Annotated in this window: 38 protein-coding genes; 21 read left to right on the top strand and 17 right to left on the bottom strand. The window is 47.0% G+C overall.

Annotated elements, in window-relative coordinates:
- Positions 1-7,578, bottom strand: a 7,578-nt coding sequence (locus SFV55_RS04730; protein ID WP_320028316.1) for an SdiA-regulated domain-containing protein, incomplete at its 3' end; no start/stop codon positions are given.
- 168 nt (positions 7,579-7,746) lie between these two features.
- Positions 7,747-8,799, bottom strand: coding sequence for an endonuclease/exonuclease/phosphatase family protein (locus SFV55_RS04735; protein WP_320028317.1), 1,053 nt, complete (start codon positions 8,797-8,799; stop codon positions 7,747-7,749).
- Between the two features lie 169 nt (positions 8,800-8,968).
- Between SFV55_RS04735 and SFV55_RS04740 the strand changes: the two genes are divergently transcribed.
- Both SFV55_RS04740 and SFV55_RS04745 read left to right on the top strand, forming a co-directional pair.
- On the top strand, positions 8,969-11,788 hold the full coding sequence (locus SFV55_RS04740; RefSeq protein ID WP_320028318.1) for a TonB-dependent receptor plug domain-containing protein: 2,820 nt from the start codon (positions 8,969-8,971) through the stop codon (positions 11,786-11,788).
- Between the two features lie 33 nt (positions 11,789-11,821).
- Positions 11,822-13,735 carry a DUF5689 domain-containing protein gene (locus tag SFV55_RS04745; protein WP_320028319.1) on the top strand — a complete coding sequence of 638 codons (1,914 nt, stop codon included), beginning with the start codon at positions 11,822-11,824 and terminating at the stop codon, positions 13,733-13,735.
- Positions 13,736-13,787: 52 nt separating this feature from the next.
- Here SFV55_RS04745 and SFV55_RS04750 read toward each other — a convergent pair whose 3' ends face one another.
- Positions 13,788-14,459 (bottom strand): hypothetical protein, encoded by a 672-nt coding sequence (locus tag SFV55_RS04750; protein ID WP_320028320.1) that lies wholly within the window; start codon positions 14,457-14,459, stop codon positions 13,788-13,790.
- A 191-nt stretch (positions 14,460-14,650) separates the two neighbouring features.
- Positions 14,651-16,192, bottom strand: a complete 1,542-nt coding sequence (locus SFV55_RS04755; RefSeq protein WP_320028321.1) for an acyl-CoA carboxylase subunit beta — start codon at positions 16,190-16,192, stop codon at positions 14,651-14,653.
- A 375-nt stretch (positions 16,193-16,567) separates the two neighbouring features.
- Between SFV55_RS04755 and SFV55_RS04760 the strand changes: the two genes are divergently transcribed.
- From SFV55_RS04760 to SFV55_RS04815, 12 genes are all read left to right on the top strand, one after another.
- Positions 16,568-17,776, top strand: a complete 1,209-nt coding sequence (locus SFV55_RS04760; RefSeq protein WP_320028322.1) for a pyridoxal phosphate-dependent aminotransferase — start codon at positions 16,568-16,570, stop codon at positions 17,774-17,776.
- Between the two features lie 142 nt (positions 17,777-17,918).
- The gene (locus tag SFV55_RS04765) at positions 17,919-18,488 is read left to right on the top strand and encodes a DUF3575 domain-containing protein (RefSeq protein ID WP_320028323.1); all 570 of its coding nucleotides are present in this window, start codon (positions 17,919-17,921) and stop codon (positions 18,486-18,488) included.
- 222 nt (positions 18,489-18,710) lie between these two features.
- Entirely contained in the window at positions 18,711-20,282 is a 1,572-nt protein-coding gene (locus SFV55_RS04770) for a S10 family serine carboxypeptidase-like protein (RefSeq protein WP_320028324.1), read from the top strand.
- A 66-nt stretch (positions 20,283-20,348) separates the two neighbouring features.
- Entirely contained in the window at positions 20,349-21,185 is an 837-nt protein-coding gene (locus tag SFV55_RS04775; protein WP_320028325.1) for a LytTR family DNA-binding domain-containing protein, read from the top strand.
- Between the two features lie 121 nt (positions 21,186-21,306).
- Positions 21,307-22,101: a hypothetical protein gene (locus tag SFV55_RS04780; RefSeq protein ID WP_320028326.1), complete on the top strand. Its 795-nt coding sequence runs from the start codon at positions 21,307-21,309 to the stop codon at positions 22,099-22,101.
- 34 nt (positions 22,102-22,135) lie between these two features.
- A complete protein-coding gene (locus SFV55_RS04785; RefSeq protein ID WP_320028327.1) occupies positions 22,136-23,167 on the top strand; it encodes a S41 family peptidase in 1,032 nt (343 codons plus the stop codon).
- A 264-nt stretch (positions 23,168-23,431) separates the two neighbouring features.
- Entirely contained in the window at positions 23,432-24,208 is a 777-nt protein-coding gene (locus tag SFV55_RS04790; protein ID WP_320028328.1) for an MbnP family protein, read from the top strand.
- Positions 24,209-24,419: 211 nt separating this feature from the next.
- Positions 24,420-25,439, top strand: a complete 1,020-nt coding sequence (locus SFV55_RS04795) for a cytochrome-c peroxidase (RefSeq protein WP_320028329.1) — start codon at positions 24,420-24,422, stop codon at positions 25,437-25,439.
- A gap of 67 nt (positions 25,440-25,506) precedes the next feature.
- The gene (locus SFV55_RS04800; protein ID WP_320028330.1) at positions 25,507-26,589 is read left to right on the top strand and encodes a cytochrome-c peroxidase; all 1,083 of its coding nucleotides are present in this window, start codon (positions 25,507-25,509) and stop codon (positions 26,587-26,589) included.
- An 889-nt stretch (positions 26,590-27,478) separates the two neighbouring features.
- Complete coding sequence (locus tag SFV55_RS04805; RefSeq protein ID WP_320028331.1) at positions 27,479-33,925, top strand: SdrD B-like domain-containing protein; 6,447 nt, start codon at positions 27,479-27,481, stop codon at positions 33,923-33,925.
- Positions 33,926-34,086: 161 nt separating this feature from the next.
- On the top strand, positions 34,087-35,124 hold the full coding sequence (locus SFV55_RS04810; protein ID WP_320028332.1) for a histidine kinase: 1,038 nt from the start codon (positions 34,087-34,089) through the stop codon (positions 35,122-35,124).
- Positions 35,121-35,825 carry a LytTR family DNA-binding domain-containing protein gene (locus SFV55_RS04815; RefSeq protein ID WP_320028333.1) on the top strand — a complete coding sequence of 235 codons (705 nt, stop codon included), beginning with the start codon at positions 35,121-35,123 and terminating at the stop codon, positions 35,823-35,825. The genes SFV55_RS04810 and SFV55_RS04815 overlap by 4 nt, the downstream gene beginning before the upstream one ends.
- Before the next feature lie 18 nt (positions 35,826-35,843).
- On the opposite strand, the gene ung is transcribed toward SFV55_RS04815, so the two are convergent.
- Positions 35,844-36,515, bottom strand: a complete 672-nt coding sequence (gene ung / locus SFV55_RS04820) for a uracil-DNA glycosylase (RefSeq protein ID WP_413776690.1) — start codon at positions 36,513-36,515, stop codon at positions 35,844-35,846.
- Positions 36,516-36,760: 245 nt separating this feature from the next.
- Between ung and SFV55_RS04825 the strand changes: the two genes are divergently transcribed.
- The 4 genes from SFV55_RS04825 (at position 36,761) to SFV55_RS04840 (ending at position 41,573) form a co-directional block, all read left to right on the top strand.
- Entirely contained in the window at positions 36,761-38,083 is a 1,323-nt protein-coding gene (locus SFV55_RS04825) for a pitrilysin family protein (RefSeq protein ID WP_320028335.1), read from the top strand.
- Positions 38,084-38,111: 28 nt separating this feature from the next.
- Positions 38,112-40,184 carry a pitrilysin family protein gene (locus SFV55_RS04830; protein WP_320028336.1) on the top strand — a complete coding sequence of 691 codons (2,073 nt, stop codon included), beginning with the start codon at positions 38,112-38,114 and terminating at the stop codon, positions 40,182-40,184.
- Between the two features lie 159 nt (positions 40,185-40,343).
- Entirely contained in the window at positions 40,344-40,841 is a 498-nt protein-coding gene (locus SFV55_RS04835) for an asparaginase domain-containing protein (RefSeq protein WP_320028337.1), read from the top strand.
- A gap of 69 nt (positions 40,842-40,910) precedes the next feature.
- Positions 40,911-41,573, top strand: coding sequence for a hypothetical protein (locus SFV55_RS04840; RefSeq protein WP_320028338.1), 663 nt, complete (start codon positions 40,911-40,913; stop codon positions 41,571-41,573).
- Here SFV55_RS04840 and murB read toward each other — a convergent pair.
- Genes murB through xseB form a run of 4 tightly spaced genes read right to left on the bottom strand, consistent with a single transcriptional unit; the run spans position 41,566 to position 43,899 of the window.
- The gene (murB, locus tag SFV55_RS04845) at positions 41,566-42,561 is read right to left on the bottom strand and encodes a UDP-N-acetylmuramate dehydrogenase (protein ID WP_320028339.1); all 996 of its coding nucleotides are present in this window, start codon (positions 42,559-42,561) and stop codon (positions 41,566-41,568) included. The two genes, SFV55_RS04840 and murB, sit on opposite strands and share 8 nt — an antisense overlap.
- On the bottom strand, positions 42,558-43,220 hold the full coding sequence (locus SFV55_RS04850) for a deoxynucleoside kinase (RefSeq protein WP_320028340.1): 663 nt from the start codon (positions 43,218-43,220) through the stop codon (positions 42,558-42,560). Before SFV55_RS04850 ends, murB begins: the two co-directional genes overlap by 4 nt.
- The gene (gene folK, locus SFV55_RS04855; RefSeq protein ID WP_320028341.1) at positions 43,217-43,711 is read right to left on the bottom strand and encodes a 2-amino-4-hydroxy-6-hydroxymethyldihydropteridine diphosphokinase; all 495 of its coding nucleotides are present in this window, start codon (positions 43,709-43,711) and stop codon (positions 43,217-43,219) included. Before folK ends, SFV55_RS04850 begins: the two co-directional genes overlap by 4 nt.
- Positions 43,711-43,899: an exodeoxyribonuclease VII small subunit gene (gene xseB, locus SFV55_RS04860; protein ID WP_320028342.1), complete on the bottom strand. Its 189-nt coding sequence runs from the start codon at positions 43,897-43,899 to the stop codon at positions 43,711-43,713. The genes folK and xseB overlap by 1 nt, the downstream gene beginning before the upstream one ends.
- A gap of 76 nt (positions 43,900-43,975) precedes the next feature.
- On the opposite strand from xseB, the gene SFV55_RS04865 reads away from it, so the two are divergent.
- A complete protein-coding gene (locus SFV55_RS04865) occupies positions 43,976-45,154 on the top strand; it encodes a hypothetical protein (RefSeq protein WP_320028343.1) in 1,179 nt (392 codons plus the stop codon).
- Between the two features lie 3 nt (positions 45,155-45,157).
- Here SFV55_RS04865 and xseA read toward each other — a convergent pair whose 3' ends face one another.
- Positions 45,158-46,387 carry an exodeoxyribonuclease VII large subunit gene (gene xseA, locus SFV55_RS04870; protein ID WP_320028344.1) on the bottom strand — a complete coding sequence of 410 codons (1,230 nt, stop codon included), beginning with the start codon at positions 46,385-46,387 and terminating at the stop codon, positions 45,158-45,160.
- A gap of 150 nt (positions 46,388-46,537) precedes the next feature.
- Positions 46,538-47,338 (bottom strand): DUF1080 domain-containing protein, encoded by an 801-nt coding sequence (locus SFV55_RS04875; RefSeq protein WP_320028345.1) that lies wholly within the window; start codon positions 47,336-47,338, stop codon positions 46,538-46,540.
- Between the two features lie 161 nt (positions 47,339-47,499).
- Here SFV55_RS04875 and dinB point away from each other — a divergent pair, with 161 nt between their 5' ends.
- Positions 47,500-48,570, top strand: a complete 1,071-nt coding sequence (gene dinB / locus SFV55_RS04880; RefSeq protein WP_320028346.1) for a DNA polymerase IV — start codon at positions 47,500-47,502, stop codon at positions 48,568-48,570.
- Between the two features lie 121 nt (positions 48,571-48,691).
- Here the strand turns inward: dinB and SFV55_RS04885 are convergent, their stop codons facing one another.
- The 3 genes from SFV55_RS04885 to SFV55_RS04895 form a co-directional block, all read right to left on the bottom strand.
- Positions 48,692-49,873 (bottom strand): glutathionylspermidine synthase family protein, encoded by a 1,182-nt coding sequence (locus tag SFV55_RS04885; RefSeq protein WP_320028347.1) that lies wholly within the window; start codon positions 49,871-49,873, stop codon positions 48,692-48,694.
- 11 nt (positions 49,874-49,884) lie between these two features.
- Positions 49,885-50,487 (bottom strand): hypothetical protein, encoded by a 603-nt coding sequence (locus SFV55_RS04890; protein ID WP_320028348.1) that lies wholly within the window; start codon positions 50,485-50,487, stop codon positions 49,885-49,887.
- 130 nt (positions 50,488-50,617) lie between these two features.
- Positions 50,618-51,535 (bottom strand): LysR family transcriptional regulator, encoded by a 918-nt coding sequence (locus tag SFV55_RS04895; RefSeq protein WP_320028349.1) that lies wholly within the window; start codon positions 51,533-51,535, stop codon positions 50,618-50,620.
- 92 nt (positions 51,536-51,627) lie between these two features.
- On the opposite strand from SFV55_RS04895, the gene SFV55_RS04900 reads away from it, so the two are divergent.
- Positions 51,628-53,061: an NADP-dependent isocitrate dehydrogenase gene (locus SFV55_RS04900; RefSeq protein WP_320028350.1), complete on the top strand. Its 1,434-nt coding sequence runs from the start codon at positions 51,628-51,630 to the stop codon at positions 53,059-53,061.
- Positions 53,062-53,186: 125 nt separating this feature from the next.
- Here SFV55_RS04900 and SFV55_RS04905 read toward each other — a convergent pair whose 3' ends face one another.
- Genes SFV55_RS04905 through SFV55_RS04915 form a run of 3 tightly spaced genes read right to left on the bottom strand, consistent with a single transcriptional unit; the run spans position 53,187 to position 55,490 of the window.
- Positions 53,187-53,861: a class I SAM-dependent methyltransferase gene (locus SFV55_RS04905; protein WP_320028351.1), complete on the bottom strand. Its 675-nt coding sequence runs from the start codon at positions 53,859-53,861 to the stop codon at positions 53,187-53,189.
- Positions 53,861-54,556: a DUF4386 domain-containing protein gene (locus SFV55_RS04910; RefSeq protein ID WP_320028352.1), complete on the bottom strand. Its 696-nt coding sequence runs from the start codon at positions 54,554-54,556 to the stop codon at positions 53,861-53,863. Before SFV55_RS04910 ends, SFV55_RS04905 begins: the two co-directional genes overlap by 1 nt.
- Positions 54,543-55,490, bottom strand: coding sequence for a hypothetical protein (locus SFV55_RS04915; RefSeq protein ID WP_320028353.1), 948 nt, complete (start codon positions 55,488-55,490; stop codon positions 54,543-54,545). The genes SFV55_RS04910 and SFV55_RS04915 overlap by 14 nt, the downstream gene beginning before the upstream one ends.
- Between the last annotated feature and the right edge of the window lie 240 nt (positions 55,491-55,730).

The raw sequence follows: 55,730 nt of genomic DNA on the forward strand, positions 1-55,730 counted from the left end.
TACCGCAATCCAAGCCATCTTACAGTTGTCCCATGATCCTTCGTCGATGTCTGCAGCGCTAACTTGGGCATATCCGTTGGTGTAACCATTGGCATTGCTCAAAGTGATGTGCAAGTCATCATCACACTTCATTACAGGGGCAATCTTGTCCTTCACTTCGAATACAAAGTAAGCGGTTGAAGCATTGTAGCAACCATCGAAAGCGTCAATCACCATCAGGTGTTTGCCCACTGGAAGGCCGATCATCATCCCGTTCATTACTGCATACTCCACTTTATCCCAGCAGATGTCGTCTTTTTGGAAGGACTGGTCTTCTGCCAATATACCATAAGGATGAACGCCATCTTCAGGGAAAGTACCTCCACAGAATGGATTGGCATCGCCTTCATACACCAGAATACCTTTTACATAACGGTCTTTGGTGTAAACACTTACGCTTACGTTACCCAAGGCACAGTTGTCTTTGATGTCAACACCAAAGGTTGACTTAATACCAGTAGCCGAAATGGGGAAAGCGGCTGTGCAATCCATTGGGCCTGTTGAGATATTAAAGGGCGCCTGAGGGGCATATTCCAGGGAAGGCGCAGAGAAGTCTCCAAATTTGATCAAAACGTGGAACGTATCCACAATCCGGCCTGCACACCAATCAAATACATACACCTCCCGATCAATCTTCACACCTTTGCCTCCACAAATTGGAAATTCGGTGTCCTTGAACGACACAGAGTAATTGCATTCTACTTCATCGAGGTAAAAACAGCGTGATAACCTGGGTGTAGTCTTGCGGTTGAAATAACTACACACCAAAGGCAGGTAATCTGATTTTTGGATGAGTTCTTTGTCTGGCACACAAGAGCCGTATTCCACCACCTGATCATATTTTCCACCATCACCATCGCCATTGAACGCGAAGTCCTCAATTGCTGGGCGAGCAAAGGGAATTTCCTGAACGGTATCCCTACTCATTCCCTTACAATCAGTAGCCACCCAGGTCCGGTAAATTCGGGCATAAATCCCGCCATTTTCCTTCATTTGCTCACAATTGTAGAACACAACGCGGTCGCTCCACTTTACAGTTGTGCGACAACCACAGTTGTAACAATTGTCTTTGAAATAGGTATAACCCAGGTTGTTGATGTTGTCTGCTACCAAACTTGGCGGCACCAGGTTACAAGCGCCAGTCCCGGCTACACCTTCGGCATTGTTGAAGGTTTGAGGGCTGCTATTGGATGGCCGTGGAGAGCTAGTTGCATCAACATTTCCTATAGTCAGACGGTTGTTCAACACAAAGTCCACATCGTAGCAATCCAAGGTGCCTTTGAACCAATCTGCACAAACAAAAATCGGCGCTGTTTTATCTTCCGCCGTCACTTTGCCCCAACAAATGACATTGCCAAAAGAGTCAAACAGACCGTAAGTCCATACGCCTGCACAGTCGATCAGGTTGCCATTGCTGGGGTCGTTGTCCATGACGCGCACAGTACCATTGGCACAGTTGCCGTCTGAAATGAGATCGGCGGTCAGTTCAAATTTACAGTTATCGTTGAGGCTGACAAAGAGGTCCTGGCAACCACACTGAGCAATTTGAAACTGTTGGCTTACGGTTTTAGCGCAGAAAATCTTTTTGGCAGGATCGTTTGCGGTGAACGTGAAGTTAAGGGTATGGGTGGATCCCGGAGCCAAACCGGCTGGATCGATGGTGATTTGGTGGGGTGGTGGTGGCATATTGAGGGTTATGGGAGTTGTACCCAGCACAAAAGTACCACTCCCAGATGCGCCATTCAACTCTTGCCCCGTTACTGTAAATGGTGCCGCATTGGGTACCACTAGTTTGGGAAGTCCCGCAAATTGGGGATCTGGATAATTGCAAAGGTTGCTAATGCTCAGGTCAGTACCTCTACCATTTGTAACGGTTAGGGAATAACCTACGCCATCTTTATGGTAGCCCTTGATGATGTAGAACCCTGAGCCCGCAGGGGTTTCCACCAATGGGGTGTTGTCCGGAATAAGCATGGTAGCCGCATCATCAGAGTACAAGTTGAGGTTACCTGACGGCTTAACTGTCCAGCTTTGACCAGTTGGGGCATTTACCGTAATGTTCTCGCTAAAAGTGCCGTCATTCGAGGTCGTTCCATTTTCAATGATGGCGGGAGCTTTGGCACAGGTGCAGGGGTCAGAGATTTCGTATTTGCAGTCGGCAAGGGTCACTGTCACTTTAGTTGGAAGGCTTTCACAACCCTGATCATTCAAACAGGTAACCCAAATATCCTTTGAAGTACCCACAGACGGGGCTGGGTCATAGCTGGAGCCTGTAGCAATTGGCTGGGAAAGGTTGTTTGTAGGGTCTACATCGTAGAAGTTGTATTGCGTATTTGGCCTTACTGTGCCAGAGAACACAACATTATCAATACGAAGGTTACCACCAGTGGCACCGCTATTGTAGCCGTAGATACGGATACAAACGGTTTCTGCTCCAATTACAGCTGTCTCCAAGGATTGAGAAAATGCCGCAAAAGACGTAGGAAGGTCACCTTCACTACCAATGGTGCTGAAACTACCTCCATTGAGCGATAAGGCCAGCATGTATTTCATTACTCCTGAACCTGAACGTTGGGCATCGAAGCGAAAACTGCTTAAATCAAGCACATATCCAGCGTTAGCAGCTATGCAAAACTCAAGATAGTCATTTGGATCCATGCTCGTGTTAGTCGTCCATTGATCCGTAGCAAAAGCGGATGTTTCGGTAGGAGCAGTACCACCAAAAATATTGCCGGTCTGATTAAGCCCAGGTCCGACTGCCATATCACTGACAGTAATATTGCCAGCCCCTGCTCCACCTGCAACACCAGCTCTTCTGGCAGAAGTATTTTCAAAGTCATAAGTCGCGGTGATTGCGCTTCCCGCTGTAAAAGGTGGCACAATCCGGGTACTTTCGCCCACACACGCACCAAAGTTTGGAATAGCAGGAGCATTCGGAAGGGGCGATACGGTTATTGTAGGGCTTCCAGTTTTAGAGCAAACTTCGGCACTAAGGCCATTGTCCATAACGGAAACAAGAGTATACGTTGTATTAACAGTGGGAGACACCGAAATAGGAGTACCATTACTATAGTTAGAGTTGGTAAGCAATAGTGTATTGAGGTCACCATCGTCGATACTGATGGTATAATTTCCAGAACCATTGCTTACTGTAATGGTCAAATTAGTGCTTTCTCCGACACAAATTTCACTATCGGTGGTGGCCAGTACGGCGTTGCAACAGATTTTAGTGGTTACTGTAGCAGTGTTGCCTTTCAAAGTAGTAGTACACCCGCTCAGTTCTACTTTTTCCAGGGTAAGGGTAACGTTTCCGTTAGCGGTGGAAGTCGTCACCGTTGCAACTCCTTGAGCATCCAGATCAACCGCAACCGATCCATTCCCCAATGTGTAGGTGACTTTTCCGTTGGCTGGTCCGGTGATATTGAATACTGCGTCGGCACCTTCACAAACCGGTTCATTGCTAGCCGCTACTACACTGGCAGTTGGGCATATTACGGTGTAGGTCTTTTCAGCTAAGGTAGGTTGGTTATTGCCAGTGAAACATGTTGTAGTTACTGGTGATATACGAGGGCGAATGCGGAGGGTAGTGTTGCAGTCACCAGCTAAAACAGTATACTCTGCACAAGCAGGCGAAAAAGTATAGGGAATCGTATTTGCCCCTTGATTGCTAAAGCCCAGGGAATTTGGGGTGTTGCCTGGGGCAGCATTGACCTGCCAAGTGCCGGTAACGTCGGTGGATCGTTCGATTGACTGCTCGTCTGTAGTGGAAACTGCACCGACTGAAGTGAAATTACTAGCTTCGGAAACAATTGAGGAGGCAATCGTTGAAGCTGATGGCAAAGCAGGGCAACCTGAACCAGCAACGATCAGCGCAGCGTTAGAAATCGCAGTAGCTCCACCAGGTGAATTAGGAGCAGAAGGGCTTCCCCAAATCACCCCATTCACAAATGTATTACTTGCATTGAATAGCGCCAAATATTCGCCGCCGTTGGTTAAACTTCCCAACCCAGAAACAGCACCTAAGGACAAATCTCTAGCCGCGCTCCAGGAGTTATCCGCAGCATTTCCACCAACTACATAAAAACCGTCAGCCGGTATCACGGTATTATTGGGAATTTGAACGACAAAATCACCGTCAGTGAAATAAAAACAGCTGATGTCTGTCCCTGGAGTGCCCGCTATTTCCCAGCCTTCTCCATTCGTTGTGCCGGTTTCGGTGGTCGCGTTGAACAAAATTTCATTGATCACTGGACTTCCGCTAGGTAGGGTTACTGTATTTTTGGTAACGGTTTGAGTAGCCAAAACGGCCGAATTGGCTTCATCGTATACATCACCGTTGTTGTTCGCGTCCAATACCCATTCGATCACTGAACCATTGGGCAAGTTGCTCGATGCATTGGCATCAACACTGAAACTCAGTTTGGTACCTACACATACGTCACCATTTGGCGTGGTACAATTGGCATCATCAGCAAAAACTGGACTTGGCGTGGGTGCTTGTATTGTCACCATGGCCGTACCACTCCCCGTACCCGGGCAAGATACCGGCGCTGCCGAAGTTACACTACTAATGGTATACGTTCCAGCACCCAGGCTAACATCAGTGCTACCATCTCCTTCGATGGTCACCATGGTATTGTCTGAAAGTACAACGATGGCTTTGGGCGTCCCAGTGATGGTTACTGTAGCCGTAGTGGCAGGTGAACATACACTGCCGCCGCCACTGATGGTTGCGGTAGGCGCAGCGCACTCGATACTTCCTGGCGAGCCAATCAGCGTAACAGTTCCATCTACCACATCATATGCTCCATTAGCACCTTCTTCGCTCAAAGTCGAAACCGCAGGGTCGCATGCTGTATTATCAAAAGTAGCAAAAGGTGAAGCCGAAGGAGATGCCCCAAAAGTCACTCCTATAATCAAGTTGCCACTGGCGTCAAAGAGATTCACCGCATCACCGCCGGCGCCTAGTCCCGGACCTCCATAGTTACCGATAAGCACTCCAGAGGGAAGTGTGCCGCCAAACCAAACATTGATGAAGGCCGTTATTTTGGTTGCATCTCCATCAACGAAGATAACGGACTGGCCTGCTGCAATGCTAGTCACACCACTGAGTGCACTTGCATTAGCAAAGCTACCCGAATCGTCGTCTATTTTCCAGCCAGTGATGTCTACAGCGGCAGCGCTTGTGTTGGTCACCTCAAACCAATCGGCCAAAACGCCAGGGCTATTGCCACTAGACCATGGGGCGACCTCTGTGATGCACAAAGGAGAGGGGTTATCAAAAACATCACTGATTGTTAAAGTAAAGGCTCTACTGGCATCGGGAGAAACACCTACACTGGCATCATCCACATTGATGGTGACACTGTAGCTAGGCTTGGTTTCAAAATCAAGCACTGTTCCCGCTTTGAGGAACAACTCATTGCCAACTATTTCAAAAGCAGCAGCATCGGCGCCCGTTAGGCTGAGCACATTGGTGCCCAAAGCGTCATCACTTACAATGATGTTGCCAACTTTGACTCGGGATGCGGTACTGGTGTTTTCAGGCAAACTGGCGGGGGGATTAGCAACGCTGACTTCAACTGGAGCAGCGTTTGAATAAACATAAGTAGCAGGTGCATAAACCCACAACTGTGGATGATTGCCATCACCCCCACCTTGCTCGTTCACGATGTAAAGTAAGCCAGCATTGTCCATAGCCACACCTTCGTGCCCTTGTTCAGCTACGTTGAGTGGATTCCCTGGATCCGTAGTGATCGACAAGAAGTTGGCAATGCTACCCGTACGATCAATATTGATGACCTTGCCATCTTCTTGGCTCAACACCAACAGGTTGTCGTCGGTAAGCGGAGTCGGCAGATTGGAAAGCGCGTATACATCGCCAATATCAGTAAGGCCTGCCAGGGCTGGATCAAATAAATTAGTCGAGTTTACGGTACTTGGCGAACCATTGGTAGCGGTACCTGCGCCAAAGTCAATCCCCGTCTGGAAGATGCCCTGAGGGGTTATTTCTTTTACCAAAATATATCCACCTGTTTGTGGATCGTAGGAGATACCTTCTAAGCCAATATTGCCAATGGTTGTACCCAATTTTACGCTTTGCACGTTTGCTCTGGAAAGGGTGCCACCCGCCACATATGTGAAGAGGTTGGCTTGGCGTTCACGTTCTTCAACCAATACAAACTGACTGCCACTGAAGTGAGTCAGTCCTTCTGGATCGAGAAAATCACCTGTTGTAAGCGTCATGGTGCTGATCAACTGCCCATTTTTGCCGACTTCAACGATGGAAGTTCCTTCGTCGCCTAAAACATATAAGTTGCCATTAACTGGATTGTAAGTGACCGCAGATACTTCCAGCGCCAACTGGTTGCCCATTGGTGCAGTGGCACGTAAAGGCACTGGCAAGTTGTAGCGACCGATACGGACATAGGTAGAAAGATCAATGGTTGTACTTGGAGCGGAATCATTGTCTGTTATGGTAATGTCTTGGGTTGTAGTCGCACCAAGCGTAATGCCTGCTGAGGGGCTGCTGATGGTCAAGGTAGCGGTTTCCAGTCCTTCAACGTCAGTATCGTCTAGAATAGTGAAGGTTACTGAGCCCATAGTTTGACCACCCATAATGGTGATGGTTGCAATACTCAAATTATAATCTCCTGCTGTGATCCCAGTTCCAGTTACGGCAAGTGAAAGGGTCTGATCTCCAGTAACCGCTGCGGAAGCAGTAGCCTTGACGGTGATAACCGTTTGAGCGGCTTCTGTACCCGAGGAGAAATTTACTGAAAGGTTGACCCCAATGGAAAAGGTAATGCTTTTGAGAGGGGATTGATCATCTGTAAGGAATGGGGCATCAGGGGAAGTGGCATCAGCATCTTGATCTCCTGAAGCGTCCTGGGCAACCCAGTTGGACGGATTGTTGAATGCGGATAACGCAGTGCCTTTTGATGCGAACGAAGAACCTCCAGCAGTTGGATTGTATGCAGCAACATCGGCCCCACCTGTTCCAGGGAGCACCAATGCAGTAGAACCTGCAGTCAGGTCTGTGCCAGTAAGTAAGCCACTTGTGGTAGCACCAGAGAAACCACCATTGTTACTTGTAATTGCAGCTAGAAAAGAGGAAGGCGTTGTCGCATTGGTCCCAAGAAAAGCGAAAATTGACTCACCAGAGCCCGAAAATGATAGCGTTCCACCACTTAGGGTACCAATGTTAACTGCTCGTGATCCTGAATTAGAAGTATTAAGCAGTTCAACGACCGTACCTGGCGTTATATCACTTCCACCATTTGTCCAAGTGGTGCTGCCTTCTCCTGTATTAAAAGCCCCACCAGAGCCAATAGCTGAACCATTCCACTCATTGTCTTGGAAGTGGATCACCGTTCCAGCAGGAATTTTATTGAGCGCGATGAAGGCAAAGCCATCATTTCCATCAGCGTTATAGCCGACAAAGGCGATATCTCCAGCGCTCAATTGTGCGAACGAATGGGTACTGGCAAGGTGCAAAAGTAGAATTGCAGTGAACCAGAATTGTAAAATTCTTTTCATGCGAGATTGTGATTTGTCCAAGTTAGATATAAAAGGTCGTTGTTTTACAAAGGTAATACTGCCTTTCCGAAACCCGGGCAAATCACTAGTTGCTAATTTCTCAAAAAGCAAAAACTTAACATTGGAATCTACTACATACCTCCTTAGGGTATACCCATTTTTCCCCATTCAAATTTTCTTCACCAAATAAAAATACGTCGGAAAGTGATCACTATACCCCCCTTCAAACGAACTACCTACATAAGACCGAAACGGATAACCCTTGTACTGACCGGACTGCTGTCGCAGGTAATTGGGCCCATGTACATTGGCCTGAAAATACTGGTAGCCCCCCACTTCAGCTTGGATCCAGGCGGGAGACAGGATAATTTGATCAAACAAACTCCAGGCATCTCGGTAAGCCAAAGTGCCCAGACCTTTTTTGTAGAGATTGTAAAAAGGGTTAAAAGTATCCCCTTTGCGCACTTCCTCCTTGTCTTTTTTGCCCCGCAAAACCTCTCTTACACTGTTGTTTACGGGGTCATCATTGAGGTCACCCATGACGACAAATTTGGCGTTAGGATCTTGTTGGAGCAAGGAGTCGCAAGCCTTTTTGCACACCATCGCCGCGGCTACCCGCCAGGGTTCGGATACTTTTTCGCCCCCGCTGCGCGAAGGCCAGTGGTTGACCATTACGTGAATGGGCTCGCCATCAAACACTCCACTTACCAGCAGCACGTCGCGGGTAAAGTTGCGCTCGTCACCTTGATAGATCAATACGGGCAAGCTTTTGCTCGCAGTCACCTTAAAATATTTGGGGTTGTACAAAAGTCCAACATCAATGCCCCGCTCATCCGGCGAGTCGTAATGCACAATTTGGTAATTGCGGGCTACAATGGCGGGTTCATTCACCAAGTCTTCCAGAACCAGGCGGTTTTCTACTTCTGCTACCCCCAGAATGGCTACCCCGTCGGGGGTTTTGTCAGTGCCTAACTCCGCAATCACCTTGGCCATATGGGCCTGTTTGTGGCGGTATTTGTCCTCCGTCCAAACGTAGGAACCCGTAGGCAAAAAGTCTTCGTCATTGATCGTTGTGTCATTGACCAAGTCAAAAAGATTCTCCAGGTTGTAAAAACCAATGGCGGCGATCTTGTAGCGATCCTGCCCATTGAGCGAAAAATGGTTGGTAAAAAATAAAATCAGCGGAAGAATAATAGCGCAGCAGCGATTTGCGTTTCTCATGCGTTTTACGTTTCGAATTCTTTTGCAAAGGAAATACAAGCTTTCATTATTGTTCGTCCATCCATGTAAATTTAACATTAACATACTGCTAAAGAATTATAAGCAGGTGGGTTATTGTTCAAATCGTATTTAATTTCAACCCGTTTTATTTGCCACTTAAAGATCAATTATGTTCATTAGAATCAAGAGCCTGTTGATTCAGCTCGGCCTGATTTTATTGCCATTGAGCCTCTTGGCGCAGGAGGTAGAAGTCAGGGGCCAGGTGCTGGATGCGGCTACCGGGCGAGGTATAGTCGGTGCCGAAATCCGCCTTCCGACTCAAACCTTTTTCAGCGATGCTGAAGGAAATGTTGAATTCAAAGCCAACATTGGCCAGTCTACTCAATTGGTGATTTCCATTTTTAAGTCCGGTTTTCAGGAGAAACAAGTAAGTGTAGAACCCCAGGGCCGCAATCGGGTCAACTTTGGAACTGTCAAATTGGAAAGCAAAGAAGGTACCGATGCCCTCTCTGCCGAAGAGTTTGTGCCGGTCGTCACCCTCAGCGAAAACGACCTGGACAGCGATGGCGACCAGAACGTATCCGGTTTGTTGACCGCTTCCAACGACGTATTTGTCAGTGCCGCCTCTTTTCAGTTCAGCTTCACCAACTTCCGCATGCGCGGGTACGATGGCCAGCACAACGAACTGTTTTTCAACGGCATTCCCATCAACGATGTGGAAACCGGTTTCCCGGGCTGGAACCTCTGGAGTGGCCTCAACGACGTGGTGCGCAGCCGTACTGCTTCCGTAGGTCTGGCCCCTAATGCCAATGGGTTTGGCGGCTTGGGTGGCATCACTGCCCTAGATGTGCGGGCTTCACACCACCGCCCCCAGTTGCGGGTTTCTTACGCGGCGTCCAACCGCGCTTACCGCAATCGGGTCATGGCTACCTATAGCACTGGTCTGACCGCTAGTGGCTGGGCTTTTACCGTATCAGCCTCCCGTCGTTGGGCGCAGGAAGGCTACATCGACGGTACTTTTTACGACGCCAATGCCTATTTTGTTGGGGTAGAAAAAAAATTGAACGACAATCACTTCCTAAGTTTTACCGCCCTAGGTTCACCCGTAAAAAGAGGCCGCAGCGCCCCTGCTACCCAGGAAATGTACGACCTGGCTGGCAGCAATTATTACAACTCCTTTTGGGGCTACCAGGAGGGGGAAAAGCGCAATGCCCGGGTCCAAAACACCCATCAACCACTGGCAGTCTTGCGCCATGACTGGCAAATCCAGGAAAAAACCCGCCTGACTACTGCCATCGGTTACCAAACCGGACGCAATGGTACCACGGCCCTGGACTGGTACGAAGCCCGTGACCCGCGTCCCAATTACTACCGCCGCTTGCCCAGCTACATCGAAAGTGATCAGGCCGTAGAAGTGGAAAAATTGCTGCGTGAAAACGAAGCCCTACGCCAAATTGACTGGGCTTACCTTTACAATACCAACCGGGGCAATACCTTGACGGTCAACAACGCCAACGGCATCCCAGGCAACTCCGTGACTGGCAAACGCTCCCAATACGTGGTTGAAGAGCGCCGCTTCGACCGCAGCCTCTTGTCTTTCAACTCCAATATTGAAAGTTCCATCAGCGAGTTACTCAAGGTTTCTGGCGGGGTCTGCTACCAACAACAAAGCAACCACAACTTCAAAACCATTAACGACCTGCTCGGTGGCGATTTTTACCTCGACATCGACAAGTTCGCTGAGTTCATTGATACCACGGGTGGAGGCTCTTTTATCCAAAATGACATCAATACCCCCAATCGCATCTTGAAAGAGGGCTACAAATTTGGTTGGGACTATACCAACGAACACCGCCGCTACAACTCCTGGGCGCAACTAGAGTTTTATTTGCCCAAATTTGATTTGTTTGTGAGTGGTTCGTTGGGCAATACCAGCTTCTGGCGCAAAGGCAATGTCACCAATGGAAAATTCCCTGAGAATTCCGGTGGTGAAGCACCGAAACAGAGCTTCCTGGAATACGCTGCCAAAGCTGGCCTGACCTTCAAAGCCGATGGCCGCAATTATTTCATGCTCAACGCTGCTTACATGGTGCAAGCCCCACAGGTGCGCAATGCGTATGTGTCACCACGGACGCGGGATCAGATTTTACCGGGTTTGAGTACCGAAAACATCACCAGTATTGAAGGAGGATATTTGTTGCGTTCGCCTTACCTCAAGGGGCGTTTGATCGGGTATTACACCCAAATCAAAAACCAGAACCGCATCAACAATTTCTACCTGGACAATGCCCTGATTGAAGACGACGGTACCGCTTCTGGTGGTTTTGTCAACTACACCATGTCGGGCATCAATACCCAGCATGCCGGGATCGAATTTGGTCTGGAATGGGCCTTCTCACCGGGTTGGAAAGCCAGCACCGCGCTGGCAGCGGGCCAATACATCTATACCTCCCGCCCCACCATTGAGGTATACCTGGACAACCTGGCCTCCAAACTCCGCGAAGACGTGGCCTACATCAAAAATTTCTTTGTGCCCAACATGCCTCAAACCGCAGGCACCATTGGCATCAGCTACAATTCGCCGAAGTTTTGGTTTGCCAACTTCAACTTCAACTACTTCGACGACATTTACCTGGATTTCAACCCCGATCGCCGCACGGTGAGTGCCGTTTCTTATGTGAACAATCCGGAATTTTCCAATCAGGTGGTGGAGCCTGGTTCACCGCTGTGGAAAACCATCATTGAACAGGAAAAAGCGCCTGCGGCCTATACCGTGGATTTTTTTGGTGGGAAATCCTGGAAGATACGCAACGTTTTCCTGTATTTGAATGTAGGGGTAAACAATATCCTGGACAAAAAGGACTTCATCACGGGTGGTTTTGAACAATACCGCTTCGATTATGAGACCAAAGATGTCAACCGTTTCCCCAGCAACTACTTCTACAGCTATGGCCGCAACTACTTTGTAAGTTTAGCTTTGCGCCTTTAATATTTACATCTCTCAACCTTTATATTTTTAAACATGAAAAAGTTTTCATTCCTGATAGCCCTGACTGCCCTACTGGCCATTGGTATGGTGAGTTGTGTGGATCAAATGTTTGACGAGCCACCGGTTACGGATCTTCCCCAGTTGACAGGCAATACCACCATCGATGTGCTCAAGAAGAAACACGTCATTGGGGCTACAGCTTCCAAAATCACGGAAGACCTGATCATCGAAGGCATCGTGGTAGCCGACGACCGCTCGGGCAATTTTTTTGAAAACATCGTCATCCAGGACGCCACCGGCGGGATCAGTGTACGGATGAACGCCAGTGGTCTATACAATACCTTCCCGATTGGCACCAAAGTGGCAGTGCGCTGCAAAAACCTCTACATTGGTGATTACAATGGCGTACATCAGCTGAATGGTAGCGTAACCGATGCCATCGAAGAATTGTTGATCCCTCAACACGTTTTTGCAACGGCTAAAGACCAACCTATTACGCCCACCGTGGCGACCATCAACAGCCTGACTTCAGCTCAGATCAACACTTTGGTTAAATTGGAAAATGTTGAGTTTGCCTCAGCAGACACCAACCAAACCTGGGCAGACGCGGTGAAGTTGTTGTCCGTCAACCGCAACCTCCAGGATTGCAACGGCGGCACCATCATTGTGCGCAGTAGCGGCTATGCCGATTTTGCCAAGGATAAAACCCCCAGCAAAAAGGGTTCCCTGACGGCCATCTACACTGTATTTGGCAGCACCAAACAATTGGTCATCCGCGACGCAAGTGATGCCGCCATGACCGGAGTACGCTGCGCAGGTGCCGGGACAGGTGGGGGCGGCCAATTGATGAGTGTGGCCGATTTGCGGGCCCTACACAAAGGCACAACCCTAAGTATTCCAGCGGATAAAAAAATCAAGGGTGTCGTCATCTCTGACCGTGCTGCTGGCAATACGGACCCACGCAACGCTGTGATCCAGGACGGAGTGGCAGGAGTAGTGGTACGCTTCAAGAGCAACCACGAACTGAACCTTGGTCAGGAGGTGGAAGTAACCGTTTCAGGCCAGGAGCTTTCTGAATTCAACGGTTTGCTGCAAGTAAACAACATAGACAACAACCTCGCCAAAATCAATGGTGCAGGCCAATTGCCAACCCCACGGGTAGCTAGCGCCGCTCAAATCGTGGCCAACCTGAATGCCTGGGAATCTACCTTGGTGAAAGTGGTGAAAGGTAGTTTCAGCGCCAGTGGCACCTACAGCGGTTCCAAAACTTTGACCGACTCTACAGGTCAGGTAGTGGTATTTACCCGCAGCCAGGCTACTTTTTCGGGTTCGGCATTACCAGTAGGCAAAAACCTGGATTTGGTGGGCATTGTTTCCCAATTCAATACTGCTCAAATTACGCCCCGCAACCTGAATGACATCGTGGTGACTGGCGGCGGTGGTGGCACTAGCACCAACAACCTGCTGGACGAAAGTTTCAGCAGCGGCACCGTCAATCAGGCGGTGAAAGTTACGGGCTGGGTGAACAAGTCGGTAACAGGTACCCGTACCTGGTTGACCAAATCTTTTTCGGGCAACTTCTTTGCAGAGGCAACCGCTTTCCAAAGTACCGATACCGAAAATGAAATGTGGTTGATTACGCCCGGCATCAAGGCCGAAGAGGCAAAAACCTTGACTTTTGAAAGTGCCCAGGCTTTTTACAAGCACGATGGTCTGACCGTTTACATTTCCAACGACTTCGATGGCACCAACATCGACAAGGCGACCTGGAAAAAACTGACCTTCAAAATGCCTAGTGCAGCCGATGCAAACTACGATTGGGTGCAATCGGGGAATATCGACGTGAGTGGGTACAGTGGGACAATTTACATTGGCTTCCAGCACAAGGGGGACAAGACGACGAATACCACGACGTTTAGATTGGATAATGTGAAGGTGGTGAAGTGAGTGAAAAGTGAAAAGTGAAAAGTTGACCAGCTTTTCACTTTTCACTTTTCACTTACTCTACCCGCTTCTTCTTCGCCTCAATCTCCTGGATTTTCATCTGCTGCCGTTCCATTTCCTGGCGGCGATTGTTCTGATTGGCGTTGTTGATTTCCAGTTCTTTTTTCGCTTGATTGATGCGTTGTTCAGCGTCGGCGATTTCTTTTTTCAGGCGTTCTTCTTCTTTGATCAATTTGTCGAATTCTTTTTTCTGGTCTTTGAACACCAATTCTTCGGCCTCCTGCTCCAGTTCGATTTTACGCACGCGGGTACGGCGGCCAAACTCGCTCAACCACTGCTCAAAGGCATCAATTTTATCAGGGTGTTGGCGACGGGCCAAAAATGCGCCTCCCAAATCAACCCAAACTATGATTTCCGTTTGTTTGTTGCGCTCGGTAAAAGTGGCGTAAATATCCATTAAGTTGGTGCTAATGGCGGGTATGGAAGCGTCGTCGGCAACTACCTCATTGGTTTTGCGGTCTTTTTTGGTTTTAGCCTTGGAATCCTTCAAATAATCGATCCACAAACGCTCTGTTTCTTTGGCGTCCAAATCACTGACGTTCATGGCAAAACCAGGTTTGGAGCCCTGGCTCATGGTGCGTTCGTTTTCCTGAATGTTTTGGGCAAACAAGGTGGTCATGGGAAGTAAAAACAACAGCCAGATGCTGAAGTTAGATAACTTTTTCATAAGCTCTTTTTTAATTTAGACTTTAGAAATTGGGCATGGTCACTTACCCAATTGTTTTGTTGTGGGGCAAAAATAGGGAAATTAGAGATGAAAGATGAAAGATCAGAGATGAAAGATGCTGCCGCAGAGACTCAGACAAGGTCATTATCAAAAACGCTGCGGTAGCATCTTTCATCTCTTATCTTTCATCTCTATAAAGGAATGTTTCCATGTTTTTTCTTCGGCAAATGCGCCACCTTGTTTTCGATCGAAGCAAATGCCTTGATGAGTTTGCGGCGGGTCAGGCAGGGATCGATAACTTCGTCGATATAGCCGCGGGCTGCGGCCTGATATGGATGCGCAAAAGCCTCCTGGTATTCTTTTTCTTTTTGAAGGAGCATGGCCTCTGGGTCCTCCGCTTCCATGATTTCTTTGCGGAAGATGATTTCCGAGGCGCCTTTCGCTCCCATCACGGCAATTTCTGCTCCGGGCCAGGCGTAATTCAAATCAGCACCGATGTGTTTTGAGTTCATCACATCGTAAGCCCCGCCATAGGCTTTGCGTGTGATGACCGTAATCCGTGGCACGGTGGCCTCGCTGAATGCGTAGAGCAACTTGGCTCCATTGACTATGATCCCGTTCCACTCCTGGTCGGTTCCCGGCAAAAAGCCAGGTACGTCAACCAACACCAACAAGGGAATATTAAAGCTATCGCAAAAACGGACAAAACGTCCACCTTTGCGGGAGCTGTTCACATCCAATACCCCGGCCAGGCTAATCGGTTGATTGGCAATGATCCCGATGCTTCGCCCGGCCAAACGGGCAAAACCTACCACGATGTTTTCAGCAAAGGACTCCTGCACTTCCATAAATGAAGCCTCATCCACAATGCCATTGATGACATCGCGCATGTCGTAGGGTTGATTGGGGTTGTCGGGTACGATGTTGCGCAATTCTTCCCTCCATTCTTCACCCAATTCATAAGCCTTTAGCCCTGGTTTTTCTTCACAGTTTTGGGGCATGTAGCTGACCAGTTGGCGGATTTTTTGCAAACAATCAATGTCGTTCGCAGCAGTGAGATGGGTCACGCCAGATTTGCTAGAGTGGGCACTAGCCCCCCCAAGGTCTTCCGAACTTACGTCCTCGTTGGTGACCGTTTTTACTACGTTTGGCCCTGTTACAAACATGTAGGAGGTATCCTGCACCATAATGATAAAGTCGGTCATGGCAGGTGAATACACTGCGCCCCCAGCACACGGCCCCATGATGGCAGAAATTTGTGGCACTACCCCTGATGCCATTACATTCCGGTAAAAAATATCGGCGTAGCCCCCTAAAGAAGCCACCCCTTCCTGAATCCTGGCCCCACCAGAGTCGTTCAAACCAATCACCGGGGCGCCATTGCGCATGGCCAGATCCATAATTTTACAAATCTTCTCGGCATGTGCTTCTGAAAGAGAGCCTCCGAAGACGGTAAAATCCTGTGAAAAAACATACACCAAACGCCCATCAATGGTACCGTATCCCGTAATGACCCCATCGCCCAGGAAGTGTTGGGTTTCCATGCCAAAATCCCGACAACGGTGCTGGACCAGCATCCCCACCTCTTCAAACGAACCCGGATCAAGTAAAAAATGGACGCGTTCACGTGCGGTCAGTTTTCCTTTTTTATGTTGAGCATCAATCCGTTGCTGCCCACCGCCGAGCCGGGCCTCAGCGATTTTTTGTTCGAGTGTCAAAAGCTTGTCTTTCATTGGAACGATTTCTTCGAGGGGGAAAGATAGCAACTTTTTAGTGGCGAAAAAGGAAGCAATGGTCATTATTCGGGGCTGACATTTGTTGATTTTGCTCAATTCAGAGTCTCCATAGTAGTGGGCAAAAATAAATGTTCATTTTTCTTGAGCTAGATGATTAGATAAGCCACTTAAAATGAACCGTTTTATTATCTAATCCTCTAGCAAAATGAACACTTATTTTTTTATCGCCCTATAGCCAAATTTCTTTGGTTCTTTGCGACTTTGCACGTACTTTTGCTGTCGATTGTCCTGATCGCATTTTTGCCTAAGGTCATTTTTTGCCTAACCATTTACTGACAGCCTTAGGTTTTAATCATTAAAAAAACTCAAAACATGTCTGTTGCGACTACCTCTCGTCTGTCTCAGCGCGTACTGCAGATGGCAGAATCCGAGACGCTTAAAATGGCGGCAATGGCTCGGGAACTCAAAGCCCAGGGCCACAATGTGATCAACCTGAGTTTGGGGGAGCCGGATTTTGATACCCCCAGCCACATCAAGGAAGCAGCTAAAAAAGCGCTGGATGATGGCATTACCAAATACACGCCAGTAGCAGGGTTACAGGAGCTGCGGGAAGCCATCAAGGTGAAATTCAAACGCGACAACAACCTGGATTACAACCTCAACCAGATTGTGGTATCGAATGGTGCCAAACAATCTCTGGCCAATATTTTCCTTTCCATTCTGGATCCAGGTGATGAAGTGATCATCCTGGCTCCTTATTGGGTATCTTATTCGGCGATTGTAGAATTGGCCGAAGGCAAGTCGGTGATCCTCAAGTCGAGCTTTGAGCAAGATTACAAAGTACCCGCTTCCGAAATCGCCGCAGCCATCACCGAGCGCACCAAGGCCATTATCTTCTCCTCTCCATCCAACCCAACCGGGATGGTATACTCACACGAGGAATTGAAAGCCATTGCCGATGTGATCGCTCAACACGAAGACATCCTCATCGTTTCGGACGAGATTTACGAATTCATCAATTTTGGTGAAAAACACGTCAGTATTGGTGCTTTTGACAACGTAAAGAACCAAACAGTGACCGTCAATGGCTTTGCCAAAGGTTACGCCATGACAGGCTGGCGCCTGGGCTACATCGGTGCGCCCGCGTGGTTGGCCGACGCTTGTACCAAAATCCAGGGTCAGGTAACCTCCGGGGCCAACTCCTTTAGCCAAAAGGCAGCGGCCTATGCCCTGTTGGCGGATATGACACCGACCTATGAAATGCGGGAAGCATTCCTCAAACGCCGTGATCTGGTGATTGTTGGTTTGAGCAAAATCCCTGGGTTCAAGGTCAATCAGCCACAAGGAGCTTTTTACATCTTCCCCGACATCAGTGCTTACTTCGGCACCACTGATGGTGAAACAGCCATCAACGACGCCAACGACTTTTGTGACTACTTGATGATGAAGGCCCATGTTGCTACTGTTTCAGGCGTAGCATTTGGGGCCGACAACTGTTTCCGGATTTCTTATGCTGCTTCTGAGGCAGAGTTGAACGAAGCAATCAAACGCATCGCCGAAGCAGTTGGAAAATTGCGTTAAAAAGTTTTAAAATAAGTTAAAGTTCCTCTAAGAAGCTTGAATATAAAAGCAGATTAGAGGAACTTTACACCCGACATAAGAGTTATAACATTTATAATTCAAGCTCACAAAACACTTTTCTACACCTAATCAACTGTTAAACATGCAGAAGCAATTAATCCTTGCTGTAGTCATTTGTATGGCTGCAATCAGCTCTTCCTTTGCCCAAGTAGATGTAAAAGTTGGCCCACTGGGTCCATTGTTCGGAACACTGAATCTACGTAGCGAATTTGGCCTGGCCGACAATTTTGGGTTGGAAGCCATTGTAGGCGGGTCCTGGAACAAAATCAACTTTGATGAAGGTGATGACCTCAAAAACACCACCTTGCGTTTTGGTGTCAATGGTCGTTATTATTTCAATCCCAGCGAAATTGGCCTCAACAAGTTTTATACGGGCTTGTATACCCGCTATTCCTCCGGCAAAGCGCGCAGTACTGCCGAGGAGGCCGATGAGTACAACACCAATCGTTTTTCGGGAGGGTTCCTGGTAGGTTTTAAAACCTTCGCCCGCAACGAACGCCTCCACTTCGACTTCAACATTGGTTTTGGACGTGCTTTTGTGTACAACATCAAAGGTATTGGCAACGCAGAGCCCGTTAACCTGGATGATGTTCCCTTCTTGAATTGGGATATACCAACGACTTTGGTTATTGGGTATCGATTCGGGAAATAGTTTTGAGTAACGAATTTTTCGAATGATGAATGACGAATAATTGCCCGGAGTAGGGTGTTATTCGTCATTTGTCATTTATGGCATTCGCCATTCGTTTCATCTTTTCTGCCTTCCGTCTATTTCCTTCCTCCATCCTTCCGCGTTTTGTTTTTTTCCAATAATTTCAACGCAAGTGTAATACACGGGATTAGTATAAAACTTTCAACACCAACTCGATTTTCCATGAAAAAACAATGGCTCATTGTCGGCATAAGTATGCTGATGCTCCATTTGGTTAACGCCCAAAACAGACCAGGTAACAATCCAAACACCACTACTCCTCCCCTGCCGCCGCCAACAACCGGCGCAGCGCCGAAGGAGGACAAAATGACTTCCCCTACCCGCGTCCTCAACCCGGATCATTTTGTAGAAACCACCCGGGAAGTGACCATCAAAGGCCAGAGGGTGCCTTACCGGGCCCACGCGGGCACCATTCCAGTGTGGGATGAGGAAGGAAAAATTTTGGCAGGATTGTTTTACACCTATTACGAACGTACCGATGTCAAAGACCGCGCCAACCGCCCACTGGTGATTTCGTTCAACGGTGGCCCCGGCTCTGCTTCTGTATGGATGCACATTGCCTACACGGGGCCGCGCATCCTGCAAATCGACGATGAGGGTTATCCCACCATGCCCTACGGCATCAAGGACAACCCCTACTCCATCCTGGATGTGGCCGACATTGTGCACATTGATCCAGTGAATACGGGCTTTTCGCGCATTGTGGCCAAGGATGTGCCCCCGGCCAAGTTTTTTGGGGTAAACGCCGACATCAAGTACCTGGCGGAATGGCTCAACACCTTCGTCAGTCGTTACAACCGTTGGGCTTCGCCGAAGTACCTGATTGGCGAAAGTTACGGTACGACCCGGGTATCGGGCCTGGCACTGGAATTGCAAAACTCCCAATGGATGTACCTCAATGGGGTGATCCTGGTGTCGCCTACCGAACTGGGTATTCTGCGCGACGGTGCGGTTGATCAGGCGCTCCGTTTGCCCTTCTTTGCGGCTACCGCCTGGTACCACAAAGCCTTATCGGCTGATTTGCAGCAAAAAGACCTTACCGCCCTATTGCCTGAAGTTGAAGCCTTCACCATGAATGAGTTGCTGCCTGCTATTGCCCATGGGCACTCACTAGACGAGGCCCGGAAAAAAGCGGTGGTGGCCAAATTTGCCAAGTATTCCGGCCTTAAGGAAGATGTGATTCTCAAAGCCAATCTGGACATTACGGTGCAGTTCTTCTGGAAGGAACTCTTGCGCGACAAAGGTTATACTGTAGGCCGCCTGGATTCGCGGTACCTGGGAATCGATCGACAGGACATTGGGCTGGCACCCGATTACAGCGCGGAACTTACCTCCTGGCTGCATTCCTTCACGCCACCGATCAACATCTACCTGCGCGAAGAATTGAAGTACAAAACTGACCTGAAATACAACATGTTTGGCCCCGTCAACCCCTGGGACCGCAGCAACGACCGCACGGGTGAAAACCTGCGCCAGGCCATGGCCCAAAACCCTTACCTGCACTTGATGGTCCAATCGGGTTACTACGACGGCGCCTGCGACTACTTCAACGCCAAATACAACATGTGGCAAATGGACCCCAGCGGCAAACTGAAGGACCGCATGAGCTGGAAGGGTTACCGCAGCGGGCACATGATGTACCTGCGCAAGGAAGACCTGGAGACCAGCAATGAGGATATCCGGGAGTTCATCAAAAAGTCTTTGCCCAAGCCCGGGCAGCCAGCTAAGTATTGATGCCTGATTTGATTCAGGAGTTGATGTACATTTGTGCAGCAACTCCTGATTTAATATTAGTTTTCGATGCAAAAGATTACCTATCCCGACTTTTGGTTACGCCTCTTATTGATTCCTCTTTTTGGCATCATCTACCGCCATATGGGCGAGATGAACCCTTTGCTCAAACTTTTCCACGACCCCGCCTATTACATCGATTTACCGGTAGCTATTTTAACGCTGGCCGTTTTTTGGCAGCTCAATCGCGCATGGATTGTCTACCTCGACCGACATTATTCCTGGCTGAAACAACCCGGGCAACGAGCACTGATTCAGGCTGGAGCTGCTTTTTTAATCACCAGTCTTCCCGGCTTGCTCATTATTTTTGTGTACAATGAATATTTAATGAAATCTTTTCGGCCTGATTATGATGTTGGTTTTTTATTTGTTTTTGATCTGCCCGTTTTGCTGTTACTGACATCCATTCAACACTTGATTTATACCCTTTTATGGTTAGTCCATTATGTCCAAGTTCAGCCCACCCCGAACACGTCAACGCCTTTGCAAAACGTAGACATTTCACCTGCAAGAAAAACCCTGATGGTCAATCAATGCAAAAGCTGGGTACCCCTGAATGTGCAACAAGTGGCGTATATTTTTGTAAGTGGTGACAGTTGTTGGGTCAAAACGATCGAACAAAACACCTTTCGCATTGAAGGAAGCCTGGAACAATGGGCTACCGAGTTGCCCGTTACTGAATTCTTTCGCATCAATCGACAGTTTTTGGCCCATCGGCAAAGTATTCGGCGGGTACAACAAGAGGGGTCAGGGCGTTTGTTGCTGGACATTCATCCAGAATTTAGCGAGCAGGTCAGTGTAGCCCGGCGCAGGGTAGCCGAATTCAAAAATTGGCTGGAAAATTAAGCTACCGCTCAAGTAAAAAGTCTTTCCGTTCAGGTTTTGATTTCAACCGTTCAGCAAAAAGTGCCTGATTTTGCTGCCACTTCGTACTTTTTTTCGAAGTCTATATTGCAAAAAAGAAATCATGCGTACCTTTTTGCTCCTATTGTTGTGTCTGGTTTTGTGGAAACCCCTGCCAGCTCAATCTGAATTCAAAAACCAGGTTTCCTTGTACCTAGGGCTACAGCAACACCTGGTTGCCGACCGTCAAGCCAGTCCACTGCACTACCAGGGCATTCTGCCCGCTATTGGTCTGGATTTTTCCCACAAGCAGAAACGAGGATTGTTCCAAATCGAAGCTACTGTTGCCGGTGGCGCTTTCGATGCAAGTGCCTACTCAGGGCGTACCGTGGATTACGGTGAGGTGGAAGTCCACCTGGAGGGAAAAATCCTCAGAGGAGGAATTGCTTTTCGATATTTAAGAAGGGTACAAAAAAGTCATTCTTTGCGCACTTACCTCGGTCTGGGACTACAACAGCGCATTGATTACCCAGGGGCAGAGCCTTATGTAGGCCTGATCGCCTTAAGCAGCATTCCACTGGTGGCCAGAATAGAAAAAAATGGGCCGAGAAATCAGCTCCTCTACGCACAGTTGGGTTATGCATTGGGCGGAGTGTTCACCCGCTTACCCTGGTGGCACACCTCTATCGCTTTACCCGGAGAGTCCAGCCAATTCAATGCCTTTTACCGCAACAATACTCAATGGGTTTGGGGTACTCAATTGGCAGCATTGGACTTTAGGATGGGTTATCAACATCAATTGGGATTGCGGTGGCGCGTGGGGGCTCAATATGACATGAGTTTTCTGCAGCACTCAAAACCTCAGCAACTCCAAATCTTCAATCAACACCTGAAGCTCCAGTTTACCCGGCTTTTTTAATCACCCTATTCAACAATCGTTCAAGCAATTTTTCATGAAACAGTATTTTTTGCTCAGCTTTTTATTGGGAGCATTGTTTTTCCAGTCTTGCTCCTTTTTGGCCGAAGACCAGGCCAACGCCAATGCAATCGCCAACTTTGATGCCTTGTGGAAGGATTTTGACCAACACTATGGCACTTTTCAGGTCCGCAATTTGAATTGGGATTCCGTTTACCAGGTTTATCGCCCCAAACTCAGTACTGTCTCCGGTGATCCGGAATTGTACGCTGTTTTGTGCCAAATGCTCAATACCCTTGACGACAACCACGTAGTATTGGAACCTACGGATCATCGTTTTGCCCGACATACCTCCGAAGCTGACCCCATCCGCAGCCTTTCTCAAGATCAAATGAGCCTGGCAGTGATCAGAGATAAGTACCTCCTGGATTACACAGATGCAGCCCCGGAAATTAAATTTGGCCGCCTGCCCCATCAGCTTGGGTACCTGTACATTGATGGGTTTAACGCCAGTCTGGCGCATTATACGTTTGAGCTGGATCGAGCCTTGAAGGCTCTGGCCGATACGAAAGGGCTAGTATTGGATATCCGCAATCATTCGGGAGGATGGGACAACATCGGGCAATATGTAGCGGGGCGTTTTGCCCAAAAGCCCGCGTTGTACATGGTCGTAAAAAAGCGCAATGGCCCTCGGCATGACCAATTTACGGCACCGCAAGAATGGTGGGTGCAGCCTACTGGCAACTTCCAATACACGCAACCAATTGCTTTGCTGACTACAGATTTTACCTTTAGCGCTGCAGAAACCTTTACGATGGCGATGAAAAGGCTGCCGCAGGTGACGCAAATTGGCTTGCCCACCTCAGGCTCCTTTTCAGATCGCATCGTAAGGGAATTGCCCAATGGCTGGCGGTATTCCCTCAGCATTGGGGATTATCGGGATCATACCGGAAAAAACTGGGAGAGCAAGGGACTCCCACCAGATATCCATTTGCTGACGACCCGCAAAAAAGTTTTTGAAGAAAAAGTAGATGTAGTGCTGGAGAAGGCGATGGAGGTTTTGCAGTAACTACATCAACGATGTTGACTTGGGTGATGAGTAGATCGACCTGGGCTTGGAGCGGGGTAATGAAAATGAGAAAAATGAGGCGGCTGAAGGTTTTCATGGTGGGCAGGTTTTGAGTGTAAAATTATATCGGTACTTTTATTTTTGAGTAATTTCCTCACTCCCAACAAAAATCATTGTCCCTTCCCGACCAAATTCCCTATTTTATGGTTTAATACTTTGAGAAAACCTATTTTTGAACACATGTTTCAAAAAGCCATTAAAACCATGAATAAAATCAATCTATTGCTTTCGTTTTTGCTGGCTTTCAGCCTCTGGACTTGCGACAATGATGACGACAAAAACGATACAGGCGGGGAGTTGACCCTCAATTTTCGGGGTTTGTACGAGCAGGACAAGCTCAAAATGTTCAATGCCGATTATGCCTACGAAGACAACATGAAGTTGCGCCTGCAACTGTTCCAATTCTACATTTCGGATGTGGCCTTGTTAAAAACTGATGACCCTAAAGGCGATAGCCTCCAGCTCATCGACGTAGAGCTGGTGTCTTTCAAAAACATCCAATCCGACGATGCGGCGCAAAAAGGCATCAATTTTACCATCAAAAACATTCCTCCGGGTACCTACAAAGGCATCAAACTGGGTTTGGGCGTTTCTGCCGACCTGAATGCCGTTGGCCCGAGCAGCTATACCCCACCCCACCCGCTGGATGACAATTATTGGTCCTGGGCCAAGGGCTATGTGTTCACCAAAATTGAAGGCAATGCCGATTTGGACAACAGTGGGAAGTACGCCACCAAAATCACCTTCCACATCGGTGAGAATGAGTTTTTCCGCAAAAAGGTGTTTTTGAAAGACATTGTGATCAAGGACAAAAGCAGCAGCAATTTGGGCCTGGATGTTGACCTGCACCGGGTATTGGCTCAATCCAGCTCGAATTACCTGGATTTCCGCAAGGTCACGCAAGATCATACCGTGGATAAGACCATTGCCAAGTTTATTGCGGATAATTTGGGTGAGGCGTTGAAGGTGCATCAGGAGTAGGTTGAAAAGGATGGAGATGGTGAAGGTTTTAAGCCCCGCTAGGGGCGAAATATGGGTAGAAAACGATGGTTCTCGCGATATCCAAAGTCCCGTCAGGGATGTGATGTGGGTATTTCACCCCTCTAAATACCCACATCACGTCCCTACGGGACTCGGGAAAACTTCGGGATTATCGTTTTCTATCCATATTACGCCCCTAACGGGGCTCGCGTTGCTTGGCACAATCATCCTCTTCGCCTCATGCCACCCCCAATCCGACCTTCAGCAACTCCCCTATCAGCTTGAATACTTGGAAGCTGCACACCCGCTGAGTTTTTCACCCATGCGCATCCCCGCTGAAAATCCTTTGACCAAAGCCGGAGTCGCCCTGGGCCGCAAGTTGTTTTTCGACCCCATTTTATCCAAAGACAGTAGCATTGCTTGCAGTTCTTGTCACCAACCGGAACTGGCTTTTACCGATGGTAAAGCATTCAGCACAGGTGTTGAAGGGCGTATTGGCAGGCGCAGCGCCATGTCTTTACTCAATGTGGGCTTTTACGCCAAGGGGCTCTTCTGGGACGGGCGGGTAGCTACACTGGAGGAACAATCGTTACATCCGGTACGCGACACCCTGGAAATGCGCCATTCCTGGCCAGTGTTGTTGCAAAAGTTGCAAACTCATGCTGAATATCCAGGCTTGTTTAGGCGGGCATTTGGCATCAAAAACCGAAGGGAAATTGATAGCATATTGGTGGGTAAAGCTCTGGCCCAATACGAGCGCACCCTAATCAGTGCGAATACAAAATTTGACCGGGTAATGCGCGAAGAGATTCAGTTTACACCGCAGGAAAAACGGGGTTGGACCATTTTTTTCGATGCCTCTCCAGCCGTTCCCACTTCAGAGTGCAACCATTGCCACGTTGATCCTTTGTTCAGTACTTTAAACTTTGAAAACAATGGGCTGGTTGCAGCGTTATCTCTTGATGATTATCAGGACAAAGGGCGGGGTGCCGTCACAGGCAATCGCAACGACAATGGCCTGTTTCGGGTACCCACTTTGCGCAACCTGAAATACACCGCTCCCTACATGCACGATGGGCGTTTTAAAACCCTGGATGAGGTGCTGGATCATTACGCCAGTGGTGGGCATCCGGGACTCAATGTAAGTCCGAATGTGCGCAAGCTGAGGCTAAGTAAACAAGATCGGGCTGATCTTATTGCTTTTTTAAACACGTTGAATGATGAAAAGTAATTTGGGACATACCAATATATTATTAAGGGGTTGTTCAGGCAACTCTACGTGGTTAATCCTATGCCTATTGGCATTAGCACTCTGGTCCTGCAATCCTGACGAGAAAAAAGAAGAGCCCAAACCCGATACCGACCTCATTACGGGTACATATGCCCCGGAAAATTATGCCTTGAACATTCCAAAATGGATGCCACCCATTCCCCCAACGCCCAACAATCCCTTGACCAAGGCGGGTGTTGCATTGGGTCGTATGTTGTTCTACGATCCCATTTTATCTCGTGACAGTAGCCAATCCTGTGCTTCCTGCCATCAACAAGCCAAGGGCTTTACCGATGGCATGGCCACCAGTCCAGGCATCCGCGGCCAAAACGGGCCCCGCAGCGCTATGCCTCTTGTAAATCTGGCATACAACACCCGGGGCTTTTTCTGGGACGGCCGTTCGGTTGACCTCGAAGGCCAGGCCCTACTACCCATTGAAGACCACCTAGAGATGGACGACACCTGGGACAATGTGGAGCGCAAACTGCGTCGCCATAAAGATTACCCTGGCCAATTTAGGCAGGCTTTTGGCATCAGCCGTAAAACGGAACTGACGCGCGACCTCGTGGTGAAGGCCCTCAGCCAGTTTGAGCGGACCCTTATCAGCGCTTATTCGCGCTACGATCGATTGATTTGGGCCAAGGAAGATTTCCCTACCGATGAGGAGCAAAGAGGCCTGGAACTCTTTTTCATCGAATATGCCGGAGCTGTGGCTCACCCTGGGTGCTCTCATTGTCACTTCAATCCTCTCTTTACCGACAACAACTACCACAACAATGGCCTTGACAATGTGCCCAACCTGAGCGCATTTAAAGACCTGGGCCGAGGTAAAGTGACAGGAATACAAAGTGATAATGGCCGTTTCCGTACTCCCTCCTTGCGCAATGTGGCGCTTTCGGCACCCTACATGCACGATGGGCGTTTCAAAACCCTTGAAGAAGTGCTGGAAAATTACAGCAGGGGAGGCCATGGTGTAGCCAACGAGGATGCCAACATCACTGGTTTCCCCCTTTCTGAGCAGGATAAATCTGATTTGATTGCCTTTCTAAAAATGCTGACGGATACTTCTTTTGTGAACAATCCGGCTTTTTCGAACCCTTTTAAGCGGTAAAAAAGATTTTTTTTGATTTTTTTTCTCAGGAAAATGAATTCATTTTAGTCGATTTTTTTCACAAAAAAACTACAAATTGCCTATCATAAGGATTCTATTAACGGTTTTCAGATCTTATTTTTTTCACAATACGTAAATTTTGTCCTTGTACACCCCTATTCTTTGCCTCATATTTGTATTGTCAAACGAACGTAGCCGATGAATGAATCGGGTACAAATTTTGGATATGCATTATGGGATCTTTGTTTGCGAAAATAGTAAGTCAGGTTTAGGGATAAAGTCTGACTTACTATTGCAAACCTTTCCCCTCCAAACGCGAAGTGATCTTCACTCAAAATATACCCGCAAGGGAAAAAATTAGTTTTTAAAGTTCATGGGATTATATGCAGTAAGTCGCGCTCATTCAGCGCGACTTATTTTTTTTTAGGCCTGTTCCTAAAACCAATAGCAAAACTAAGCTGTTCTTTCAGTATTCAAACCCTAAGTTCAGGTCTTTTTACAATAACAAGCCTTAAGAATGTTTTAAGGTTTTGTAAAATAAAATTAAAAAATCTTGGTTATATAGGCTAGAATATTAAGCGCAAAGCTTAAATTCGCCTTTTTTAGAGAGGTATATTCATGGGATTATAATTTGTTAGTAGTTGGTCGTACTGCGAGTGAGTAGTGCGACTTTTTTTTGTCCTTAACATTAAAAAAAAAATGCATTATCTTTCACAAAGCTTTGTCCTTCTCAAAAAATAGTTGTTACTTTGCAATACATAAAGCCATAGTTACATTTTTCTTTTTCCCCATCTGTTAGTAATCCAACCCATTTTTCAGTCTTTTACATTGGCCTAGCTGTTTGAAACAGCTAAGGGTTTCATTTTTCATACAAACAAATTTTAATCCAATGTTCAAAAGACCAAGCGCTATTTTATCCCAAACGTATGGCGTGCCGATTAAACTACTCTTGTTAGGGCTTACCCTGCTGACCAGTAGTTGGAACACTGAGATACTGGCACAAATTTCTCTAAGCTTCGACATTACTCACCCAAGCTGTGCTGGATTAAATGTAGGAAGCAAAATAATATGTTCGCCGAGCGGCGGTACCGCTCCCTATACTTTCGCCTGGAGCACCGGAGCTAACACTGGGGAAGTCAACAACCTGGCAGCAGGGTCTTACACTGTAACTGTTACGGATGCAGCAAGCCGAACCGCTACAGGTACTGCTACGCTCACCGATCCACCCCGCATCAACGTGGCCTTTGAGTCACAAAGTTGCACTTCTCCGGCCACCATTAAAGCGACAGGGAGCGGCGGATTTCCACCTTATACTTATACCTGGGACGGAATGGTTCCTGGACAAACCTATACGGCAACCCAACCGGGCAAGTACTGTGTTACGGTAACGGATACCAAACTGTGTGGCAAAATTGCCTGTTTTACCGTGTCCATCAATCCGATGGTTCTGGATGTCAGATCTACAGCGATTACCTGTCCTGGGGTAAACAATGGCTCGGCCAATGTCACCGTAAGTGGAGGTACTGCGCCTTATGAATACAAATGGAGCAATGGAGCCACCACCTCAGCCATCAATAATCTGCAGCCCGGTGCTTATTCCGTTACAGTTATCGATGCTGGCGGCTGTTCGGGTACCGCAACAACCACAGTCGGCAATAAAAACCCAATTCAAATTGTGTTGGATCCAAGTAACCCGATTTGTTCGGGCGACCTAAATGGTTCCATCTCTGCAAGTGCAAGTGGTGGCAACGGAGGTTTCATCTACCGCTGGAGCACCGGAGCTACAACCAATACCATTGCAGGTTTGAGCGCAGGTGTCTACAGCATTACCGTTACCGATTCTCGAGGTTGCCCTGCTACGGCCATCGATACCCTGGTGCCTGGTTCCAATTTGACAGCAAAACCAATTGGCGTTCCTGTTTCTTGTCCAGGTAACATTGATGGTTTTGCTTTGGTTGAAGTCAGTGGGGGTGTATTGCCTTACGCCTTCAATTGGGCCAACGGCGGAACAAACAATACCATCAGCAAATTGGCACCTGGCACTTACAGGGTAACCGTAAGTGATGCCAAGGGGTGTACCAAGATTGTAGATGTAGAGGTAAAATCTCCACCACCGATTGAAATTACGCTAAGTTCGACCAACAACAATACTTGTGGAGCAACCAAAGGCACAGCTAAGGTAAAAGCCACTGGTGGGGTTGGACCATTCACTTATTTATGGAACAACGGAGCTACTACCGATTCGATTTCAAACCTGGCCAGTGGTACTTATCGGGTAACAGTGACCGATGCAAAAGGTTGCCAGAAATTTGGCGCCACCACGATTACCGAGCCCCCCAGCATGGAGTTGACGCTGGATGTAAAACAAATTGACTGTACGGGACAAAACAATGGCCGCATCAGCGCTCTGGTGAGTGGAGGCACCGCACCTTTTGTTTATGCTTGGAGCAATAAAAAAGCCACCCAAACTATTGACACCCTGGCACCTGGCACTTATGGGGTAATTGTGCGCGATGCAAAAGCCTGTGTAGTACAAGGCTCTGCTACCCTGCTTGATCCACCGGCCTTGATTGTGAATCTCAAGGTCACCGATTTCTTGTGTGGCAATAGCAACGCTGGTACCGGGCAAATCACGGTAAGTGGAGGAACAGCTCCTTATAAATACCGTTGGAGCAATGGGGCAACTACCTCCAGTGTACAAAACATTCCCTCCGGGATCTATAGCATTACAGTTACCGATGCTAGAAACTGCATCAAAACAGCCATTGACACCATACTCATCAGTTCAGGCCCAAAAATAACCGCGATCAAATCCGATGTAAATTGTTTTGGTGAAAACAATGGTCGTATTGCTGTGAATGCAAGTGGGGGCAATGGCACACTTAGCTACAAATGGAGCAATGGCAGTAGTGAAAGTACCATCAATAATCTTCCACCGGGAATTTACCGCATCACTGTAACGGACCAGAGTTTATGCAGTAAGGACACTAGTTTTGTTATCACCCAACCTAATGCTTTGATCGTCACGATGAGTGGTAATGCGTTATTGTGTGGAGCACTACAATCCGGGTCTGCACGCGCTACTGTATCTGGAGGCACAACTCCTTACACTTATCAATGGAGTAATGGTGCCTCTACTTCCGCCATCAATCAATTGAATGGTGGTTCATTTAAGGTTACCGTTACTGATGCTCGGGAATGCCAGGTTATTGACTCTTTCCGGGTTCTGGATCCCGGGATACTTTTGTGCCAGATTACAGTCACCAAAGTGGTTTCCGCACCTGGAGCAAGTGATGGAGAGGCGGAAGTAAGCGCAAGCAACGGCACAGCCCCATACAAATACTTGTGGAGCAATGGGTCTACCACCAGAGCAGTACAAAATCTGAGTGGAGGCACTTATTCCGTCACCATAACTGATGCATTGGGTTGCACAACTTCCTGCACCATATCACTTATCCCGAACAAAGCAGTGATTGGCGACATGGTGTGGTTTGACAAAGACGAAGACGGAATCATGGACGCAGGTGAAGCGGGTGTTCCGGGGATCAAAGTCATCCTCAATCGCCTTGATGCGGGCAATACGTCCATGGAAATGACTACAACCGGTGCCAATGGAAAGTATCTCTTTACTGTTGACCCAGGTTGTTACAAAGTTACTTTTGCACTTCCAGATACACTGCGGCCCACTCAGGCCAACCAGGGGACCAATGATGCTCTTGACAGCGATGCAGACCCTATCACTTACATGACTACTAATTTCTGCGTTGAACCCGGTAGCACCAACCTAGATTGGGATGCAGGGGTAACCCTTAGTCCAAAAGGCAACACTCTTGGAAGCTGTGTTTGTCTCAACAACGCTACGGATGCCAAAACCGGGCATTTCCGTGAAAACATTACTATTGATGCCTTGCCTGGTGAAACCTGGCGCATTGTCAGTGCAAGCGGGGTCTTCCGGGACGACAGCCCTAACCCTCCGGCTGCTCCATTGCCTATTTCCGTAGGTTTTACACTTCCGAGCACCAGTCCGGGCATATTTAGCCTGGCTTTCCGGCACATTGACGCAATAGGCTATACCATGCGTATAACCAATGGAGTAGACACCATGATTTTTCAGAATACTTGTGCCTACCCTACCCTATCTATCAACAACTTTAAGGACACCCTTTGTGTAAATGCAGCACCAGTGATCTTGCAGGCAAGTAGTTCAATTCCTGGCGAAATATCTTTTACCCTTAACGGACAACCTGTAAGTCGAATCGACCCAAGTACTTTGGCACCAGGCACTTATGTACTTATTGCACGTTTATCGCCAAGCAACTTCAATGAGTGTGAAGCAGTTTTGCGCCGTTTGTTGGTCATCACCCGCCAAAACTGCCCAGCAAGCCTTGGTGACTACGTGTGGCATGATCTGGATCGGGATGGCATTCAGGAGCCTGGTGAACCTGGCCTACCAGGGATTACTGTAAAATTGCTCAATCCAGCAGGTACTGTCCTTGCTACAGATGTTACCGATGCCAACGGTCTGTATGGATTCGATAATCTAGTCGCTGGTAATTATGTGATCATGGTGAATGTTCCTGCGGATTGCCAAATTACCACCCCAAATGCTGGTAGTGATGACAGCAAAGACAGTGATATCAATAGTAATGGAATGACCGGGGTAATTACCCTGGCTTCTGGTGAAAACAACCCAACCATTGATGCCGGAATTTTTAAATTCGGCGCTTTGGGCGATTATGTCTGGTACGATTTGAACCAAAATGGTATTCAGGATCAGCGCATTGATGCCAACAACGGCAATCCGATTGTATTGGGGCCTGAGTTGCCAGTAGCAGGAGTCAAGATAGAATTGTATAAAATTGAGGGTTCACCCACTGGTACCCCAAATGAAAACGGTACACTGATAGGTGTCCAGACCACGGATGCAAATGGTAAATACCTGTTTACTCAACTCGTTCCGGGTAATTATTACATCAAGTTTGACAATACGACCTATCCAGATACAGGCTATGTCATCACCACAGTTCGGGCAGGTACCAACACCAATGTGGATAGTGACATCAATCGGGGTACTTATCGCTCCGAAACGATATTTTTGGAATCAGGAGAAATAGACCTTAGCATTGACATGGGGATTTTCAGAAGCCCAGTTCCTGAAATTTCAGACCCCTGCGGCTGTGATGAAAGGATTATTTACATTCCTAAGGACCCAAATAATACCAATTACATTTATACGGAAAGGGTACAGATTAAAGCCACCCCAGGAGGTGTGTGGCGCGTAATAAACAAAAGCGCCAGTTCTAACGCAATGACTTTTGGATTGCTGAGAGACGGACCAAGTGTGGACTACTCTCCAGAACCTTACAACGCCATTGGGACTCCATTTACTGAGGTGTCTCCAGGAGTTTATGAGTACAAATTCTTTCACCAGGAACCAAGAGGTTATGGTTTGGTTGCAACCGATGGCACCAGTTCATTGAATTCAGGCAGGCCGATTGATTTAGGTATAAGTGCAGCTTGTACCAATGTATTAGAGCTCTATGATGGCCGTCTGGATACAGTTTGTGCCTTTGGCGATCCAATCGATTTGAAAAAGTTGTTCCCCGGATTTGGAGAATCTCAATACCATTTCCTTCAGAATAAGCCCTTTGTACTTGCTCCCAATGTTGATGAGTCCATTTTCATTGAGGCCGCAAAGCGGAACCCAATTACTACCCTTAATCCGACCGATTACCCACCAGGTAGTACTGTGGCATTGTACATCAGATGGGTTCCCGAAGGGTACGACACAATAAAAGGCGCATGCCCTAAAACGGTAGTATTGAACGTCCTGCTCAACAACACTGATTCTACCTGTGTAGCTGGTTTGGGAGACTATGTATGGGCAGACTATGATAACGATGGCGTCCAGGAAAGTGGGGAACCTGGCATTGGAGGTGTAACCGTGAAGCTGCTGGACGCCAATGGGAAAACCGTAGCAACAGACACTACCGACAGCAAAGGACTTTATGGATTCGGTGGTTTGAAACCTGGTACTTACTCGGTAATGGTAAACGTTCCCAGCGGATACACCGTAAGCCCTGCAAATCAAGGTGGGGACGATGCTAAAGATTCGGACATCAATGCAAACGGTATGACCCAGCAAGTTGTGCTGAAATCAGGGGAATACAATCTTACGCTTGACGCAGGATTGTACAAACCCTGTATCAATCTAACTGATGCAGGATTGATCGGATACAATCAAAGGCTTTGCGCGCCTGGGACGGATCCTGCCAAATTGGTGAATATTGTTTCACCAAGCGGCGCTCCTGGCCCAGTTGAATACCTGTGGATGAAATCTGTCAGTAGTTCCCGTTTTGACATGGCGTTTTTTGAACCCATCCCTAATTCCGATGCTCCAGAATACGACCCAGGGCCACTACAACAGACTACCTATTTTGCTCGTTGTGTACGGATTAAGGATGCCAATTGCCCATTTATTGAAAACAACGTAGTAACCATTGAGGTTGGTAATGATGTCAAAATTGACTGGAAAAGCCCAACTGGTTTTTGTGCAAAAGACAGAGCCGTTTTACAAGTTGAAACAGGTACCCAGAACGCTGGAGTACGCTGGGATTTTGAATCGGGGGTCAATCCAAGGGTTGCTTATGGTAAGGTAGCTACGGTGAATTTTGAATATGCTGGCCGCTTTGGAGTCACAGTTACCGTTTCCGAAAACAACTGCGTGGGTAGTTTCTCTACTGCGCTGTCCGTCAGTGACAACCCAACCCTTTGTGGTGGTGGTGTCAACAGTTTCGGCCTCGATGCGGTGCCGATGAACGATCAAACCATCCGGCTCAACTGGGCAGTACGCAATGATGGATACACTTATACCTTTGATGTACAACGTTCAAAAGATGCGGTGCTTTTTGACAAAATTGGCACTGTAAAAGAACCCGTCCGCATCAAGGATGGCAATCAGGAATACGAATACATCGACTACGAGGCCAAACGAGGCATCAATGTTTATAGGGTCCGGATGATCAACAATGCTTCGGGTAAAGATGCTTTCTCCAAACTGGCTAACACTAAGGTAGGAGTAGGAGCCGACGAATTGTTCAGTGTTTATCCCAACCCCGTTACCGACCGCCTCGTGATCCAATTCCTGCAACAACCCAACAGTGCAATTACCCTGGAACTGTTCAACGCCGACGGCCGCTTGCGAAACAGCAAGAAGGTGGAAGCGGGCGCAATTCTGGACGGATTGGATTTGGATGGGCTACCTGCTGGTTTCTACGTTCTCAAATTGAACCTGGGAGAACTGGGAACAGAGGTGGTGAAGATTGTGAAGAAATAAAAGAGTGAAAAGATGAAAGATGAAAGATGAAAGATTCGCGTTACCGCTTTCATCTTTCATCTTTCTGCTTCCTGCTTTTCGTTTAAAAATTCCTACCATTCATTGAAAGTATACCCTGAAAAATCAGCCGTTGTGTAGCTTTGAGGTAACACATTCAAGCTATGACACTGAGTAAGCATTTTTTGAACAATTACCGCCTAAAAGCAGCTTTTCACATTGGCGTCTGGCTGGTGTTGATTGTAGTATATGCCTGGTTGTTCATGCCTTTGTACGGCAATCTGGGGATAAGTTTTTTAAGGGGCCTGGGTAATTTGTTGCCCATGGCGTTGCTGTTTTATGCCAACCTTTGGTTGGTTGAGCGCTATTTTGAAAAAAACCATTATGTACAGTTTCTCCTGTGGGCTACGCTGCTCATGCTTGGCATTGCGGCAATCCGCATCAACTTGAATGATTTATTTCCTCCCATCCTGCCTAGTACAGTCATTTTATCAGGAGGAAACAAGTGGTGGGCTGGCGCTATTTTAACCAATATCCTGACGCTTTTGGTCAGTACCTTTTACCAAATCCTGGAGATCCGTTTTCGGCACGAGCAACAAAACCTGGCCATCATCAGCAAACAAAATGAGGCTCAATTGCAGTTTTTACGCGCCCAAATCAACCCGCATTTTTTGTTCAACACCTTGAATAATATTTATTCTCTGGCAGTAGTTCGTTCGCCACAAACAGCGGATATGGTCATGCAGCTTTCCAAGCTCTTACGGTATGTCGTATACGATTCCAAAGCCGAACAAATCCCACTGGAAACTGAAATATCCCACATAGAGCAATATTTGCAGCTGTTTCGCATGCGCAGTGAGGAAGAACTCGACATTACATTTGTGGTGAATGGCAACATTGAAGGAGCTCGCCTCGAGCCCATGCTACTGATTCCACTGGTTGAAAACTGTTGTAAACATGCTGATTTTGACCTGAATGAAAATGCTTATATTCAGATTGAATTGAGTGTCGAAAAAGGATGGTTGCAATTTAAAACCCGGAACAGCAAAGATGATGTACAGAATATACAAAAGGACAAAATTGGAGGGGTTGGTCTGGATAATCTGCGCCAACGCCTGGAACTATTGTACCCGGGTGTGCATCAGTTTGAAGTACAAGACCTGGAAGATCACTTTTCAGTAAATTTAAACTTGAAATTATGATCCGCACCTTTCTCGTTGACGACGAATACCTTGCACTTAATTTGCTGGAAACTTATGCCCAGCAGGTGCCCGATTTGGAAATAATTGGCAAAGAAAAATTGCCCATGAAAGCCCTGGAATGTTTGCAGCAAAGCCAGGTTGATTTGTTGTTTCTCGACATTCAAATGCCAGTCCTGAGTGGGAACAATTTGCTTAAAACCTTACAAAATCCACCTTTAGTCGTTTTCACCACTGCTTATACAGAATACGCCATCGAAGCATATGAGCTCAATGTAGTAGACTACTTGCTCAAACCTTTTCCCTTTGAGCGTTTTTTACAGGCGGTACAAAAAGCCAAACAACTTCTCAACGCCAGACTGGCAGGGAATTCTGCAATAAGCACTACTACTCCTGATTTTTTATCCCTGAAAGTGGATGGTAAACTGGTTAAAGTGTTTGTAGATGACATCCTCTACGTCGAAGGACTTAAAGAATACGTCCGCTTTGTCTGCACTGGCAACCGCAAGTACATCACCCTCGAAAGTTTGCGCAACCTGGAGGAACAACTACCCAGTCAACTTTTTAGTCGGGTACACAAATCCTACATTGTCGCCAAAACCAAGGTTAGTGCCCTGGATGGGAACATGTTGGAGATTGGGGCGGTAAAAATCCCGATCAGCAGAGGAAAGCGGGATGAGGTGGTAGCGGAAATCTTTAAATGAGTTTCAAAACTCCATTCTTTACACCTTCCAATCTATCTCACCCATTCCATGCTCTTTCAGGTAAGCATTGGCCTTGGAAAAATGTTTGCAGTTAAAAAATGCACCACCTGCGAGCGGTGAAGGGTGAGCCGCCTCCAGAATCAGGTGTTTATTCCCATCGATTAATTCGGCCTTTTTCCGGGCAGGATTACCCCACAGCATGAATACCAAATGTTCCCGCTTCTCGGAAAGGGTTTGGATGACGGCATCTGTAAAAAAATGCCAGCCAGCTTTTTGATGCGATCCCGCCTGCTTTTGCTCCACGGTTAGCATGGTATTGAGTAAAAACACCCCTTGCCGGGCCCAATTGCTCAAGTCGCCGTGCTCCGCTTTGGGGATTTGTAAATCGGTGAAAAGCTCTTGATAGATATTTTTGAGGGAGGGAGGCACTTTGACCCCCTTGGGTACCGAAAAGGACAAGCCCATGGCTTCACCAGGGTTGTGGTAAGGATCCTGGCCTAAAATCACCACTTTTACCCCATCAATAGGCGTGCATTCAAATGCATTAAAGATGAGCGGTCCCGGTGGAAAAATGACTTTCCCGGCGGCTTTTTCTTTTTTCAAAAAATCAATCAAAATCTGAAAATAAGGCTTTTCAAATTCTTCCGCCAAGGCGGCTTTCCAGGAGGCTTCAATTTTTACGTCTGGCATGGGTGTATGGGTATTGGATAGGCAAGGGTACGGAAAAAAGTTGAGAAATTGAACAATCGACGCTTCGACTACGCTCAGCGACCGATTGATCAACTTCCCAACTTTTTTCATTGGTCGATATTTTTCCAATTTTTCATCCAAGAATTTAAAAGAACAGCGTTCTAATGCCAACTTTTAAATCTGGATTTGTCTTTATAGATAAACCAGATACCTTATTTCATTTCTCCATTAAACCAATCAGCCCTATGCGCATTTCGTATTCCCTGCTGTTGTGTCTGCTGAGTTTGCCTTTTTGGGCCAATGCTCAGTTGAACCCTGTAAAATTTGAACGCTATACCTTGAGCAACGGCCTCAAGGTAATTTTACACGAAGATCATTCTACCCCAATTGTGGTGGTGTCGGTGATGTACCACGTTGGTTCCAAGAACGAAAACCCAGAACGCACGGGTTTTGCTCATTTTTTTGAGCACTTGTTGTTTGAAGGTTCTGAAAATGTTGGTCGGGGTGAGTTTGACAAGTACATGTCGGGAGCTGGTGCATACAATAACGCCAACACCTCCCAGGACCGCACCTATTATTACGAAATTTTGCCTTCGAATCAAGTACCTTTGGCCTTATGGTTGGAGTCTGAACGGATGCTTCATGCAAAAGTAGAAACCAAAGGTGTCGAGACCCAACGACAGGTAGTCAAAGAGGAAAGACGACAGCGCATTGACAATCAGCCCTATGGCCGCTTTCAGGAGGAAATGGCTACCCGTTTATTCAAAGTGCATCCATATCGCTGGACGACCATTGGCTCAATGGAACATCTAGACCGGGCTACAGAAGCAGATTACGTAAATTTCTACAAAGACTTTTATGTTCCGAACAACTCAGTATTGACAATTGCTGGAGATTTCAGCCCAGCAGCAATAAAACCGATGATTCAAAAATATTTTGGTACGATTCCTCAAAGTATCAAGCCTGTTTATCGCCCAACTGTTGTAGAACCACCATTAGGAAATGAGATTCGTGATACCGTTTATGATCGGGTGCAATTGCCAGGTATTCTGATGGCTTATCGCATCCCAGCTCAAAACGATCCCGATTATTATGCTTTGGATATGCTCAATCGGCTGCTTTCTGGAGGTCAAAGCTCACGTATTTACAAGTCCGTAGTTGATGAACAAGAACTGGCGGTGAGTGCAGGTTCTTTTTCCTTTTCCTTGGAGCATCCTGGGGCAACAATCATTTATGGGATTGCCAACCTTGGAATTGAAACCAGCAAGGTGGAGGCTGCTTTGAATGCGGAAATAGAAAAAGTTAAAAATGAACTAGTCCCTGAACTTGAATTCCAAAAACTTCGCAATCAATTAGAAGTTGACTTGGTTGACCAAAACAGTACCCTGGAAGGTATAGCTGAAAATCTTTGCACTTTTGAAATCATGTATGGTGATGCTAATCTCATCAATACGGACATCAATCGTTACCTCAAAGTAACCCGGCAAGACCTGCAACGAGTAGCCCAAAAGTACTTAAACAACAACAACCGGGTTGTATTGTACTGGTTACCTGAGCAAAAACAATAATTGGATAACAAAAATAACATGTTAAATCATGAAAAAATATTTGGTCTTTTTTCTTTCAGCAGTGTTGGGTATGCTACTAAGTATCAAAATAGTAGCTCAAGAGGATTTCCGCAAAACAGCGCCCAGCCCTCTACCCGCACCCAAAATTCAATTGGGCAATTACGTACAAAATGTATTGCCCAATGGATTGAAAGTGATCGTTGTAGAAAACCATAAACTGCCAAAAGTTACTTTTCGCGTTTTCGTGGACAAACCTATTAATTTGGAAGGAGAATATGCTGGCGTAGGTGACATGGCGGGCGAACTTCTAGCCAATGGCACTAAAACAAAAACCAAAGCGCAGTTGGACGAAGCAATTGATTTCATTGGTGCAAACATCAATTCAAATGGCAATGGGGTTTTTGGCTCTGGCCTCACCAAACACCAGGATAAAGTGTTGGCAATCATGAGTGACATACTTTTGAACCCCAGCTTTCCGGCAGATGAATTTGACAAACTAAAGAGACAAACTTTATCAAATTTGGCCCAAGAAAAAGAGGAACCTGAATCCATTTCTAGCAATATTGTCGATGTGATGAATTATGGTAAAAATCATCCCTATGGTGAGTTGATTACCGAAGAGACGGTCAATAAGATCGGAGTGGAACAGTGTCGAAAATATTATCAAACTTATTTTAAGCCAAATATTTCCTATCTCATCATTGTTGGTGACATCACCCCTACTCAAGCTTTAGCCAAGGCTACACAGTATTTTGGCAAATGGCAAAAAGGCGTGGTTCCCAAAACGACTTACCCAGTACCAACAGCGCCAAATCAAACTCAGGTTAGTTTTGTCAACCGGGATGGCTCAGTACAATCAGTTGTTTCGATTACATACCCTGTACAACTGAAGCCCACCCAGGCTGATTATTTGGCTACCATGGTGATGAACAATTTGTTGGGGGTAGATGTGCTCAGTCGCTTACATCTGAATTTGCGAGAAGACAAAGGGTACACTTATGGAGCAGGTTCCAGCATTATCCCCGATTTGAATGTGGGTAATTTTTCTGCCTCTGGTAGTTTCCGTAATTCAGTTACAGATAGTGCAATTGTAGAATTCATGAAAGAATTCAAACGAATGCGAGACACTAAGGTTCTACCTGAAGAATTGAACAGAGTCAAAGCTTATATGGCTGGTAATTATGCCCGGGGATTAGAGAGCCCCCAAACCATTGCAAATTATGCCTTAAACATTGCTCGTTATGGCTTACCCAAAGATTATTACAATACTTACCTGGAACGCCTCAGCAAAATCACTCCTGAACAGGTTCAAGCAGCTTCTCAAAAATACCTGCTCCCTGCAAATGCCCATATCGTAGTAGTGGGCAGCCAGGATGATGTGGCGGATAAGTTGAAAGCCTTTGGTACAGTCAATTATTTCGATACCGACGGCAATCCGGTTAAAGCTCCTGCTGCTCCCGCCCTTGGCGGGATTAGCGCCGAGCAAGTCATCGAAAAATACATCCAAGCCATTGGTGGCAAAGAAAAATTGATGGCCGTCAAGGATGAAAGCCTGAGCATGGAAGCAAGTGCACAAGGCATGACCCTGGAAATGGTATCTATGAAAAAAGACCCGGGAAAAGTCAAAGTCAGTGTGACTGTCATGGGCAATGAGGTGCAATCTCAGGTATTCGATGGAAAAAAAGGCAAAGTAACACAGCAAGGCCAATCAACAGTGATGGGTGAAAAGGAGCTAAAAAAAGCCGAGGGTGAAGCCTTGATTTTCCCAGAATTGCACTACGCAAAATTGGGGTACAAACTCAGCTACAAAGGCACCGAAGCCGTGAATGGCAGTGAAGCCCATAAAGTGGTCATCGAAGACCCGCAAGGCAACAAAGAGACCACTTTTTTTGATGTCAAAACGGGTTATATGGTCAAAAACGTTGAAGTCAGCGAAGCAGGTACTCAAACCACTGAATTTGCTGATTATCAAGAGCAAAATGGGATTTTTGCCCCGCGCAAAGTTGTCATTGCCGGGGTATTGCCTTTCCCCCTGGAGTTCAAGGTCAAATCCATCGAATGGAATAAGGGCCTGGATGATGCCAAGTTTAAGGTAGAATAACCGAATTTCGGATTTCGTGATTTCGGATTTCGGTTGCAGCAATATTTTTTGGGTACTATGTTGGGTATTCCAAGCCTGAAACACCAACTTTGTGCAGGAAATGGTAACTCAGGCTAAACAGCAACTGAAATCCGAAATCACGAAATCCGAAATCCAACCATGATCCAAATTTTCGTCACCGGCGGTACCTTCGATAAAGAATACAATTACATCAAGGGCGAATTGTATTTCCAGGATACTCACCTGCCCAAAATGCTGGTCACCGGGCGCTGCACCCTCGATGTTGACGTCAAAACCCTGATGATGATCGACAGCCTGCAAATGACCGATACTGATCGCTCCATCATCGCCCACAATTGCCAGCGCAATGAGCACACACAAATTTTGATCACCCACGGCACCGATACCATTGTCGAAACCGCAACTTACCTGGCCAATACCCCGCTTGAGAACAAAACCATTGTGCTTACTGGTGCCATGATTCCCTATGCATTTGGTACTTCTTCGGATGGATTCTTCAACATGGGGAGCGCCTTGGCTTTTGTGCAGATGTTACCGCCAGGGGTGTACGTGGTGATGAATGGCCGTTATTTCCACTGGGACAATGTGCGGAAAAACCGGAAGACAGGGAATTTCGAGACCATTCACCCGGAATGAGAAAACTTCCTGCTTGAGGCTGGCTTTTCAGGTAAAGGTGCAGTATTTTTGTAGCAAAGTAGTAAAAGTATGAAGCCATTTGAACGTTGGAAGTATGAAGAAATAGAATTGACCTTTGGCATCGAACGAGTTGATGAATTGCCTACATTGACTGTATGGCTACAGGCGGAAGAACCCATGGATGATTTTGAGGAAAAAACCCTTCGCCGTCAACACGATCAATTGGCCCGTAAGGTAGATGCCTGGAATGAGGATGAATTAAAATTCTTTTTCCTTGCTCATATAATCAACTTGGTGAATTTTTCAAAACCCAAAGTATACTCCTCTTTTTCTCAACGCACCATTGAAGTAAAATTACCCGATCTTGAACAAAATGAAGTTACACTTAGAGGCAGGGTTGAATTTTTTGTAGCGATGGGAGAACAGATTCCCAGACAGCCTTTCTTTTTCCTTAATGAATACAAACCACTCACTAAAACTACTCCTAGTGATCCTCTCGGGCAGTTACTGATTGCTATGCTGGCCACTCAACGTTTAAATAAATTGGATAGACCCTTGTTTGGAGCCTATATCATTGGGAAGTTTTGGCAATTTGTGGTTTTAGAGAAAAAACAATACGCTGTGTCCCATTCTTACGATGCAGCTGAACTCATTGACCTTTTCAAAATTTTCTCTATCCTCAAACGCTGCAAAAGCTATATCGAAAAATCGATAGAAAGTGGGGTTAAATAACATTGACTTCCACCTCCAACGTCACCCCAAATTTCCTTTTAACCGTTTCCATAATTTCCTGCGCCAGCGCCCAAATTTCAGCACCTGTGGCTCCTCCCAAATTGACCAGCACCAGCGCTTGTTTTTCATAACAGCCCGCGTTGCCCCGGCGTTGGCCTTTCCAGCCACACTGCTCAATGAGCCAGCCAGCGGGCACTTTCACCCGGCCTTCTGGAGCAGTGAAATGGGGAATTTGGGGATATTCAGCTTGTAAGCGGTAGAACTCCTCAGCCTCCAGTTCCGGGTTTTTGAAAAAACTCCCCGCATTGCCAATGAACGCTGGATCAGGCAACTTGGAATTGCGGATTTTCACCACCGCTTTACTTACATCCTGAATGGTCGGATGATCAATATGGGCAGCTTGCAATACCTCTTTGATCGCCCCGTAAGAAACATTAACCACTGGCTGTTTCTGTAAAGTCAGATACACCCGGGTGATGAAATATTTACCCTTGCCAGCTCTTTTGAAATAACTATCCCGGTAACCAAAGGCACAATCTTCGGCCGAAAAAACCTGTTCTTCCCCAGTCCGCAACTCAATGGCCTCCAACCCTACAAAGGTATCTTTCAACTCTACGCCGTAAGCACCAATGTTTTGAATGGGTGCGGCTCCGACGGTGCCGGGAATTAGGGAGAGATTTTCCAGTCCGCCCCAATTGTGTTCAAGCGCCCACAATACCAGTTCGTGCCAGTTTTCACCCGCTCCAACCCCGATGGTAACCTCAGTTTCCGTTTCCTCCACCACTACCCTGCCTTTGATGCGGTTGAGCAAAATGGTACCACTGGGGCTTTGGCGAAACAGCACATTGCTACCCCCACCCAGAATGAGATAGGGCCGTTTGGCGCGCGTCCGCAACAGCTCTATCAGTTGGTCTTCTGATTCAATTATCAACATTTCTGGAGCCTGGGCTTCTACGCCAAAAGTATTGTAGATTTTTAATGAGGTCATGGCTTTTTGCGGTGTACCCCAGAGGAGTAAGTTTGAAAAATCAGGTCTTTGACTTGCTGATAAGCTTCTGGTTCGTGGGCAAAATCAAGGTCCTCCAGTTCGATAATCAGAATAGGAATGGAACTTTCGGTGCGGAAAAACTCTAGGTAGGCAGCTTGGATTTGTTCCAGGTAAGCGTCGCTGATGTCCTGCTCAAAAGTCCGGCCTCGTTGGCGGATTTGGTACATCAGGCGCTCTACGGGGCGATGCAGGTACACCAACAAATCAGGCCGAGGAAAGGTAGAGTTCAACACATTGAACAAACGTTGAAACAAGCGGTATTCTTCTTCCTTGAGGTTGTTTTTGGCAAACAACAGGGTTTTGATAAAAAAATAATCGGCGATGATCGACTGCTGAAACAAGTGTGTTTGAGACAATTCCTCCTGAAGCTGTTTGTGCCTTTCGGTCATAAAAAATAACTCAACTGGAAAGGCATAACGTTCGGGATTATCGTAAAAAAGGGGCAAAAAAGGATTGTCGGTAAACTGCTCCAGGATCAGGCGACAGCCGTACTCGGCAGCCAGTTGATTGGACAAGGTGGTTTTGCCAGCGCCGATATTGCCCTCAATGGCGATGAACTGGTATGGAAAGGTGTTGTCGTTCATAATCAGGTCGTTCAAATCCGTTCCACTTTCAGGGGATCGGGGCAGTCCGCCGCCAGTTCACGAATGCTTTTTTGGAAAACGGGGTGGCAAAAATCCGGAGCGATTTCGAGCAGCGGTTGCAGCACAAAATTGCGCTCCTGGATAAAGGGATGTGGTATCGTGAGCCGCTGGGACTGGGAGACCAGGTTTCCGAAAAACAGAATGTCGATATCAATCAATCGCTCCCCCCAACGGATGCGGCGTTCACGCCCCATTTGGCGTTCGATTTCCAGAACTGCCAACAACAAGGTTTCCGGCTCCAGATTGGAATCCACGGCCATGGCCTGGTTCAAAAACTCGGGTTGATCTTCGATTCCCCAGGCGGCAGTGCGGTACACCCCGGAGACTTGGACCAGGTCCCCAACGTAAACTTCGATGAGCTCCAATGCCTTAGCCAGATGGGCCGATTTGTCACCCATATTGCTACCCGTAGCCAGATAAACCCTCTCCATTTGTTTATTAGACATTATGTCAATTCTTCAAAAAGCCCTTCAATGTCTTTTTCCACGCTGCGCAGTTTTTCGCGGCAAAAACGAATCAGTTCGGCCGCCCGTTGCAACTGTACAGCCAACTCGTCGATGCCAATTTTACCCTCCTGCAAATGCTGCGTGATTTGTTGAAGTTCTTCCAATGCGCTTTCGTAAGTCGTTTCCATAGCGAGCAAAGATAATATCCCTTAAATTGTGGGTCGAAATTGTGTGAAAAATATTTTAACTGAAAAATGAACCTTAATGAAAGAATACAAAACGGCCAAGGGTTGGGCGATTTTTATTTATATAGCCGCACCAATAATGATTGGATTTTTATTCATGCCCATCCTGTTGTTATTGATTCCAAGTTGGAGAACGAATGAAACGGCTGATTTTTTTTGGTTTGCCGTCCCCATTTCACTTATTTTGATTGCTTATATGATTGCAGGAATTGCAGACACCATTGTAAGCAAAGTCACCCTGACTGAACAATCCATTGAGTATAAAAACATTCTCTTCAGCCGTTCCATCCAATTGAATGAGATCAAGGGCTTCAGGATCGATGACAAATACTTGTGCATCGAGCCCAAAACCTCAGGCGTGAAGCGAATTAAAATCAGTAAATATTTTGGTAATCTGGAAGATTTGATCGATTTTCTGGACAGTAAATATCATGATCTGGACGAGCTAGAAGCGGAAGAGAGGTATCAAAAAATCATGGAAAACAACAGTTTTGGGTTTTCTACTTCGGAAAGGCAATCTCAATTCCAAACTGCCCGGAGAAGCGCCAAAATACTCAACTGGGTGGCAGGGATCATTGCAGCCTGGACTTTTTTTTACCCACATCCCTACCTGTTGGCCATTATTGCCGCCATATTGTGTCCAATTGCGGCCATAGTGCTTTTAAGATTGTTTAATGGACTCATTCACCTTGAGGAAAAGAAGAACAGCCCTCATCCATCTGTTTTTTTGGCGTTTTTTATTCCATCCATGGCTTTGTTCCTCAGGGCAATGTTGGATTTGAATGTTTATAATTTTGAAAAACTCTGGTGGCTTTTACCGCTGATGGTGCTGCCCTTAACCGCGGTTGTGCTGCTTGGAAGCAGAGAGTTTGATTGGCGAAAGGGCCAGAGTATTTTAATGGCTTTAGTCGTTTTGGGCATCACCTCAGCATATGGCTTTGGGGCAATATTGTGCACCAATTGTGCATTGGATCAATCCAATGCTGCTGAATTTCATGCCCAGATTCTGGGCAAAGACAGGAGTACCGGAAAAACAACTACTTACCACCTGAGCCTGGAGCCATTGGATTTCGATTACCCACTTGATGAAGCTCAAGTAGATAAGGTTACGTATCAGCGAGTAGCCATTAGTGATACGGTAAGGGTCCTGTTTTTTGAAGGGCGCTGGGGCATTCCCTGGCTGGAGGTACGCCCCTGACATTCAGACCACCTTGCTCTGCACTACCCCGTCCTTAAATTCAATTTCCAGCTTTTCACCAGTCAGCGCACCTTCCACGGAAGCAACCGGCTTGCCATTTTTGGACACCAGCGCAAAGCCTCGTTGCAAGGTCCCTTCAATGCTCAACAGCTGGCAAATCTGCTCTAGCTGTTCAATTTTTTGCACTTGTGCCTGCTGTTGGTATCGCGCGATGAGAGGCAATTCCGCCGCGAGGCGCTGCAACTTATCCTGCTGCCGAGCCAAAAGCAGTTGAGGGATGGTTTGTAAAGATTGGATACAAGTACTGAGTTGCAATTCGGCGGCGTGGAAACTTTCGGCGGCTTGATACCTCAGGAACTGGCTCAGCTCAAGCAATTGACTTTCGAATTGCAGGTTGTGTTGCAGCAAATAATCGGCGACAGCCGTAGGTGTTTTCAGGGCTGTATGGGCCACCAAATCCACCAAAGTTTCGTCCACATCGTGGCCAATCCCGGTCAAAATGGGCAAAGGGAATTTGGCAATTGCTTCGCACAGCGCCAAACTATCAAAACCCGCCAGATCCAGCTTGGCACCACCGCCCCGAATCAGGACTACAGCATCAAAAGCGGTTACCCGGCGCTGGATGGCCCGCAGTTGTTTCAGCACTTCTGCTTCCACCAGGGCACCCTGCATGGCAGCGGGAAACAAACTAGTCTTAAAGGTATAGCCGTAAGCGTTTTCGCCCAGGTGTTGTAAAAAATCCTGGTACCCTGCTGCTGTTTCGGAACTAATCACCGCAATGCGCTGCAAAACCGGACGCAGAGGCAATTCCCCATTTTTTCCCAAAAGGCCTTGCTGTTTCAATTGCTCGTACAATTGGCGGCGGCGTTGTTCCAGTTTCCCCAGGGTGTAACTGGGATCAATGTCGTCCACCATCAATTTGAGGCCGTAGCGTTCGTGGTGTTCCACTTTTACCCGCAGCAGCACCTCAGTGCCTACTTGCAGCAGGGCTTTCCAATTGGCGGCACCTAATTTACTTTGCAACCTGCGCTGGGCACTTTGCCAAATCACCGCCGAAGCTTGAGCAGTAGGTTCATTGTCATTCTCCGCTTTTTCAACCAGTTCGAGGTACACATGCCCCCGCGACTGGCTCAATTGCGCAATTTCACAACGCACCCATAGCGCATCTGGAAAGTTCAATGCAACAACTTGACGTAGAAAGGATTGGAGCTCGAAAAGGGAAATGGGTTGCATGCAAATAAGTTGAGGAAGGTTGAGAAGGTTGAGAAGGTTGAGAAGGTTGAGAAGGTTGAGGCTACCGCAGCGATTTTGACAATGTCCTTGTCTAAGTTACTGCGGTAGCCTCAACCTTCCTCAACCTTCTCAACCTCCCTCAACCATTTATTATTTTTTCTTCCGATAATACCTCTCCAAATCCATCACCTCTACCTTTCTGAATTCCACGGGGTGGCTTTCACTTTGCAAGGAGATGGTGCCAGAAGTAAGCATTTGGCCATCTTTTTTGACCGCAGGATCAAAGCCGCTAACCGTACCACCGCCAATTTGTGGTTTTTGATAAGTCAAAACCGTATCCCCATTGACGATGTGTTTGATGATGGAATCCCCCAAAACCATCACTTCTACGCGTACCCATTCGTCGCCGTAATAGGTTTTGGATTTGGAGTTGGTGCAATGCGGGGTGAATAGTTTTCCATTCATCTCCACATTGGTGCCGGGTGTACAAAGGTTCGCGGTGGTGCGTGGTGCCTTGATGTTCACGTCTTGTCCCAGGAGTTGCACCTCAATGGAAATGGGAAAATCCTGGTCTTTGCCCATGGTTGCGGCGGGCTGGCCATGGACCATGATGCCACTGTTCCGAAAAGCCCAATCTGGTCCTTTAGGCGCCTGCTCGCCGATGAAGCGGTATTCTGCTGCGACGATGTAGTAGCTGTAAGGTTTTTTGTAAAAAATATGCCCGAACTGTTCTTTAAAGTCGGTGTATGCTTCATAATTCACCTGCATCTTTCCATCTACCACCCGGAAGGTATTGCCAAAATTTTCATTGAGGGCGTAACCCCGAATCTTTACATCCCAACCTTTCAGGTTTTTGCCGTTGAAGATGGGTTTCCATTTGCCTTTGAATTGAGGCTGAGCCAGGCAGAGTTGGCTCAGGGCAAGAAGGAGGACGACCAGTGTGAATCTCATGATGATTAAATTTTGCCACAACATACTAAAAAGACTTAATGAACAGAAGTTGAAATTTTTCTTTTTAAAAGTCACCAATAAGTTTTTATATTTTTGCACATGAAACGCCAAGGGGCGATACAAAAATAAATGTTCATTTTGCCCCGCTACCAATAATTGCCATGCGCAAAATCATCCACATCGATATGGACGCCTTTTTCGCCTCAGTGGAGCAACGGGACAACCCAGAGTTGCGCGGCAGGCCCTTGGCGGTAGGTGGTGGCGGCCCACGGGGTGTGGTGGCTTCGGCCAGCTATGAAGCCCGCAAATTTGGAGTGCGCAGTGCCATGTCGGGTGGAATGGCCCGTCGATTGTGCCCGGAGATTGTGTTTGTTCGCTCCCGCTTTGAGGTGTACCGGATGGTGTCCAACCAAATCCGGGAGATTTTTTTGGATTATACCGATCTGGTGGAGCCGCTTTCACTGGATGAGGCCTACCTGGACGTGAGTGAAAACAAAAAGAACATGTCCTCCGCCACCTTGATTGCCCAGGAAATCCGCCAACGCATCGAAAAAGAGACCGGATTGACGGCTTCAGCCGGGGTTTCTTTCAACAAGTTTTTGGCTAAAATAGCTTCCGACATCAACAAGCCCAATGGCATAAAGGTCATCACTCCTGAAGAGGCAATTCCCTTTTTGGAGCAACTTCCCGTAGAGAAATTCCACGGAGTGGGCAAGGTCACCGCCCGCAAGATGCACAACATGGGCATCTACAAAGGAGGCGACCTCAAAGAGCGCAATGAGGCGGACTTGGTACGTTTTTTTGGAAAAGCCGGGCGGCATTATTACCGCATCGTGCGGGCAGAGGACCATAGGGAGGTGAATCCACACCGCATTCGCAAATCCATTGGGGCGGAACGCACTTTTAATGAAGATGTGAGTGACCCGGAAGTCATGAAAAACAAACTCAGCGATTTGGCGGAAGGGGTGCATCGCTACATGAGCAAAACAGAAAACTTTGGGCGTACGGTAACCCTGAAACTCAAGTCTCCCGACTTTAAAATCCTTACCCGTAGCCGTTCCTTTGCTTCGGAAATTCGTAATCTTGACGAGTTGATTCGGATTGTGCATGACTTGCTGGATCAACACCTGGAAGAGGCGCCAGTGGTGCGCTTGTTGGGCGTGACTTTATCCAATTTGGAGAAGGAAAATGAAGCGGAGGGAGGGATACAGCTTGAATTGGAATTTCCTTAGGTGATTCTTTAGTGCCTTTGGTTTCTTAGGTGGTGAATAGAAAAGCCTGCTTCGCAGGCATTGTATTTTTTCACCACCTAAGAAACCGAAGGCACCTAAGGGACACCATAGAAGGTAGTGTTTAGACGCGTACCCAGTGCCCAATGAACTGCGCTCCATTATCAATGATGCGGTGAGCACTGCGCCGAAACCCGACCCCACAAGATTCGTACGCAAAAAACAAACCCGCCTGGTAGTAGTTTCCGGCCTCATCACGCGCCAATTGCGCCAGGGATTGATACACCTTGATCTGATTTTCATAATCCCCGCTACGGGCCGTTTCGGGCAGGCCATCATCGTCAAAAATAGCCACATTGGCACCCTCTCGCCCCAAAACGACTTTTTCCACAAAGGGGTAGTTCTCACGCCCGACGGGTTCTTCCAGGGTCGTTTTTAAAAGCAAAGGCTCCGTCGGATACAGTTGCCAGAGGTAGGCCATGATGGCTTTGGACTGAAATAGCATGGTGTAGGCTGGGTTGAGCACAACGGCTAGGCCACGGGTGACGATGTTGGTCAGCATGCGACACAATTCCGGTTCATCCTCAGCGATATACTCCCAAGGGATGAGTTTGAACCAAAAGGGATATTGCGTGGTGTTTCCGTCCGCCTCTTCAACAAAAATCCCGTTGACTTCCGAAAAGATCACTTCGTTGATGTAGCGAAAAGTGGTTTCAAAACCCGCTTCCCGTGCAGCCGTTTGTAGGAGTTCCACATTGTGATCATCTTCCGGTGCACCAGCCAGGGTGGAGAACAAAATCGCGGCTTCCCGGCCAGGATTGAGTTTTTTCAAGCGTTTGAAGTTGTCCACCAGCGCCTCGTACAGAAAGTTAAATTGCCGATCTTCAGCAATGCCATTGGCCCGCAATTGGGCCCATTGGATAATCGCTGTTTCGGGAACAGAGGTAGGGGTGTCGGCATTAAACTCTAAAACCTTCATCGGCAAACCATCCACACCACCCACTATATCAAAACGGCCATAAAGGTGCAGGTGTCGTTCGTCCTCCCAGGTGTACTCAATCAGGTCGTATAAGTTGGGAGGGATACCGAGGGTGTGCAGGAGGTCATTTTCCAAAACGTAATCTGCGGCATCCGCAAATAGTTCGTAGAGGTGATTTCCCGCTGCATAAAAAGCATCCCTTTCTGCGGCACTGATTTCAACAATTTCCTCCGTCAGGTAGGCATTTCCTTCCGGAGATAAAAAGTAACTCCAGCCCATTTCCTCGTACACAGCGCTGGGCAATTGGGGCAATTGGTGGGTTTGCATGTAAACTTAGTTTAGGAACCAAAACGCGAGCGACCACTTCCACCAAAAAATCCAGTGCGTCCACGTACTGGCCGCATTTCTGTACGCGAAAGGGCAGTGCTGCGCAGTTGATCGGTTACACCTGAACTGGCAAGACCATTATTGCGGTAAACATTGTATGGAGAAGGGGTATTAAAATTCCGTCCCATCATGTGCCCGAATGAACTCCAGTACAACACCGGGCCAATTCCATAACCATGTCTATAATGGGTGGTACTATGGGTACTAGAATGAGTTGAAACCGTATCCTGGCTGGTAACCAGTGCTTGAGCTTCGGCCAGGCCCAGGGTGTCCACTTCGCCGGTCAAACGTTTGATGATGACACTGGAAGCAGCCTTGCCTTCGAGTAATTGCTCGTCTACTACCTCGAATTTATCGGGCTCTACTTCTTCCAGGGTGGTTTGTACCCCTTTAGTGACTTCATAAGTGGTTACTGCTTCCCAATCACCTCCTCCCCCACTGTTGGTGCATTGGGTATGGGTAGCCAATAAGGCAGCAACTGCTACATAAAGACCACCTTGGCGCAGACGATCATTGAACTTCGGGTTTGTACTAAAATGACGAGCGGGAGTCATGTTGGTTGTTTTGTTTAAAAATGATGATAAAGATACTAAATCTTCACATTTCAGTGGAAGATTTCCGACGAGGGCCTGGTAGCTTTCTACGACGATCAAAATGATCCTGCAATTGGGATTTGGAAGTAGCTCAACTGGAATGGGCGAAGTATAAATCAGTTATTCGTTCCTTTTCCATTTCAACATGTTGCAAATACGCATTTGCTACCGGAGACAGGTTTTTGCCTTTCAACCAAATCAGTTGCCAGACAGTATGGATGGGCAAACCTTCCACGGGAATAATTTTCATTGCCCCATTTTGTAACTCATTGCGTATGCCAATCAAGGGCATAATGGAGTAACCTAAACCTGCCAGAACGGCTTGTTTGACTGCCTCATTGGAGGTCAATTCCATTTTTTTGGGCACATTAAGTTGTTGTGCCGCGATGAATTTCTCCATCGACTGACGAGTGCCGGAGCCTTTTTCCCGAAAAATCAAAGGGCTTTGCTCAAACAACACCTTCAAATCAACTTGCTCGGAGAGGATTGTATTTTGATTGCCAACCAAATAAAGCTTATTGTCCAACAAATCGATGTGATTCAAAAGTAAGTGTTCAGGCAAAATGGAAACCAGTGAAAAATCCACCTCGTTTGCCTCCAAGCTCTTGATGACTTTGGTCTTATTGGTCACATCCATCTCCAGCTCAACTCCGGGATGTGCTTTCATAAAAGCGGCCAGAAAGTAAGGCATTACATATTTTCCGGTAGACACCACCGATACTTTGAGTTTGCCAAACAATTGCCCACGGTAAGCCAGGGTTTTGTGTTGAATGGCCGATACCTGCTCCAGAATTTGCTCGGCTGCCTTTGCAATTTCCCTTCCGAAATCGGTGATGTAAATTTTGCGGCCAATCACTTCAGTCAGGGGAATATCGAACTGATTTTGGAAATTGCGCAACTGGATAGACACCGCAGGCTGGGTAAGGTGTAATTCCTCCGCTGCCTTGGTCACACTTTGGGTTTGGGCAATTTTCTGGAATACCTGCAACTGGTTTAAAGTGTAATTCATAAATTTTGTTTATGATTTTCATTGCAAATATAAATAAAAACATATAAATAAATCTCCTGAACTTTGTGTCGTCAACAATCAAAACGACGGATATGACAAAGATAACTGTAGCAAAGGGGGATGGTATTGGTCCCGAAATCATGGACGCCACACTGGACATTATTCTGGCTGCTGGAGCTCAAATTGAGATCGAAGAAATTGAGGTAGGTGAAAAGGTTTACCTTGCTGGCAACACTGCTGGCATTGCCAAGGAATCCTGGGACATCATCCGCCGCAACAAGGTATTCCTGAAAGCGCCCATCACTACGCCTCAGGGCGGTGGCTACAAAAGTTTGAACGTAACCACGCGCAAGTTTCTGGGTTTGTACTCTAACGTACGCCCTTGCATGAGCTTGCACCCTTTTGTCAAAACCAAACACCCGCAAATGGATGTGGTCATCATCCGCGAAAACGAAGAAGACCTGTATGCTGGTATTGAGCACCAACAAACCGATGAGGTGGTGCAATGCCTGAAGTTGATTAGCAGACCAGGCTGCGAGAAAATTGTACGTTATGCTTTTGAATACGCCCGTCAGTATGGTCGCAAAAAAGTTACCTGCTTTACGAAGGACAACATCATGAAACAAACGGATGGGCTTTTCCATCAGGTGTTTGATGAAATTGCGGTGGAATACCCCGATATCGAGAATGAGCACTGGATCATTGATATTGGTGCAGCGAAAATGGCCGACACTCCCGAAGCTTTCGACGTCATTGTGATGCCGAATTTGTATGGGGATGTACTTTCGGATGTAGCCGCTCAAATTGCAGGTTCGGTGGGGCTGGCTGGTTCAGCCAACATCGGCGAAAGTTGTGCCATGTTTGAAGCCATCCACGGCTCTGCACCACGGCGAGCCGGGCAAAATATGGCCAACCCCTCAGGTTTGTTGCAAGGTGCCATCATGATGCTCAACCACCTTGGCCAAACCGAAGTAGCTGAAAAAGTGCAAAATGCCTGGTTAAAAACCATTGAAGACGGTACTCATACCTACGACATTTACAAAGAAGGTGTGAGCAAGCAAAAAGTCGGCACCAAAGAATTTGCAGCTGCTGTAATTGCCAATCTGGGTCAAAAACCACAACAATTGTCTGCTGTGAGCTACGCAAAAGGCAAACCGATCCAACTGCCGCGCTACCAGCGCAAAAAGTCAGCCAAAAAAGAACTGATGGGCGTTGATTTGTTTGTCCACTGGCCTGGCACCAACCCCGATCACCTGGCCAATCTGATGAAAGAACTCGAAGTGGAAGAGGTCAAATTGAAGATGATCACCAATCGAGGCATCAAGGTATGGCCTGAAGGGTTTGAAGAAACTTTCTGCACCGACCACTGGCGCTGCCGTTACCAGGGGCAGCAAGGCAAATTCATCAAACACGATACCATCACCTTACTCATCAATGCCATGAAACATGAGATTGATGTCGTAAAAACAGAGAACCTGTACGCTTTTGATGGTAAACCAGCATTTTCACTTGGACAAGGCCAATAAGACCATACACTTTTTCCTACTATTGTTGTTAATTTTCAGTGCAAAGGCTTAGAGGACAACTGCTCCTCTAAGCTCTTTTTTTAGGGTCTGGTGCATTAAGGTAAGACACTGCTCAACGCTTCACTTCATTTAACAAAAACCACACACAAAGACTCAAACGGAGTATTCAATTGATTTGTATTTTGTTCAAAATCCTTTCCATCTTGTGACTTAACAAATTGAAAACCATTTTCTTCTACTAAATTTTTACATTCTTCTGCTGAGTAAAGTGTAAAGCCATACTTTGCAAAAGGGAACTTCATCAGGTTTTCTTTTGGTCTGATCCCAATACAAAAGTAACCGCCGGGTTTCAGGACGCGGTGAATTTCTTGCAGGTGCAATGCCGGGTTTTCCCAGAAATAAATTACGTTGATGCAGAATATTTTATCAAATGAGTCATTGTCAAAGGGCATACAATCGCTACTCCCGGCCATTGCTTTAAGCCGGCCAGACTCGTACAAACTACGGTTTAGCCTCAGTGCTTCAGTTACCATCTCGGGGGAATGATCAATTCCTGTAATCTTCAACTCATTGGCTTTGGCATTCAGTTCCGAAAAGAACTTTCCGTTGCCAAATCCAATTTCCAGAACATTGTCGCCATCTTTTAAATTCAGGTTTTCCAGGGTGAGATGGTACAGTACTTCGTTAGACTTGTTCATGCTGTTGCCAGTCAATTTTGCCAATAGGCCCGATGGCAGCCGCAGTTGCTTGGCCATTAGTTTAAACCACCCATCTCTAAGGCCGGAGAGCAGCTTCATCATCAGAAAGAGTCTTTAGCACGCATTAAATAAATCCCCATTGCAATCAACCAGATCAACCATAAGGTACTGCCCAAAAAACCAGCCATGTCCCATACTGGGAAGTTAGGTATTACTGTAGCGAACAATTCTGCCTGTGCCAATAGGTAGATGAAGGAGGAAATATACCCCAGATAGTTTATCCACCCTGGAACCAATTTGCCCACTTGCATGACCCTGGTCATTCCAACGACCCAAATAATGGTAAACAGCTGCCCTAAGTGTTCACCCAAAACAACGCCACCATACTGATGCACAACCTGAAACATGGCCTTGGAAATTGCCTTAACCGTTTCGTCACCTTGATCATAATTGTTGGCAAGGATTGGAACCACAAAGGTCCAGCGCAACAAGCCGATCATTTGTACCACCAGCCCAACGATGCCGATGGTAGTTAACCAGCCCACTGAAGCGGACTGTTTTTCAAGTTTTTTGCCCAATTGCTGGTAAGCCACCAACATGGGTAAACCAAGTATTGCAAAAAGCCACCAGGTCAAAATCAGGATGTTGCCACCCTGGTGAAATTTTGTTAAAACCAAACCAACATCTTCCCTTAAAATATCAGGATAGTCAAAGGTCATGGTTAAGATGGTGTATGGAATGAACACCCCGATTGCGCCCAGGATGAAAAGCAATCCAGTGATTTTATTCGTTTGCATTTACTGAATTTTTGAGGTAAAACCATTCCACCGTTTTTTGAACGATTACATCCGGTGGTGTTGAAATATCGCCGAATCGCTCAACGAATTTTTGAGAACCCACTAAATATGGGTATTGAAATTGGTACGAAAGTTCATTTAGCTCTGCTACGAATGGATTGAACACGCCTGCCAACCTCAAAGCTATGGCTGGAATGGAACGATACTTGATTTTCAATCCAGTATATTGGCTAAACAAGTCAATCCAAGCGCTTTGAGAAATGGCAGAAGCATTAGGCACATGCCAGATTTGGTGGTAAGCTTCGGCGTCAAATGCAACGGCCAGCATGGCTTTTGCAAAATCTTCGATAAAAGTGAAGTGGTGGGGAAGCTGCACTTTTCCTGGCAGGTACACGGTTTTGTGATGGTGTATACTGTTTAAAAAATCCACTCCAAAAAGACCTTTTTCGATACGCGGGCCGATAAAATCAGATGCTTTCACGATGGCAACCCGATTGGATACCCCATTCGTTGCAAAGTCATTGATCAATGCTGTTCTTATTTTGCCTTTTTGGGTTTGTGCAAGGTGCTCCAATCCCTCATGGATTAGGGCTCCTTTCAGGTTGCCATAAGAATACAGATTGTCCGCAAATACCAATTTGGCCTCAGAATGTTTCAGCCCCTCAACCATTGCATGAGAGAGCAAGGGGTAGAATTTGCCCCAAAACTGGTAGGGTACATCTGTACAACTGAACACAATTTCGGCCTTTCGAAAAAGGTCAATCAAGTGTTCAGGCACAGTAGCATCCAACCCCAAAATGTTGGTTCCACTCGGTAAATCAAAGTCTACTTTGCCTTGTCGGTTGACCAAAAGAATGTTACTTCCGGGCTTTGCCATTTGCAATTGGTCAAGCAAAGCCCGGCCAACCTGCCCCGTTCCCAATATCACTATCATTTGATTTTCAGTTAAAAGTGATCCTTCAAATTTGATGCTGTCGTTGGTTCAAAATCCGCTGTGGCGAGAATGATGGAAGCAGGTTGGGCCTTCCTCATCAAAATTTGATGGAATAGGAAATGCTTGGTGTGGGATTGATTTTGAGGCTTTGCCCTTCAGCCGCTAGCGCGATTACGCCCAAACGGAAGTTCAAACCTTTCCAAACGACAAATCTTGCACCTGCTTCAAAAGCCAGGGCAT

The organism is Haliscomenobacter sp., assembly GCF_033763495.1.
Lineage (GTDB): Bacteria > Bacteroidota > Bacteroidia > Chitinophagales > Saprospiraceae > Haliscomenobacter.

Coding starts and splice junctions, on each gene's coding strand:
- ung (WP_413776690.1), bottom strand. CDS start 36,515: ATGCCAGACGTAAAAATTGAAGCCTCCTGGAAAGCCGCCTTGGCGGAA.
- SFV55_RS04810 (WP_320028332.1), top strand. CDS start 34,087: ATGACACTGAGTAAGCATTTTTTGAACAATTACCGCCTAAAAGCAGCT.
- SFV55_RS04825 (WP_320028335.1), top strand. CDS start 36,761: ATGCGCATTTCGTATTCCCTGCTGTTGTGTCTGCTGAGTTTGCCTTTT.
- SFV55_RS04885 (WP_320028347.1), bottom strand. CDS start 49,873: ATGCAAACCCACCAATTGCCCCAATTGCCCAGCGCTGTGTACGAGGAA.
- SFV55_RS04830 (WP_320028336.1), top strand. CDS start 38,112: ATGAAAAAATATTTGGTCTTTTTTCTTTCAGCAGTGTTGGGTATGCTA.
- SFV55_RS04895 (WP_320028349.1), bottom strand. CDS start 51,535: ATGAATTACACTTTAAACCAGTTGCAGGTATTCCAGAAAATTGCCCAA.
- SFV55_RS04770 (WP_320028324.1), top strand. CDS start 18,711: ATGAAAAAACAATGGCTCATTGTCGGCATAAGTATGCTGATGCTCCAT.
- SFV55_RS04750 (WP_320028320.1), bottom strand. CDS start 14,459: ATGAAAAAGTTATCTAACTTCAGCATCTGGCTGTTGTTTTTACTTCCC.
- SFV55_RS04910 (WP_320028352.1), bottom strand. CDS start 54,556: ATGCAAACGAATAAAATCACTGGATTGCTTTTCATCCTGGGCGCAATC.
- SFV55_RS04775 (WP_320028325.1), top strand. CDS start 20,349: ATGCAAAAGATTACCTATCCCGACTTTTGGTTACGCCTCTTATTGATT.
- folK (WP_320028341.1), bottom strand. CDS start 43,711: ATGTCTAATAAACAAATGGAGAGGGTTTATCTGGCTACGGGTAGCAAT.
- SFV55_RS04875 (WP_320028345.1), bottom strand. CDS start 47,338: ATGAGATTCACACTGGTCGTCCTCCTTCTTGCCCTGAGCCAACTCTGC.
- SFV55_RS04840 (WP_320028338.1), top strand. CDS start 40,911: ATGAAGCCATTTGAACGTTGGAAGTATGAAGAAATAGAATTGACCTTT.
- SFV55_RS04865 (WP_320028343.1), top strand. CDS start 43,976: ATGAAAGAATACAAAACGGCCAAGGGTTGGGCGATTTTTATTTATATA.
- SFV55_RS04735 (WP_320028317.1), bottom strand. CDS start 8,799: ATGAGAAACGCAAATCGCTGCTGCGCTATTATTCTTCCGCTGATTTTA.
- SFV55_RS04805 (WP_320028331.1), top strand. CDS start 27,479: ATGTTCAAAAGACCAAGCGCTATTTTATCCCAAACGTATGGCGTGCCG.
- SFV55_RS04905 (WP_320028351.1), bottom strand. CDS start 53,861: ATGATGAAGCTGCTCTCCGGCCTTAGAGATGGGTGGTTTAAACTAATG.
- SFV55_RS04765 (WP_320028323.1), top strand. CDS start 17,919: ATGCAGAAGCAATTAATCCTTGCTGTAGTCATTTGTATGGCTGCAATC.
- SFV55_RS04890 (WP_320028348.1), bottom strand. CDS start 50,487: ATGACTCCCGCTCGTCATTTTAGTACAAACCCGAAGTTCAATGATCGT.
- SFV55_RS04785 (WP_320028327.1), top strand. CDS start 22,136: ATGAAACAGTATTTTTTGCTCAGCTTTTTATTGGGAGCATTGTTTTTC.
- SFV55_RS04760 (WP_320028322.1), top strand. CDS start 16,568: ATGTCTGTTGCGACTACCTCTCGTCTGTCTCAGCGCGTACTGCAGATG.
- SFV55_RS04835 (WP_320028337.1), top strand. CDS start 40,344: ATGATCCAAATTTTCGTCACCGGCGGTACCTTCGATAAAGAATACAAT.
- SFV55_RS04790 (WP_320028328.1), top strand. CDS start 23,432: ATGAATAAAATCAATCTATTGCTTTCGTTTTTGCTGGCTTTCAGCCTC.
- SFV55_RS04780 (WP_320028326.1), top strand. CDS start 21,307: ATGCGTACCTTTTTGCTCCTATTGTTGTGTCTGGTTTTGTGGAAACCC.
- xseB (WP_320028342.1), bottom strand. CDS start 43,899: ATGGAAACGACTTACGAAAGCGCATTGGAAGAACTTCAACAAATCACG.
- dinB (WP_320028346.1), top strand. CDS start 47,500: ATGCGCAAAATCATCCACATCGATATGGACGCCTTTTTCGCCTCAGTG.
- xseA (WP_320028344.1), bottom strand. CDS start 46,387: ATGCAACCCATTTCCCTTTTCGAGCTCCAATCCTTTCTACGTCAAGTT.
- SFV55_RS04740 (WP_320028318.1), top strand. CDS start 8,969: ATGTTCATTAGAATCAAGAGCCTGTTGATTCAGCTCGGCCTGATTTTA.
- SFV55_RS04745 (WP_320028319.1), top strand. CDS start 11,822: ATGAAAAAGTTTTCATTCCTGATAGCCCTGACTGCCCTACTGGCCATT.
- murB (WP_320028339.1), bottom strand. CDS start 42,561: ATGACCTCATTAAAAATCTACAATACTTTTGGCGTAGAAGCCCAGGCT.
- SFV55_RS04900 (WP_320028350.1), top strand. CDS start 51,628: ATGACAAAGATAACTGTAGCAAAGGGGGATGGTATTGGTCCCGAAATC.
- SFV55_RS04915 (WP_320028353.1), bottom strand. CDS start 55,490: ATGATAGTGATATTGGGAACGGGGCAGGTTGGCCGGGCTTTGCTTGAC.
- SFV55_RS04815 (WP_320028333.1), top strand. CDS start 35,121: ATGATCCGCACCTTTCTCGTTGACGACGAATACCTTGCACTTAATTTG.
- SFV55_RS04755 (WP_320028321.1), bottom strand. CDS start 16,192: ATGAAAGACAAGCTTTTGACACTCGAACAAAAAATCGCTGAGGCCCGG.